The following is a 57,671-nucleotide window of genomic DNA, read 5'->3' as shown; positions in this document are numbered from 1 at the left end:
CTGCGGCCGCCCTGCCGCCGCCGGGTTTCGCAGGTGTGAACAGATCTGGCAGGCGGACTCGGTACGTCGGCCGAGGCCGGCCCAGCCCGGTCACGCCGCGCGAACGCACGATTGGCGCGCCGGACGGAAGGAGCGGAGTCTTGACGGGTGGTACGACCCACGATTCACGCGTCCGACGCGTGCAGGAGGTATCCGTGACCGCTGCCGTGCCCACGCTGACCACTTCCCCAAGGCGGGGTGCCCGCACCCTGCCCGGCGTCTACGCGCCCCAGCACGACACGCATCTGCTGCTGAGGGCCCTGGCCCGCGAGACCGTGGGCCCCGGAACCGACGTGATCGACCTCGGCACCGGCAGCGGCCTCCTCGCGGTGGCCGCCGCACGCCGGGGCGCGCACGTCACCGCTGTCGACGTCGGCCGCCGGGCGGTCCTCACCGCCCGTCTCAACGCCCGGCTCGCCCGGCAGCGCGTCACCGTCCACCGGGGCGACCTGGCGGACCCGGTCCCCGGCCGGAGATACGACCTGGTGCTCAGCAACCCGCCCTACGTCCCCTCGCCGCTGGGCCCGCCGCCGAGGCGGGGCAACGCGCGCGCCTGGGACGCCGGGCACGACGGGCGCGCGGTGGTGGACCGCATCTGCGACGCGGCCCCGCACCTGCTGCGCGGGAGAGGGGTCCTGCTCATGGTCCACTCCGACCTGACCGGTACGGAGGAGACCCTGCGGCGCCTGTCGAGCGGCGGGCTGAAGGCCGCGGTGAGCGACACGGCGAGCGTGCCGTTCGGGCCCGTCCTGCTCTCGCGGCTCTCCTGGCTGCGCGACCGGGGCCTCCTGGACGAGCACACCGACGAGGAGAAGCTGGTGGTCATCCGTGCCGAGCAGCCCTGAACGTCCTGACCGTCCCGCCCGGCCCGCCCGCGTCACCTTGGGCGCGGACGGGCCCCTGCTGGTGGAGGGGCCGGTCGAGGTGGTCGGCGACGACGGCACCGTGTACACCTCCCGGCGCTTCACCGCCGCGATCTGCACCTGCCGCAAGACCCGCACGTACCCGTGGTGCGACACCAGCCACCGCCGCCGGGTGAAGCCCGAGGACCGCGAGAAGACCGACGCCACCGACCGTACCGACGGAGCCGCCTGATGACCGCCTACCGTGAACCGAGGCGACGGAGCCCCCCGCTGCCCGCCCCGCGTGGACCGCTGTCGGGCGAGGTCATCACCGCCCTGCGCACCGGCGAGCCACCGCGGGACCGCCGGGCCGCCGACGCGGACCCCTTCGGCGACGACCTCCAACTCGCCCTCTACGTCCTGTACGAGCTGCACTACCAGGGCTTCGAAGAGGTGGACGAGGACCACGAATGGGACCCGGCCCTGCTCGGACTGCGCCGCTCCCTGGAGCGGCCCTTCCTCGCCGCGCTCCGCGCGGGAACGCGTACCGACGCGGACGTGGACACGGCCCTGGCCGGACTGCTGGTCGAGCCCGTCGGCGACGACGGCCACAGCGTCAGCCACTTCCTGCATGACGACGGCGAACTGTGGCAGCTGCGGGAGTACGCCGCCCTGCGCTCGCTCTACCACCTCAAGGAGGCCGATCCGCACGCCTGGGTGATCCCACGGCTGTACGGACGGGCCAAGGCGGCGATGGTGGCGGTCGAGTTCGACGAGTTCGGCGCCGGACGGGAGGCGGATGTCCACGCCCGTCTGTACGCCGGGCTGATGAGCGACCTGTCCCTGGAGACGGCGTACGGCCACTACCTCGACGCCGCACCCGCCGATGTGCTCGCCACCGTCAACCTGATGTCCCTCTTCGGGCTCCACCGCTCGCTCCGAGGCGCCCTGGTCGGCCACTTCGCCGCCGTCGAGGTCACCTCCTCACCCGGCTCGCGCCGGCTGGCCGCCGCGCTGAAGCGGGTCGGCGCCGGACCGGCCGCCCAGCGGTTCTACGACGAACACGTGGAGGCCGACGCGGTGCACGAACAGGTGGTACGCCGCGACGTCATCGGCGGACTGCTCGCCGACGAACCGCAGCTGGAACCCGACATCGCCTTCGGCATCGAGGCCACCGGACTGCTGGAGGACCGCCTCGCCGCCCGCCTCCTCGCCGCCTGGCGGAGCGGGTCCACAGCGCTGCGCGCCCCGCTGGACCGACCGCGCCCGCCGCACGGCAGACGTCACCGTACGTGACCGCAGGAGATGCGATCCGGACCGACTCCGGTGACGCTGGGGCTCCGACCGCGCACGCAACACCAGGTTGCCGACGGAGGAACCACGACGGAGGACACCCCATGAACCTGCCCGACACCCCGCTGGAAAGAGCCCGCCGCACCCGCGAACGCGCCGAGGAACTGGGCCGCGCCGCCGACCGGGCGACCGACCCCGAACACCGGCAGCGCCTGCGCGAGAAGGCCCGGCGCCTGCTCGGCGAGGAGCGGGAGGACGGGGAGAGGATCTGAGCCGGGCGGGACACGGCACAGGACGGCAGCCGGGACGGTGAGCGGCACCGCTCAGGACGGCAGCGGAGCCGCCGGGGCCACGAGGGCCCCCTGGACCCCGTGCCGCTCCAGCGCCTCTGCGACGAACCCGCTCGCCTTCATCTCCTCCACGAACGACGCCAGCGCGTCCTGCGCCGCCGTACCCCGGGCGGCCGGGATGGCCATCGCCTGCTGGATCACCATGAAGCGCCCCGGCAGCATCCGTACCCCCGGCGCACGCCGGGCCTCGCCCTCCAGCAACTGGCGGATCCCGGCGGCCACTTCGGCCTCTCCCTCCCGCAGTGCGGCGAGCGCGGCAGGCGCGCCCTGCAGCCGTACGATCTCCGCGCGCTCGATCGCGCGGGTCAGAAAGAGGTCGTAGGCGCTGCCCGCCCCGACCGAGATCCGGGTCCCCTCGCGGTCCACCTGCCCGTTCCCGGTCAGCGCGGACGCCTCGGGTACGAGGTAGCTGCCCTCGATCAGGACGTACGGCGCGGTGAACAGCAGCCCCTCGCTCCGAGCCGGGTCCACGGCGAAGAACCCGATGTCCGCCTTCTCCGCCTTCACCGCGTCCACGGAAGCCGCCGCCTTCTCGAAGACCACGAGCTCGACGTCCACCCCGAGCCGCCGCCCGAACGCGTACGCGAGGTCCACCGAGACACCGGCAGGCTCGCCGCCCGCCGGGCCCCGGCCGGCCAGGATGGGATTGCCGAGGTTGATGGAGGCGCGCAGTACGCCGTCGGGCGCGAACGCGGGAACGAGGGCCGGAGCTATCCGCTGCTGGGTCATGCGCGCGAGTCTACGAGTCCGGTGCGCGGCGACGACGAGGGCAGAGGGCTGGGTCGCGCCTGCCCGCCCCCGCTGCCACCTCCGTACCGCCTCACGCGCCCACCGTCCCGTCCACCCCCTCCCGCAGCAGGTCCGCGTGCCCGTTGTGGCGGCCGTACTCCAGCAGGACATGCACCATGACCATCCGCAGCGAGACCTCCTCGCCCCACCGGGGCTGGTAGCCGGCCACGTCGAGCGAGCCGGCCTCCCGCTCGATACGCCGCGAGGTCTCCACCTCGGCCTCCCACGCGCCGAACGCCTCCGCCCGGGTCGACGCGCTCGCGTCGTACGCGGCCTGGAAGTCGATCTTCTCGGACCAGACCATCGGAGCGTCCCGGTCCTCGAACGTCCGGCGGAACCAGGCCCGTTCCACCTCCGCCATATGACGGACCAGCCCGAGCAGCGACAGGGCCGACGGCTCCATCGACCTCTCGCGCAGCTGCTCGTCGGTCAGTCCCTCGCACTTCATGGCGAGGGTGGCCCGGTGGTAGTCGAGGAAGGCCCGCAGGGTCTCGCGCTCGCTCCCGAAGGACGGAGGTCCTACTCGGTGATCATCTGCCATGGCCGCATCCCTCACTCCGTTGTACCGGCGGTCAGTATCCCCAACCCCCGGCTCCGGCCGTCAGGCCAGCCGCACTTTCACCGTCTGCGTAGCTCCGCGCGTTCCGGAGAGGTCGCCGAACACCAGGCGCAGCGACGATCCGGTGGTCGCCGACGTCACGGTCGACGGCTTCGAGACGACCGCGGAGACGGCCCGGCTCCAGGTCAGCGTCAGGCTCGTCCGCGCGCGCATGGGGTCGCTGACGCAGAGAGTGGCCGTGCCGTCGGTGTGCTCGGTGACCATGACGGAACAAGGAGCGTCTGCGGTGAGCGGCCCGACGCTGCCGCCGAACCAGAAGTTGACGGCGGCCAGCCCGAGCGAAGGGACCGAAACCCCTTGCTGGTCGTCGGTGTTGGCGAGTACCCGCAGCCAGCCCGTGTCGGCGGCCCGGGCGGCGGTGCGCTGTTCGGAGGCGCCGGGGAGGAGCTGGTAGGCGTACGAGGCGTTCGCCGGGTTCTGGCCGTGGTCGAACCAGAGCGTGAGGTAGGTGCGGGTCAGCGTCTCCGTGGAACCGCCGGTGTTGATGTCCCGCCACCGGCCGGACCGGTTCTCGCGCAGCGCCTTGACGGTCGCACCGCCCGGGAAGACATAGCCGCCGTGCCCGCCGAGATGAGCCCAGGAGGCGCCTGTCAGCGTCGCCGACCATGGACGGGTGACGGGTTTCGCCGAGCCGTCGACGGTGAAGGGCGCGTTCCCCGTCGGCCCCAGGTTGCGGTTGTCCACCGTGGTCTCCACCGCCGTACCGTCCTGGCAGCGGACTCCGGCACCCAGGCAGACCACGGTGTCGTCCAGGAAGAACCATGACTTCTTCGCCAGCAGCGTGCTGGACAGCCCCTTGAGGTACTGCCCGACCGCCGCCCGCTTCCTGTCCGTGACCCCGCCGACCCAGTTCACATCCGGCAGTGCCACGCCCCAGTCGCCGCCCGCCCCGTCGGCCAGAGGCTTGCGCGAGGCCGTGGTGCCGGGGAGCCGGTACGGGTCGACGGTGGGCCAGAAGGCGTCGCTGTACTGGCCGTTGGCGAAGGTGTCGCCCCACCAGTAGAGCATCCCGGAACCGGTGTGCCAGCCGCGCAGGTTCTCGCCGTTGCCGGTCTCGTAGTACGTGATCCGCCGGTCCGCCATGGAGAGGGCGGCGGCCCAGCCGGAGCGGCGGTGGGTGGCGCGGGCCATGTCGGGGAAGAGGCGGTGGCCCTCCGGTTCGGGGAGCGGGGTGAGCGAGGTGTCGTCCAGGACGGACTTGAGGCGGGACAGCGCCGTGAGGTTGAGGGACGGATTGTCCAGCGGCGGGCTGTAGTAGTCGCGCTGCGACCACCCCTTCACCAGCGCCCGCCACCGCGCGTTCTCGGCGGCCGACGCGCCCCGGCCGAGCAGCACGATCGAGGCGAGGATCGGATGGCCGCGCCGGTGGTCGTCGACCTCACCGCGGCTGATCGCACGGCCCGCGACGGAGTCCATGACGAGCCCGTTGTAGAGGAACGGCGCCCACGCGTTCTCCACCGCGTCGAACACCACCTGCCGCTTCGGGTCGGTCACCTCCCACGTGGTCCCCTTGAGCAGCGCGAACAGCAGCCCGAGCCCGCCGAGCATCACCGACCCGTAACTGCCGGTGTAGGGCACGGTGGTGTGCTGGATGAACGAGCCGTCGGCGTAGAGCCCGTCGCCCTTGGTGACCAGCGGGAAGACGGGGGAGAGGGCGTCCCGGGCGAGCGCGATCTTGGCGGCGCTCCCGCCGACGACCCCGCGCAGGGCCAGCACCCGGCACAGGTCGACCCGGTTCGCCCCGGTGCTCGTGCCGGTGTACGAGGCGACGGCGGAGTCCGGTACGAAGTGGTCGACGGCGGCGCAGTAGCGCCCGAGCTGCGCCGGGGTCAGGGCGTCGTACATCAGCACGCACACGTCCAGCAGGGCCTGCGGCGCGCCGATCTGCCAGCTGTACCAGTTCCCGTACCGCACCTGCCCGGCCTTGTAGACCTGGCTGTTGAGGTGTTCCAGGCCGGTGACGATCGCGTCGCGCAGACCGGTGTTCCCGGTGAGGCCGGTGCCCTGCTGGCGGAAGGCCTGCGCCATCGTGTTGAGCCGGATGAAGCTCTCGGCCATCTTCGCGGAGAAGCCGTACGACTCGGGGTCGGTGTCCGGGTCGGGGTCGGCGTACACGGCGTCCGGCCAGAGCGCCCCGTCCGCCGGGGCCATGGTGTCCAGCCGGTCACGGGCCTGGGTGCCGAGCGCGGCCAGCCTGCTCTTGAAGGGTTCGGCGGTCGGGCTGAACCCTTCGCCGAGGATCAGCGCGCTCCAGGTGGCGCGGAGTGCGGCGTACGGATCGTCGGCGGAGGCGGAAGGAGAGGCGGCGACGGAGGCGGCGGCAGCGGTGCGGGGTGCGGCCGTCGCGATGGTGCTGCCGCCCGCGGCGGTGAGCACGGCTGAGGTGGCGAGGAACGTCCGGCGGGACCAGGCAGATGTCATGGTGAGCTCCGGGTCGGGTGTCTCGTTTCCGGCGGAACCGGTGCGCCGAGCGCTGACCAGATCCCTGGATCCGACTGTTCTGAGCGGTTCAGAGCGAGCAGGGCACTTTCTAACAGCCATCCGGCAACCCGCTCAATAACTTTGGCCGAATTGATCGTGTTGATCGCTTCAGTGGCGGTGTATGGCCCTGTCCGGGTGCATTGGCGCGTCCACCGCACGGCGGAGGCAAAGCTGCCGGTGGGATCGTTTCGAGCGGATGCGATCGATATGGTTGAGGGGCTGAGCCAGCGCAGCCATCACCGTCACAGCCGTCCCACGAAGCCAAGGGGATCCATGCGACTCCACGTCGACCAGCGCCACGAGCGGGTGCTCCAGCTCGTCCGCGAACGCGGCAGCCTCCGGGTCGCCGAACTCGCCGAGGAACTCGGCATGTCCGCGGTCACCCTGCGCCGGGACGTCGAGACGCTCGCGGCCCAGGGGCTGGTGGAGCGGTTGCACGGCGCGGTGGTCTGGCCCTCCGGCGAGGTGAGGCCGACGCCCTCCGCCGTACCCTCCGCCGAAGGGCTCGTGGTGGGCATGGTCGTGCCGACCACCGAGTACTACTACGCGGACGTCGTGCGCGGCGCCCGGGAAGCGGTGGAGGCCGCCGGCGCGCGCCTGACCATCGGGCTCTCCCGCTACCTCCCGGACGAGGACGCGGCCCAGGCCCGCCGCCTGCTCTCCACCGGGGCCGACGGCCTTCTCCTGACGCCGAGCTGGGAGCGCGGCCACCCGGAACCGGGCGAGGGGCTGTGGGCCGCCGAGCAGGACACTCCGGTCGTCCTGGTGGAGCGCTGGGCCCCGATCGGCCACCCGGCGGCGCGGCTGGACCGGGTGCGCTCCGACCACGCCCACGGTGCGGCCGAGGCGGTCGCGCACCTGGCCGGACTCGGCCACCGGTCCATCGCGCTCGCCGTGCAGGAGAGCCCCACCGCCCCCCGGCTCAGGGACGGTTACGCGGCCGCCGTCGCCGCGCTCGGGTTGAGCCCGGTCGCCGCCTCACCCCTGCAGAGCACGCCCTCACGCTCGGAGGCCGACCGTTTCGAGCGGACTCTGGAGTACCTCTGCGAAGGCGTGGCCGGCGGCGACGTCACCGCCGCGATCGTGCACAGCGACGCGGACGCCATCGTGCTCATCCCGCGCCTCCAGGCCCGTGGTGTGCGGGTGCCGGAGGACCTGGCGGTGATCGCGTACGACGACGAGGTGGCGAGCCTGGCCGACCTGCCGCTCACCGCCGTGGCGCCGGACAAGCACGGGGTCGGTGCGGCGGCGGCGAGGCTCCTGCTCTCCCGGCTCGGCGTGCCCGGCGAGGCCCCCGCCGCCCGCCGTCACCTCGACCTCCTGCCCACGCTGCGCGTCCGGGTCTCGTGCGGAGCGGCTGCTGCCCGCGCCTGAGGTGACGCGCCCTCCGCCGTCGTGAGCGCACTCCGCCACCGGCCGTGCCCCGGGCCAACAGGCCCATGGGGTACGGCTTTTCGCGTGCTCCGACTCGCCACGCGAAGGCGCCGCACCCTCACCAGTTGGTGATCGATTCGATTGAATCGGTCATTTGCTCTTGACGGTGATCGGTTCTGCGCAAAATGATGTGTGCCGTTCGCCTCATCTCCCGCAGTTCGAGGTCCCGTAGGAGCCGGCCCATGCCCTGTACGCACCGCACCACCCGCCTCGCCCTCGTGGCGTCCGCCGCCGCACTGGCCCTGCTCACCACCGCCTGCGGTGGCGGCTCGGACGCCGACGCGTCGGGTCCCGGCGACGGCAAGCCCGTCACGCTCACCTACTGGTCGGCCACCGCGGGCGCCAAGGAGACGGCGGACGCGTTCAACAAGACGCACCCGGGCATCAAGGTGAACTTCTCGCTCGTCCCGGCCGGCCCCGAAGGCGTCACCAAGCTCTCCAACGCGGTCAAGGGCGGCAACGCCCCCGACATCGCCACCATGGACTACTCCGCCCTCCCCGAGTACGCCAGCGAAGGCAACCTCGAAGACCTCACCCCCACCTCCGGCGAGCTGGTGAGGAAGGAGTTCCCCGAGGCCGTCCAGTCCCTGGTCAACCTCGGCGGCTCCACCTGGGCCGTCCCCTTCGACGTGACGCCCATCCAGCTCTACTACCGCAAGGACCTCTTCAAGAAGTACGGCGTCGAGACGCCCACCACCTGGGCGGACTACCGGAAGGCCGCGGAGAAGATCCACCGGGGCGACCCGGACCTCACCATCACCAACTTCGGCGGCGGCGACCCGGCTCTCCTCTCCGGTCTCGCCTGGCAGGCCGGCGCCCAGTGGTACGGCACGAAGGGCGACGCCTGGAAGGTGGACATCGACGAACCCGCCTCGCGGAAGGTCGCCGCCTACTGGGACGGCCTCCTCAAGGACGGCCTCGCCTCCAGGACCCCGCTCTGGGGCGAGGGCGAGACCAAGGAGCGCGCCACCGGCAAGGTCGCCACCATCATCGGCGCCGCCTGGAGCGCGGGCAACTTCCCCGTCAGCTACCCGGACAGCAAAGGCAAGTGGGGCATAGCCCCGCTCCCGACCTGGGACGGCACACCGAGCACCGGCATGTACGGCGGCACCTCCTACATCGTTCCCAAGGGCAGCAAGCACACCGAAGCGGCCGCCGAGTTCATCAAGTGGGTCACCACCGACCCCAAGGCCATGACCGCCCGTCTCAGCTCCCTCAAGACCCCGAGCAGCGCCCTGCCCGCCAACGAGGGCATGCGGGCCGCCGCGGCCAAGGAGTTCGACAACTCCTACTTCGGCGACCAGGACGTCTACCGGCTCGCCGGCGAGGCCGCCGACACCATCGTGCCTGGCTGGAGCTGGGGTCCGGTGCAGCAGCAGGTCACCTCGGCGCAGATGGCCGCGGGCGGGGACCACACCAAGATGCTGAGCGCCGGACAGGCGAAGGGCGAGAGCGCGGTCACGGACCGCGGCCTGAAGCTCGACAAGTAGTCCGGCGTCCGGGCGCGGTACGGAAGGCGATCCCCTTCCGTACCGCCCCGCCCCGGCACCCTCCCGCCCGCCCAACCCGCCGAAGGAGCACCAGGTGGCAGCCCCACTCACCCGGCCGGCCAAGACCCCACCACCCGAGGCCGCACCGCCGTCCGCCGGCCCCGCCGGACCGGCGGAGCGCCGAGCCGCAGGCGGTCCCGGCGCACGGCATGGCCGGCGCCGGGCCGTCGCCCTGTTCACGGTGCCGTTCTTCGCCCTCTTCACCGCCGTCACCGTCCTGCCGATGCTCTACGCGGCCTGGATGAGCCTCTTCCGCGAGGAGTCCTCCGGCCTCGGATTCGGCGGCACCGAACGCGTCTTCGCCGGATTCGGCAATTTCACCGAGGCCCTGGGCAACGAGGCCTTCCTCCGCTCCTTCGGCCACATCGCCTTCTACTGCGTCCTCTACATCCCGGCCATGGTCGGCGGCGCGCTCATCCTCGCCCTGCTCGTCGACTCGGCCATGGCCCGCGCCCGCCGCTTCTTCCAGATCGCCTACTTCCTGCCGCACGCGGTGCCGGGCCTGATCGCCTCGCTCATCTGGCTCTACCTGTACACACCGGGCCTCAGCCCGGTCACCGACGTGCTCGACGTACTCGGCGCCAACTGGAACTTCTTCGGCCAGGACGAGGCGATCTACTCCGTCGTCAACATCTCCGCCTGGCAGTGGACCGGCTACAACATGATCATCTTCTACGCCGGGCTCCAGGCGGTCCCGCGCGAGGTCCTGGAGGCCGCGACCGTCGACGGCTCCGGCGCCCTGCGCACCGCCCTCCAGGTCAAGGTCCCCATGATCCGGCCCACCGTCGTGCTGACCCTGCTCTTCACCTGCGTCGGCGCCATCCAGCTCTTCGACGCCCCCAAACTCGTCCAGCTCCGGGCCAACACCATGGGCGAGGACTGGTCACCGACCATGTTCATCTACACCGCGGCCTTCAAGGGCCACGACTACGGCCTGGCCGCCGCGAGCTCCCTCATCCTCGCCCTCGTCGCCGGCCTGCTGTCCTTCGTCGTCACCAAGCTCGGCAACCGGTGGAAGGCATCATGAGCACCCAGACAGCCACCCCCGACGCACCACCCGCCCTCGCGCCCGCACGCCGGCCGTCCCCGCCCCGGCGCCCCCGGCGTACCCAAGGGCTCACCTCGAAGGTCGCGGTCAACGCCGTCCTGGCCGTCGTCGCCGTCTACACCCTGATGCCGCTCACCTGGCTGCTCATCGCCGCCACCAAGAACTACCGCGACCTCTTCGCCACCAACCCGTTCAGCCTCGGCGACTTCCACCTCCTGTCCAACCTGGACGCCCTCTTCGCGTACAATGACGGGCTGTACGGCCGCTGGCTGCTCAACAGCCTCCTCTACACCCTGGTCGCGGCCGTCCTCTCCACGCTGGTCTCCGTCGCCTGCGGCTACGCCTTCGACAAGTACGCCTTCCGGGGCAAGGAGAAGCTGTTCGGCGTCGTCCTCGTCGGCGTCCTCATCCCGTCCACCGTCGTCCAGCTCCCGCTGTACCTGATGGCCTCGGAGCTCGGCCTCGTCGACACCTACTGGGCCGTGCTCATCCCGAGCCTGGTCAACCCGTTCGGCGTCTACCTGGCCCGCGTCTTCTCCGAGGGATACGTACCGGGCGAGGTCCTGGAAGCGGCCCGGGTGGACGGGGCGGGCGAGCTCACGACCTTCACCAAGGTCGCCCTGCCGATGCTCGCGCCCGGCTTCGTGACCATCTTCCTCTTCTCGTTCACCGCCAACTGGAACAACTTCTACGGCGCGCTGATGATGCTCAACGACGAGCGGCTCTACCCCGTCAACCTGGGCCTGTTCATGTGGAACCAGAACGTCTACCAGCAGCCCGAGCTGTACCCCCTGGTCATCATCGGCTCCCTGGTGGCCGTCGTCCCGCTGATCGTCGCCTTCCTCTGCCTGCAGCGCTTCTGGCGCTCGGGCCTCACCGCAGGAGCCGTCAAGTGAGCCGCCCCGCCACCTCCTCCAGCCGGCCGCGCACCCGACCCCGTACCGTCCTCGCGATGAGCGGCGAGACCCGCGACGCGATCCTCCGCCCGGAGGCGCTGGAGCGCCTCGCCCGGGTCGCCGACGTCCAACCCGCGCTGGTCGTCACCGACTTCGACGCCGACGACCCGGCACAGCGCGCGGCGCTCCGGGACACAGAGGCGCTCTTCACCGGATGGGGCTGCCCGCGCCTGACCGCCGAGGCCCTGAGCGCCATGCCCCGCCTGCGGACCGTCGTGCACGCGGCGGGCTCGGTCAAGCACCACATCACCCAGGACGTCTGGGACCGGGGCATCACCGTCTCCACGGCTGCCACCGCCAACGCACTCCCGGTCGCGGAGTACACGGTCGCGGCCGTCCTCTTCACCAACAAGCACGTCCTGGAGAGCGCCCGCGTCTACCGGGATTCCCGGACCCGGGTCAACCTCCTCACCGCGTTCCCGTCCATCGGCAACTACCGCCGCACGGTGGGCATCGTCGGCGCCTCCCGCATCGGCCGGCGCGTCGCAGAGCTGCTGCGCCCCTTCGATCTGCGGGTCCTCGTGCACGATCCGTATCTGGACGAGGAGAGCGCGCGGGCTCTCGGCGTGGAGCTGACGCATCTCGACGCGCTCGCCGCCCAGAGCGACGTGGTCACCCTCCACGCTCCCGAACTCCCGCAGACCCGGCACCTGTTCGACGCCGGACGCCTCGCGCTCATGCGGGACGGCGCGACGCTCGTCAACACCGCACGCGGTTCACTGGTCGACACCGACGCGCTGGTCAAGGAGCTGACCACCGGCCGTCTGAACGCCGTACTCGACCACACCGAGCCCGAAGTGCTGCCCGCCGAATCGCCGTTGTACGACCTGCCGAACGTGCTGCTCACCCCGCACATCGCGGGCTCGCAGGGCGGTGAGCTGCACCGGCTGGCGGACGCGGCGGTCGACGAGCTCGAACGGTACGCGCACGGGCTGCCGTTCGCCCACGCGGTGGACCCCAGCACCCTCCACCAGCAGGCCTGACCCCCGACAGATCCCCGGAAGGCACCCCATGCCCCGCGCCCGCCGCGTGCTCGTCGTCGGCATCGACGGTGTACGCCTCGACACCCTCGGCCGCGTCCCCACACCTCACCTCGATACGGTCGCGAACTCCGGATTCCTGGCCCCCGTGACGGTCGCGGAGTCCACCCCCACCATGTCCGGCCCGTGCTGGGCGACCATCGTCACCGGTGTCCGCGTCACCAAACACGCCGTGTGGTCCAACGACTTCACCGGCCACCGCCTCGGCGTCTTCCCGGACTTCGCCACCCGGCTGGCCCGCCAGGACGGCCGCCGCACCTTCGTCGCGGCGGCATGGGAACCGCTGCTCACCGTGGCCGACGGCGGCCCGCTGTTCTGCCGCCCCACCCGCCTCACCCACCACGCCCCGGCCGCCGACGCCCCGCAGGCCTGGGAGGACGCCGACGAGGCCACCGTGCGCGACGCCGTCGCCGTCCTGACCCACGAAGACCCCGAGGCCTCCTTCGTCTACCTCGGCGCCCCGGACGAGACCGCCCACCACCTCGGCTGCGGAAAGGCCTACGAGGAGTCCATCACCTCGGCCGACCGCCGCCTCGGCCGCCTCCTCACCGCGCTGCGCGAGCGCCCGACGTACGAGGGCGAGGCTTGGACCGTCCTCGTCGTCACCGACCACGGGCACCGGGACGAGGGCGGCCACGGCGGGACGAGCGAGGCCGAACGCACCGCCTGGCTGGCCTGCGCGGGCCCGGACATCACGGCGGGCGCCACTCCCGTACGCCCCGTCCGGCACGAGGACGTGGCCGCCCAGGTGTACGCCGCGCTCGACCGGACCCCCGACTCGCACTGGACCCTCGACGGCACCGCAGTGCCGACCCTGCCGCAGGCCGTCCTCCTCGACATGGACGGCACATTGGTGGACACCGAACCCCTCTGGCTCGAAGCCACCCGTGAGGTCGCCGCCGCCCACGGCCACACCCTGACCGACGAGGAGGGTGCCGGAGTCCTCGGCCGCACCTGCGCCGACACGGCGGCCTACCTCGCGACGCTGAACCTGCGGGCCGCCGGCAACGCGGCCCTGGAAGACGACCTGGAGGACACGTTCCTCACGGCGGTCGGGAAGGGGGTACGGCTGCGCCCGGGCGCCCGCGACCTGCTGGAGCGGCTGGCCGAGCGGGACGTCCCCGCCGCCCTGGTCTCGGCCTCCCCGCGCCGGGTCGTGGACGCGGTGCTCAGGACGCTGGGCGCCGAGGCCTTCCGTACGGTGGTGGCGGACGGCGAGACGGACCGCTCCAAGCCCCACCCGGACCCGTACGTCGAGGCGGCGGCGCGCCTCCGGCTCCCGCCCGCCGCCTGCCTGGTGGTCGAGGACAGCCCCACCGGCGTCGCGGCGGCCGAGGCGGCGGGCTGCCGGGTGGTGGCCGTGCCCTCCGCGATCCCGATCGACGCGGCACCGGGCCGCAGGGTGCTCGGCGGCCTGACGGCGTTGCTGCACGCCTGGGGACCGTAGGCCCCGGGTCCTGCCCCTTCGTCCGCCACGGTGGCGGACGGGAACGGCGGGGGGGGGGGCCCCCCCCCCCCCCCCCCGCCCGGAGGGGGATCAGCAGCTCAGGTTGGAACCTGGTGTGGTGCCCAGGATCTGGGTGAACTGCTGGAATTTCGCGATACGGCTCTGCACCTGGGCGGGGTTCCCGCCGTTGCACTCGATGCTGCCGTTGATGGCGCGGATCGTGTGGCCGAAGCCCTGGTTGTTGACGATCGCGTTGTGCGCGGTCATCCACCCCGGCCCGTTCTGGGTGTTCCAGTACCAGAGGGCGGTCTTCCAGGAGACGGAGGCGTTGTTCTGGACGAGCCAGGGGTTGTTCAGCAGGTCGATGCCGAGTGCGTCACCGGCGGCCTTGTAGTTGAAGTTCCAGCTGAGCTGGATGGGGCCCTTGCCGTAGTAGGCGGCCTGGCCGGCCGGGCAGCCGTAGGGGCGGCTCCAGTCGCAGTAGTGGGGGTAGTTGGCGGTGTTCTGCTCCACGATGTGGACGAGGCCGCCGGTCTCGTGGCTGACGTTGGCCAGGAAGGCCGCCGCCTCACGGCGCTTGACCTCGGTGCTGCCCGTGTTGGCGAACGCCGGGTAGGCGCTCAGCGCGGAGACCAGGCCGCTGTAGGTGTAGAAGGAGTTGCGGTTCGGGAACATCTGGTTGAACTGGGCCTGGCTGACCGGGAAGCCGGTGGTGGGCGGGTTGCCACCGCCGCCGCAGTTGTAGGGGTCCCAGTACCAGGTGCTGATCGTCGGGTCGTAGCCCGGGTTGTCGTGCTCGGCGATGTAGTAGCTGCCGTTGAAGCGGACGACGGTTCCTGCCGTGTACCAGGCGCCCGCCTGCCAGTTGGGCGCCGTGTCGCACGGGCCGGCGGCGGCCTTGGCGGGGGCGGCGGAGGTGGCCGGGGCGAAGGCCACGGCAAGACCTGTGGCGAGGAGCAGAGCCATGAGCGTTCTCGCGAGGCGATGTCTGAGCACTCGATCACTCCAATACGCGCAACGGGCCGCCCGGACCGGAGATGTGCAGAGTCCGGGCGTGTCCGTGATGGGGGTGTGAACACACTCAAGCGAATTGGCATGATCCAGTCAAGGTATAGACCAATAACTCTGTCAGGAGAACGCGCATCGGGCGAAGGCCCACCGACCGGGGCCCCGCCCGGAGGCGGTCCCGCTAGACGGCATCCACGGCGGGCGCGGGCAGGACGGAGATCAGCCGGCTCACCGTCCGCGCCATCGCGTCCCGCCCCAGGGCGAGGTAGGCGCGCGGATCGACGCCCCGTTCGTCCTGCGCGAGGCGTTCCCGTATCGCCTGGGTCATCGCGATGTTCAGCGCGGTCCCGATGTTGACCTTGGCGATCCCTCCGGCGACGGCCCGCGTCAGCTCGTCGTCGCAGGCGCCGGACGAACCGTGCAGCACCAGCGGCACCGGCACGGCCTCACGGAGCCGGGCCAGCAGGTCGTGGTCGATGCGGGCGTCGCGCGAGGTCATGGCGTGGGAGGTGCCGACCGCCACGGCCAGCGCGTCCACGCCGGTGGCGGCGACGAAGGCGAGCGCCTCCTCAGGATCCGTCCGGGCTCCGGGCGCATGGGCGTCCAGCGGCGCCGCGCCGTTCTTGCCGCCGACCTGGCCGAGTTCGGCCTCCAGCCAGAGACCGTTCCCGTGCGCCCACGCGACGGCGGCGCGGGTGGCCGCCACGTTCTCCGCGTACGGCAGCCGGGCGGCGTCGAACATCGCCGAGCCGAACCCGCACTCCGCCGCCTGGTGCAGCAGCTCGGGGGAGTGCACGTGGTCGAGATGGAGCGCGACCGGTACGGAGGCCGCCCGGGCGCTCTCGTGCGCGGCGCGGGCCAGCGGGCGGAGCCGGCCGCGGTGGTACCTGACCGCGTTCTCGCTGATCTGGAGGATCACGGGCGCCCGTACGGCCTCCGCTCCCTCCACGATCGCTTCCGCGTGCTCCAGGGTGATGACGTTGAACGCGGCGACCGCACCGCGCCGGGCTGCGGCGTCGGCGATCAGCTCGCCGGTGGCGGCGATGGGCATGGCAACTCCGGGGTGAGGGGCCGTCAGGCCGTGCTGAGGATGACCGAGCGCGTCAGGTGGCGCGGCCGGTCCGGATCGAGGCCGCGGGCCTGAGCGATCGCCAGCGCGAGCCGCTGCACCCGGACCAGCTCCGCCAGCGGGTCGAGCCCGCCCGCCACCCACCGGGCCCCGGTCGCGTGGACCTCGTCGGACAGCCCGGCCGGCGCGTCACCGAGCATCCAGGTCGCGGTGGAACGGGTGGAGATGCTGATCGGGCCGTGCCGGTACTCCATCGCCGGATACGCCTCGCTCCAGGCCAGCGCCGCCTCCCGCATCTTCAGCGCGCCCTCGTTGGCGAGCCCCACGCTCCAGCCCCGGCCGAGGAAGGTGAACTGTGAGCACTCCACCAGACCGGCCGGCAGCGGCTCGGAGAGCGCGACCTGCGCGTCCTCCACCACCGCGTCGGTGTGCAGGCCGAGATGGGCGCGGAGCAGGGTCAGCGCGGAGGTCGCGAACCGGGTCTGGACGACGGACCTCTCGTCGGCGAAGCCGAGCACCACCGTGTCGTCGGCCAGCGCCGGCATCGGGGAGTCGGGATCCCCGATGACCACGGTCCGCCGCGTGGTGCCCCGGGCCCGCGTGAGGAGGCCGAGCACCTCGGTCGTGGTGCCGGAGCGGCTCAGCGCCACGATCCGGTCGTAGCGGCGGCCGGCGGGGAACTCCGACGCGGCGAAGGCGTCGGTCTCGCCCTGGCCACTGCCTTCGCGCAGCGCCGCGTACGCCTGGGCCATGAAGTACGAGGTGCCGCAGCCGACGACGGCGATGCGTTCGCCGGCCGCCGGGAGCTGTCCCACGAGCCCTTCGGCCATCCCGGCTGCCCGCTGCCAGCACTCGGGCTGACTGGCCAGTTCCCGTGCCACATGCGTCATCTGAATCTCCCCATCCCACGCGTGATGCTTGAAGCTGCATATTAGGCCCGAGTTTCGAGCATTATCAAGCAGCGAGGTGGTGGGGTGGTAGGTGCCGGAGCAACGAGAACGCCCCTCGGCGCGGGCCGAGGGGCGTGACGGATGGGGGGCGAGGGGGGCGTGACGGCCGGGATCAGCGCAGCGCCGCGGGCAGCGCCTCCCGGTGGATGATGCCCAGCCGCTGGGTGGCCCGGGTCAGCGCCACGTACAGGTCGCTCGTCCCGTACCGGCCCGGCTCCACGACCAGCACATGGTCGAACTCCAGCCCCTTGGCCTGCCGTGGATCGAGCAGCACCACCGGCCGGGTGAGGTCGGGTTCGGCGCCTGCGGTGACCTCCTCCAGCGGGGCGGCGATCTCCTCGTGCAGCGCGCGCGGAGCGATCACCGCGAGGCGGCCCTCCTCGGGCGTCAGCTCGTCGACCGCCTTCGCCACCGTGCCCGCGAGATCCGCACCGGCCTCCCGCACCCACGGCTCCTCACCGGTGGACCGCACCGAACCGGGTGCCACGAAGGACGGGTTCCGCTCCCGTACGACACGGGCCGCCAGCTCCATGATCTCGGCGGGCGTACGGTAGTTGACCCCGAGCGTCACATGCTCGAAGCGGTCACCGACGTACGGCTGGAGGATCTTCTCCCATGAGCCGACACCCGCCTCCTCTGACGTCTGCGCCGGATCGCCGACCAGGGTCAGCGAACGCGTCGGGGAGCGCCGCATCAGCAGCCGCCAGGCCATCGGCGACAGCTCCTGCGCCTCGTCCACGATGATGTGCCCGAACGCCCAGGTCCGGTCGGCGGCGGCCCGCTCGGCCGCGCTGCGGTGGTCGGTCTCCTCGTGCCGCTCCGCCATGCGCTCGGCGTCGATGATGTCGTGGGCGGCGAGGACCTCGGACTCCTCGTCCTCGAACTCGTACGTCTGCGAACCGCGCGAGAGCTCCAACAGCCCCTGCGCGTAGGCGATCCGCTCCTGGCGCTCGGCCTCGGCGGCGGCCCGCGCCCCACTGTCGTCGGCCCCGAGCAGCTCGGCCGCCTCGTCGAGCAGCGGGACATCGGCCGGGGTCCACCCGCCGTCACCGGCCGCCCGCCGCAGCACATCGGCGTCCGCCTCCGGTACGTACACCGGCTCGGCCAGGTATCCGGCGAGGAACTCCTCCGGAGTGAGCGCGGGCCACAGCGACTCGATCGCCTCGTGCACCTCCGGGCTCATCGCGACGGCCTTGCCGAGCTGCGCGATGTCGTCCGGTCCGAGGAAGTTCGGCCCGCCGTACGGATCGGCGCCGATGCGCTCGGTGAGCTGCTCGGTGAGCGCGTCGATGATCCGGAACGCGAAGTGCGGGCGCGCCAGATTGTGCGGCAGCAGCGTGTCCCGGGCCGCCTGCCGGGCCTCGTACGCGATCTCCCAGTCCAGGACGAGGTCGCCGTCGTCGTGCGGGATGACCAACGGCGCACCGGGCTCCGGCAGTTGCTGCCGGTCGCGGACGGCGAGGGCGAGCGCCTCCGCCATCGGCGCACCGCCCTTGACGGCAGCCGCCCGCGGTGTGTCGATGCCGGTGGCGTGGACGCCCGGGAAGAGCTCGGCCTGCGTGGCGAGCAGGACACCGGTCTCGCCGAGCGCGGGCAGCACCTCCGCGATGTACCGCAGGAAGGCGGGGTTGGGGCCCACGATGAGCACCGCGCGCTTGGCCAGCACCTCGCGGTGCTCGTACAGCAGGAAGGCGGCCCGGTGCAGCGCGACCGCCGTCTTTCCGGTGCCGGGCCCGCCCTCGACGACGAGGACACCGCGGTGCGGGGCGCGGATGATGCGGTCCTGCTCCGCCTGGATGGTCCGAACGATGTCACCCATACGGCCGGTACGGGCGGAATTCAGCGCGGACAGCAGAACGGCGTCGCCGTTGCGGTCCTCGAAACCCGTCCGGTCCGCGTCCCCGAGGTCCAGGATCTCGTCGTGGAGCTCGGTGACCGTACGCCCCTCGGAGGTGATGTGCCGCCGCCGCCGCAGCCCCATCGGCACATGTCCGGTGGCGAGATAGAAAGGCCGCGCGACCGGTGCCCGCCAGTCGATCAGAAGAGGCGTGTGCTCGGCGTCGTCCTGGCGGATCCCGATGCGCCCGATATGGTGCGCCCCACCGTCGGAAAGATCGATGCGCCCGAAACAGAGCGAACCGTCCACCGCGTTCAGCGCGGCGAGCAGACCCGACCGCTCCGCGACGAGCGCATCCCGCTCCAGCCGCGCCTGCAGCCCGGTTCCCACCGGTGTCAGCGCCTCCTCGACGTGCCGGGCCGTGACCCCGCGCAGTTCGTCGACGCGCGCGTGCACACGGTCGACGAATTCCTGCTCTTCCCGCAATTCGACGGCTTCCCGGTTTGACAAAACGGCTCCCTGCCGGATATGGTTCTTCTTATAAGGCCTCCGCGTGAGGCCTTTCTGCATGAATACAGAAGAATCAAATATACGCGGAAGAATCCCTGGCACGCAATTGCGGACCGGGGATTTTTTGTCGGAGGGCGTGAGCGCCGGCATGCCGGAAGAGGGACGCTGGAGGCGGGTGCGGCCGTCCAGGTGTATTGCCTCCGGCATGTGCGTGTCCGCCCGGTCGACCCGCACCTCCCGCGTAATGGTTAGGGCTCCGCACCATCCGTTACGCAGTTGCTGAGAAGGAGCACCCATGCTTCGTCGTATCGCCGTCACTCTTGCGACCGTCGCCGTGGCCGGCCTCGTGGCGGCCACGCCCGCCGCGGCCGATGGCTGGGAGGGCGGAAAGGCCGGTGCCGGCTACGGGGCCGTCGAGGCGCACCGCGGCCACGCCGAGTACACCAACCTCGGCGGCCCGTACGGCATCACCCACGCCACGGAGAGCCGGGAGCACGTCGCGGCGGAGCACGGCTACTTCTACGCCCAGTACCTCCAGGGCCGTTGATCCTCCAGCGGTGAGAACAGGGCCCACCCCCTCGGGGGTGGGCCCTGTTTCTCGTTGCGGGGCCGGCGGCCCGTCGCTCGGCGCGCCCCTCCTCGGCCAGGTCCACGGCCGGCGCGGCGATGTGCGGTGCGGCCAGGAACTGTTCACGCTCGTCACGGGTCGGAGCCACAACCTCTCCTCCATGGAGGGGCTGTCCTGAGCCGGGCTGCCGCACCGCGCGTCCGGCGGCGGCTCACGCATCCTGGTTCGTACGGAGTTCCTCCACCGCGACCCTGGCCACCGCGCCGATCACGGCGTCCGCGCGTGGCAGCTTCTTGTCGGCGCGGGCGGCCTGGGTGAAGACCACGGCCGTGTAGACGCTGCCGTCCCCGAGCTCCACCACCCCCGCCTCGTGGCGCATCGAGCCGAACGTGCCGGTCTTGCCGTAGACGGTCACGTCGTCGTACGGGAACCCCGAGGCGAGCCGGTGGCTCCACGGCTGCGTGCGCATCGCCGCGCGCATGAAGGAACAGCTCTCCGGGGACGCGGCCTCGTCCGTCCAGATCGCCCGGAGCAGCCGGGCGATCTCGGCCGGTGTGGAGGACGCCTTGTACGCGGGGTCGTAGACGTCCGGCGGTACGACGGTGTCGTTGTCCGCGACCCGCGCCATGGCGGCGTCCAGCGACCCGGCCCCCGTGTCGGCGAGCAGCCGGTCGAACGTACCGACGACCCCGCCGTGGATCCGGGTGTGCGGCAGGCCGAGATCCGCGCACACCCGGTCGACGGTCTCGGCACCGACCGTACGCAGCACGGCATGGGCCGCCGTGTTGTCGGAGACGCTCATCATCTGCACCACCAGATCGCGCAGCGACATCGTGACCGGGTCGCGCAGGATGGACAGGCCCGTCGGGCCGGGCACCCGGTCGGCGGCCTCCAGTGTGAGCCGGTGGCACGGGTCGACCCGCCCGGCGTCGGTCAGCCGGCAGAAGGCGGTCATCAGCGGCACCTTGTAGACGGAGCCCATCGGCACCTGCTCGTCCGGGTCGATGACCACGCGGGCCGACGGGCGGTCCAACTGCGCCACGTGCAGCCAGCCCCGGACACCGGCGTCGTCGAACAGGGAGCGGATGGTCCGCTCCACCCCGCCGCCGCGCCGCGGGCCGTTCACCGGGCCGCCGTACGGGCGGCGAGGACGTCCTCCAGCAGCCGTGCCGTCCCGGCCGGATCCCCGGAGCCGGAACGCCGGGGGTTCCAGACGACCCGCAGCCGCAGAGGGAGCGGAGGGTCGGTCGCGGGCCGCCGTTCTACTTGCGAGGCCGTGAGCGCCTCGTCCGCCGTGACCAGGACGGCCTGGCCCGCCGCCACCAGCGCCAGCCCGGCCCGCTCGTCGGTGACCACCACCGTCTCCACCCGGCGGCCCCGGCTCGCCAGTGTGTCGACGAACAGGTCATGGGCGGCGGGCGCCTCGCGCCGGGGACGTACCGCGACCGGCAGCCGCCGGGGGGCCGTGGCCGACAGGTGGGCCGGGGCGAGGATCCAGGTCGGCAGCAGGATCACCTGTCCGGCGGCCAGACCGTGCAGCACGGCGGGATGCCTGACCACGGCGAGGTCGAGGCGGCCGGACGCGACATCGGAGAGCAGGGCCGCGGTGGGAGCCGTCACCGTGCTGATACGGGCCCGGTCACCGGCCCGGACCGGCGCGGCCGCCACATCGGCGGCGAGCGGCGCCGGCACCTCGGGCGCCAGCCCCAACCGCAGTCGGCGGCCGTCCGCGTGCTCACGGGCACCGGTCTCACGAAGCTCCGCCAGCGCGGCCAGAGCACGCCGGGCGTGCGGCAGCAGCAACGCGCCCTCCTCGGTGAGGAACACCCCGCGCTCCCGCTCGAACAGTCGGACACCGAGCAGCGCCTCCAGCCGGCGCAGCCCCTGGGAGAGCGGCGGCTGTGTGATTCCGACCCGTTGGGCGGCGGCACCGAAATGCTCCTCCTCCGCCAAGGCGACGAAGATTTCCAGATGCCGTTCCGTCAGCACTCCGCCTCCCTGGCATGCGGCGATATGGCAGATGAATCACTCCGATGCCGAGATCGTATTCGACATGCGGACCGGCGGCGGGTTTGACTCCGCGGAGGCCGACGACGCGGCCCCGCGGTCCGGCCGCGACCGGGCGAACAAGTCCGGGCTCCACGAACGAAAACCGCCGAGAGAGAGGTCCACCGCCGTGCCCTCCCGTACGCCAGCCCATGTCTCGCGCCGCTCCGCGCTCGCCGCACTGACCGGCGCCGCCCTGCTCCCCCTGACCGGCTGCTCCCCTGCCGGAGCGGAGACCGCCACCGACGGACGCAGCGGGCCGAGCCGCTCCGGCTCCGGACCCTCCCCGTCCGCCTCGGCCCCGCCTCGTACCGACCGTGCCTTCGCCGAGCTGGAGCGGAAGTTCGACGCGCGGCTTGGCGTGTACGCGATCGACACCGGCGACGGCCGGACCGTCACCCACCGCCCGGACGAGCGGTTCGCCTACGCCTCCACCTGTAAAGCCCTGATCGTCGGTGCCGTCCTGGCCAGGAAGACCCTGCCGCAGATGGAACGCCTCGTGCGCTACGGCCAGGAGGAGATCGTCCCCCACTCGCCCATCACCGAGAAGCATGTCTCCACCGGCATGACCCTGCGGGAACTGTGCGACGCCGCCATCCGTTACAGCGACAACACCGCCGCCAACCTCCTCTTCCGCGAATTGGGTGGCCCCAAGGGCCTCCAGCACGCGCTGCGCGGGCTCGGCGACCGCGTCACCCGCTGCGACCGCTACGAGGTCGCCCTCAACGACACCGCGCCCGGCGATCCCCGTGACACCAGCACGCCCCGCGCCCTGGCCACGGACCTGCGTGCGTACGTCCTCGGCTCCGCGCTCCCGGCCGACAAGCGGACCGTGCTCGCCGACTGGCTCAAGCGCAACACCACCGGCGACCACACCATCCGCGCGGGCACGCCGAGCGGCTGGGTGGTCGGCGACAAGACCGGCACCGCCGCCTACGGCACCCGCAACGACGTCGCCATCGTCTGGCCCCCGCGCGCCGCCCCGATCGCGATCGCCGTCCTCTCCCGCCGCGACACCGAGGACGCCGAGCCCGACGACGCGCTGCTCGCAGGAGCCGCGCAGGTGGCGCTCGGCGCGTTCGCCTGAGCGGTGGCCTCTACGGCGTGGGCGTATCCAGGGGGCGGCCGACCGGCAGGATGTACTGGAGCGGCTGGTCCAGGTCGTCGAGCCCGAAGACCTCGTGCGCCAGGTCGTCCCGGAACCCGCCGAGCGGTGTGGTGCCCAGGCCCAGCGCGGTGGCGGTGAGCAGGAGCGACTGCGCCAGGTGGCCCGCCTCCAGGAGACCCAGGCGCAGAGCACGGAGACCGTAACGCTCCCGGAGCCGGCCCAGATCGACGTAGAGACCGAGCACCACCGGCAGCGCGTCCGGGACGATGGCGTCGGGGTCGTCGGCGGCTCGCGAGAGGTACGAGGACAGCGACCTGATGTCGTCCATGGCCGGCGCCGGGCCGACATACCGCAGCGAGCGGTGTTCCGGCACGCACTGGTAGGTGCCCGGCGCGAGCCCCTCGACGTCGAGCGCGATCAGCCGGAGACCGGCGGTGTAGAGGGCGCCGGCGCTCGGATACGGCCGGTGGCGCAGGACCCGTTCACCGCCGCCGGCGAACCGGAGGACCGACTCGTGCCCGGACGCGTGCGCGCCCCACAGCAGCGTGCCGAGCGAGGCCGCCTCCAGCGGCCCGGTGAGCGAACCCCGCCGGGAGACCCGGCCGTTCATCACCGCGTGCAGCGACACCTCCGGGAACGGGCCTGCGGGGAGCGGGAGTTCGATGCCGCCTCGGAGGCCGTGTTCCCGGGCCGGTACGTCACGTGGCGCCGAGTCCTGCTCCCGCCCGAGGTGGAACTTGCTCCGCTCCAGGTACTGCCGGTCGGGCGCGGTGTGGCCGTCCGGGAAGTACGAGGCCGGATCGCCACGGTCCAGGAGCGTGCGCGCGGCCAGCCGGCAGACCGCCCGCTCCTCGTCGGGCGCCAGACCCATCCGGTTGAACAGCATGTGCAGCTGGGACGCCCAGACGTACGGGCGGCCCACCGGCGGGGAGACGGCGCCCAGAGCCCGGTCGGCGGCGCGGACGCCGTCGTACCAGTCGGCCGCCGCACCGGAGGCCGTACCGTCCTCCAGCGCCTGCCGCAGGTCCCGCGCCCGGCTCGCGAGCGCGTCGCGCTGGAGCGCGTAGACGCTGTTGACCCGCGCGTGGATGTGCTGAGGACCGAGCAGCGGCACACCCTCGGCCCACCGCCAGCTCGCGGCGTGCAGCCGCAGCCACCGTGCCGCCGCCAACCGGTCCATGCCGCAGGCGAGGGCGGTGGCGTGCGCGAGATCGATGGCCAGAGCGAGCCGCGCACTGCCCCGCGGTGCGTCCCGTACGGCCCGCACCGCCACCCGGCTGGAGCGCTGGAACACCTCCTCCGCCACCGGCAGGGCCGCGGGCCCTCCGTAGCGCGCGGTCTCGGGAACGTACGGCTCCTCGCGGACCTCGGCGTGCTCCGCCTGTCCGGGTACGTCCCGTCCGTGTGCGGCCTGCCCGTGTCCGGGGCCGGCAACGGGCACCCGCTCGGCCAGCCGCGCGAGAGCCTTCGACAAGGACGCCTCCCGCGCCTCGGACGCGCCGCGCACCCGCAGGCGCAGATGGTGGCCGCCCTCGTCGTACCGGATGAAGAACCAGCCGCCGGAGCCGAGCCCGTCGAGGAGCGGCGCCACGTCCTCGGTGAGGAACGCGTCGACGTCCTCGGGGGCCGAGCGCAGGAAGCAGTGGAGGCTGAGCCAGGTGTCAGGGGATCCGTTCGTCACGGGATGGCTTCCTGTTCCGGTGTTCCGGTCGGTGGACGCATGGACAAGCTCGGGGGACGGCTCACGGGAACGGGTGCGGATGCAGCGCCAGTTCGTCATGACGGGGCCTGTGCTCCACACGTCCCAGCCGGAACGGCACGTCCAGCAGCCGGTCCAGCCCGAGCGTGCGCCGGTTGACATGGCCGAACGTCATCGGCAGCGAGCCCGGCACCACGACCTTCACCGTGTGCAGCCCGAGCCGGTCGCGGACGACGGACTCGCTCAGCGGTACGGCGACCACCTCCAGGCCGAGACCGGCCAGCCGGGCCACGGTCCGCTCCAGCAGGGCGGTGACATCCGGTACGGGCCCTGCTGCCCCGGGCCAGAGGTCGCGCCAGTCCGTCACCGGGCCGTCCGGGTCGAGGAAGTCCAGCCGGGAGCGGGCCTCGGGAAGGGTGTTGACGGCCACATGGTCGGCCAGCGTCCGCACCAGCTCGGGCTGTTCCAGCATCGGGAGCAGCCGCCGCCGGTCGAACATCTCCGGTTCGGCCCGGTGCCGGTGGACGGCGTTGACCACATTGGTCACCACCTCGGCGAGCGCCGAGCGGATCGCGGTACGCGGATGGTGATGGCTCCCGGCGGCGACGAACGCGGCCGGAGCCGTCGCCGGTTCGCCCCGGTGCAGTGCGACCACGATGACGGCGGGCACCTGGAAGTCGTTCGTCGCGTCGAACAGCGCCACCCGGTATCCGGCGAGCGCCGCACGGTCCACGAGGTGCGCCGTCTCCAGGTCGTCGGCCGGTACGGCGATCCGGCGCAGCGGGGTGCGCGCGTACCAGGCCATCAGGAACGCGTCCCGCTCGGCGACCTCGAACAGCCCGTACAACGCCGCCTCCGCCGGGCTGTTGCCCAGCCCGCAGCCGTTGGAACACTCGTACACCACCCGGGGCCGGCCCGGGCTCGGGTCCCAGTACGCCACGTGCTCGGGCACCGCCGTCGTACGCTCCCGGGTCAGGGACCAGCCGTGCACCCAGTCCAGCTCCAGCTCCGGTGTGTACGGCACGGTCGCGGATGCGGGATGGCCGCGGTGGACGGGGTCGGGCAGCCCGAGCCGCACCGGGTCCACCGCCCGTTCCGGGCCGAGCTCGGCGAACGGGGCGCGCAGGACCGTCCGGTGACCGGTGGGGCTCATCGACGCCAGGCGCTCCGCCCCCTCGAACAGGGCGACGCGCTCGCTGCTCTCGAAGTCGATGCTTCGCCCGTAGCCGCCGTCGCGCGTATGACGGCCGTACGTCACATACGCGCTGGTCAGGCTGTGCACGGACTCCTCGGTACGCAGGATCTGGTGGACCGGCCCGAACCGCTCGTCGAACAGCACCTCCCGCAGACCCGCCAAGCCCGTACGTGCGTTGGGCTCGCGCAGCGACACCGGGTCGCCGGGCGGCCTCGGTACGCGGCGCGCGGCCGGGCCGAAGGCGGCCTCGGCGACCTCCGGGCCGTCGGGCGGCAGCGGCAGGCAGACCGCGCACCCGCCCACGGGCTCGAAGCGGTGGGTCGACCAGGTGGCCCGGCCGCTGTGGACGACGTGGATGGCAGGTTCGCCACCGGTCCTGAGCGACGCGGCCAGTACGGCGACGGCGTCGACGAACGCCGGGGAGGGCCGGCCCGCCAGCCGCAGCTCAGGGCTGTGCCACGGCACCCGGCCGCCGATCGTCGCGAGCCGCCGGTACTCGGTGCACGACAGGCACCCCCGCGCACCGGGCCGCAGCACGGGCCCGACCACCGTCAGCGCCCCGTCGCCCCGCACGGGCACGAGCGTCACCGGATGGCGCAGGGCATGCCGGGACAGCTCCTCAGCCGTCCCCGGCGTCCAGGAGTCCAGGACCACGACGGCGCTGCCCTCGGTGAGGCGCAGGGCAGCCGCGGCATCGAGGACGGGGCCGGGTATCTCCGCGGCGAGGGCTTGGCGGAGCGGGTCGGTGGCGGTGGTCACGGTGATCCTTCCGCGGAGAGGGAGTCCGGGCGCGCGGACAGGACGGAGAAGCCGCACTGCCGCAGCGCCGACCGGAGCGCGTGTACGTCCGCGTGCGCGTCGGCCGGAGGCTCCCAGGGCTGCGGGGACCAGCCGGTCAGTACGGTCAGGGCCTCCTGGAGCGCCGGTTCCCGGCCGGCCGCCTCCGCCAGCCAGGCCGTCGTCCACCCGGTGTCCTCCCAGGGGGCCGTCGCTTCGGGGCGGACGAGCGGGGCCGACGCGCCGGTGGGTGTGACCAGGTGCCGGGCGTGCGGGGCGTCGGTGGCCGACTGGACCCTGACCACGGCGGAGAGCGCGGCGAAGGCGACGGCATCGTCCGCCGACGCCTCGAGCGCCGTGGAGAGCAGGCCGGATGCGCGCTCCCGGAACCGTGCCCGGAACACAGCTCCGTCGCCCGTATCCAGGCGTGACACCGTCACCTCCGCGTCGACCCCTAGCCGCCGGACCAGGACGGACCACCAGTGGTGGGCTTGCGGGTGGTGTCCGGGATCGGGGCTCCAGGGCACGTGCGTGGCTGTCCCGGTGTGCTGCCGCGCCAGCGCCCGCCGCAACGCCAGCCCGCGCGCGTGTTCCGGGCCCGCCCCGACCACCAGGTCCCCTTCCCCCGTCCCCAGCCGGAGTTCGGCCGCTCGGCAGACCGCCTCCAGCCGGGCCAGGTCCGCCCGGGCCGCGCCGGACACCAGGACCTCGCCCGCCACCGAGCAGCGGACCAGCGTGGCGGGCAGCTGGGGGAGCGGCCCGGGATCCGGCTCGTCCAGCACTCCGGCCATGCGGTCGGTGAGTACCGGGATACGGGCCAGCGCCTCGGCCAAGGTACGCAACGCGGGACGCGGCCGGACCCGGTCGGAGTCCACGAGCACGGAGCCCGCCCAGGTCAGGTACTCACCCCGCAACGGCTCCCGCTCCGCGACCAGTGCCGCCGGCAGTCCGGGCAGCAGCCGGGCATCGCCCGCCTCGGCCGACGGGTCGCGGAGCCCGGCCACCGCACACACCAGCCGCTGCGCAGCCGAGGAGGCGAGAAGCGCGGCCAGGCCCGCGTGCTCTTCCGCGCCGTGAGCCTCCCGCCGCCGCAACCTGTCCGCCAGCCCGTCGGCGTCGGCACGTGCCTGGAGCGGGCTGCCCACCGGCGTGACGAATCCGACGCCCGAGCGCAGGCCGGCGACCACCGCCCTGTCCTCTTCGCCGCCGAGGGCCACGGCGGTGCCGACCAGCAGGATCTGTCCGTCCGGCAGCTCCGCCGCTTCCACGGTCTCCGTCCGGACACCGGCTCGGTCCAGCGCCCGTACGGCGGCGCGTGCGAGTGGACCGTCCGGACGCGCGCCGAGAACCCGCACCCGGCTGCCGGAGAGCGCGGCTGCCGCCGCCGCGGGCCGGTCGGCGACCGCCCCCAGCCACCCCTCCCCGCCGGGGCGCTCGACCAGGAGGCCGTGGTCGTGCAGTTGGCCGATCACCGTCACCAGGGCGGCCCGCAGCGGCGAACCCGCCGGGGCCGTCAACGTCGGCTCCGCGCTCCCGTCCGTCGCGAGCGCCTTCGCCAGGCGGGCCCAGAGCACCGGCAGCCCGGCGCCGCCCTCCAGCGTGACGCTGGTGATCCAGCCCCGCAGATGTACGCCGTTGTGGAGCACGGTCACCGAGACCCCCGGCCGTAACGTCCACCGCCCCAGCGAATCCAGCGCGTCCGGCTCCGCCTGCGCGCCTTCAGGCGAGGTGGTCGCGGTCTGCGCCGCCTGATCGACGGTCATCTGTCGTCCCTTCGGTTCGCCTGCCGGGCAAGCGCACGGTCGCCGGAAGCGCCGGAAGCGCCGGAAGCGCCGGAAGCGCCGGCACGGTAGGTCTCCACCACCAGCTCCACCGCCGCGTATCTCGCGCCCCGGGCCGGCGCCGGCAGCGCCTCCTCCAGGACCGCCCCGTCCGGGTGGCGGGCCAGCCACTTGCCGAGGCAGCGCAGATGCAGCGCGTCGCCGAGGTCCACGTACTGCGGCTTGGGTCGGTCCAGTGCGCTCAGCAGGTCCTCGTCCACTCGCCCGCCCCGGACCGGTGGCGCGGCGTGCAGGTAGAGCTGATCGGGTACGCCGAGCAGGGCCCGCCAGCGCGCCACCGTTCCGACCGGCACCTCACCCTCCGCCGCGAGCTCCGCGAGCAGCACCGCCACCGTCGGGCCCGCCAGCTGCCAGCGGCGCCGGCGCAGCACGAGATGGCGGTGGCGCAGACGCGGGGTGCGCACCAGGTCGCCGCCCGGTACGGCGGTGAGGTGACGGGGTACCAGGGCGCCGAAATCGGCCATGCCGTGCGGGTGGTCCATCAGCAGGGGCGCGAGCCTCGGCTGGAGCAGGAGCGGCGCGAAGACTCCCGCGTAGAGCACATCGGCCCACTCGCCGGTGGCCCTGATCCGGACGCGCACCTCATCGCCGTCCAGGTCGTGGACCAGTTCCACGTCGTCCATGGCGAGGGAGGTGGACGAGCGGGCCGGTCCGATCTCCTCCGGTACGAACCGGGGATGCAGGTTGGCGTTGAAGCCGCTGACCGGCCGCACCTGGGCCACGCGGGCGCCGGGGCCGAGCGTGCCGGACACGGCGGCGGCCGTCTCGCGTACGGCCTCGGGGTCCAGGGAGTCCAGGAACCGGCTGCTGAACCGTCCCCACCCTCCGTACACATGGTTCACGCAGAGCAGCCCGCCGGGCGCCCGCTGGACGAACCCGGTGTACGAGACCGGGCGCCGCGCCGCCCACGACGGCAGCCGGGAGCCGAGTGCGGCCACCAGGCCGGCGGGCAGGACGGCGTCGTCGTCGGGCCCGCCGCCGTGGGACGCGTGCACGGCCGCCACCAACTCGGCCCGGAGCGCCGCGAGCCGGCGGACACCACCTGCGGCGGTGGAGCCGTCGCCGGCCACGCCGGGGCCGTCTCCGCCGGTGGCGCGCGCGGCCTGCTGCCATGCCGCGTTCGCGTCGGCGCCGAAGTCCCACACGTGCGGGCAGGTGCCGCCGGGCCCGTACCGCGCGACGAAGGCGTCCCGCACGTGCCGCCGTACCACCGGACCGACGTCGAACACCTCGGCCAGGGAGGCCAGTTCAGCCAGCACCCGGTGGTCGGCATCGCCGAGGAAGCCGTCCAGCCGGACCTGCTGCCGCATGACGATGTCCTCGCTGAGGACGGTGAGGCGGGAGGACGAGGAGTCCACCGGGCGGCCCACCTCGGCCAGGAGCGTCATCCAGCGGTTCCTCAGGGTGGCGAGGAGGGCGGCGCGGCGGCCGGGGTCGGCGGCGCCGAACTCGCCGGTGGCCGAGGAGAGTTCCTCGATGCGGACAGCCAGCTCGCGATCCAGGGGTGAGCCGGTCTCCCGCAACCAGTGGGCCAGCCGGGGGAGGGGGTCGGGGTCCTGGAGGTCGAACGGCTCCACCGGGACGAGCAGCCCCGCGTCACAGACCTGCCGGAGGAAGGCAGCTGCCGCGGCGAGCTGCCCCGGGTCGGGGGCCGAGTCCGGGGCCGGGTCCGCATCCGGGGCCCTGGGCCGTTCCGCCGCGAGCATCCCGGCCAGCGCGTCGAGCGTCGCCGGAGGGTCGCACAGCGCAGCGAGCCGCCGCAGCGGTTCCGCCGCGCCGAGGGTGACCTCGTCGTCCTCCACCGCGAGGAAGCGGGCGGCGGTGAAGGCCGTACGGGAGCGGGCGAAGGCGACACGGCCGTCGGAGACACGCGGGCTGCTGCACAGGCGGTGCGGCAGGGTCGAGCGACGGCGCGGATCCGCCGCCAGCGCCGCGAACAGGGTGTCCACCAGCGTCCGGTTGGCGCGGACCACGGCCCGCGCTGAACCGGCCGGCAGATCGGCGCCGTTCCAGGAACCGGCTTCCCCGTCGTCCGGTGCCGTCCGCAGCACCCCCCACCCCACCCCGGCGAAGGCCGACAGCGGTGTCGTACGGGCGACCGCCCGCGTCGCGTGTCGCAGCACGCCCGCCTCCTCCTTCCGCGTCCTGCGGTCCGTCGGCCCTTGCCCGGCCCGCTCCACCGCCCGCAGCAGGTCGGCACTGGTGAACGACGCGGCGCGCAGGAACGAGGGCTCACGGCACAGCCCGGCGAGCACCGAGCGGCCGGCGGCCAGCGCAGGAGCGGTCCCGGCGCGGAGAGCCGTCAGCAGCTCCTCCTTGCGCCCGCGCGCGTCGAGCCAGGCGCGCAGTTCGGGTATCCGGTCGGGCAGGCCGCCCAGGCTGCGGAGGAGGGCGGGCCGAGGCTCGCGCCCGTTGTGCACGGCCCGGCGGAGCGGCAGCACCACCTCGCGGTGGAAGTCCTCCGCATGGCCCGCCCGGCTCGCGTACAGCGCGTCACCGAGCGCGGGGGCCAAGGCCGTGAGCCGGTCCTCCAGCTCCACCAGGCCGGCCAGCGCGGCCCGGAACGCGGCGGCCGGTCCTGGCTCGGCCGGCAGGCTCAGCAAGGTCGTACGGACCAGTGCGCCGGGGGCGATCCGGGGGAGCGGAACCCCGCGCTCGTCACGAACGGGGGCTGGGGGCATCTGGAGTTCCGGTACGGGCGGGTTCACATCGATCCAGTCGGCTGGGCGTTGGACGGAGCCCCCGGCACATCTCGGGAGGCGCCGGGTTCGTACGCGAGCGGGCCTCCGCGGCACCGTGACGCGGAGACGCGCCGGGGCGGTGCCGCGGAAGCCCTCACGGCTCCTGTGTCACGCGGCGTCGAACTGCACCGGCGGCTGGACACTGCAACCGCTGCAGCCCTGACAGGACGTCGAGGAGGAGGACGACAGCGAGTAGGTGGACTCGCCTATTCCGGCCGTGTCGCGCATCGCGGTGACGGTGATCTCTCCGAGATCCAGTCCGTCGAGATCGAAGGAGGTGGCCATTTCGGGAAGGGACATGTGCTCTCCGGGAGTCGAGACGACAAGAACGGTGCTCCTGTGTGCACCGGTTCGGCAGCGTAGGTCGGAGCCCAGCACCCGGAGCACCACGGTTTTCAGCCAACAGGACGGCGGAGAAATGTCTTGAAAGTGCGATTGCCAGCCGATTGCCACCTGGTGACCACCGAGGGGTGACGGCACATATTCGCTTCCGGGAAGCGGCCCGCGCGGAGATGCGCGACTCTGTCGGCTTTTCTCCCGGCGCGACGGTATCGAAAGGTGAATCCGCTGTTCCGGAGCCCCTCCGTCCGGATTCTTCTGCCGTCCGGAGGGGCTCGGAGAGACAATCCTTACGTTTACTCGGCGCGGGTCCTTTCCGCCATCTGCCGGACCACATCCGGGCCTATGGCGTGGGTGAGCAGATGGAGCGGCGCCGCACCCGTTCCGCCGGCTTCCGCCGCAGCCCAGTAGGCCAGGCCGGTGGCCGCGTCGACCGGCCCGCGAACGAGCGGTACGTCGGTTCCGGAGGCGTGGAGCAGGGACTCCAGCCGGCAGGACGCGATGGTGCCGGGCAGCGCGGGCTGCGCGAGGTATCCGGCCACCGCGGCGGCCGGCAGCCCGTCGGCCACCTGCCGCTCCACGGTCCCGACGCTCAACAGCCCGCCGCCCACCACCAGGACGTCCTTCGCCCGCTCCATCCGGCCGAGGGCCCGCCCGGTGTCGAAGCAGTGCGGGAACGAGTCGTCCACCACCGTCGTACCGGGTTCGAGACGGTCCACGTCGAGGAGCGTGCCGCCGCCGCTGACCGCCGCGACGATCAGGCGCGCCCCGTAGACCGCGTCGGGCAGCCCGCCGACCGATTCGAGTACGTCGACCTCATCGGCCAGACCGCGTTCGCGGAGGTGCTCGGCCAGCTCCTTGAGGCGCGGTCCGCTGCCCGGTACGTCGCAGAGCAGGAGTCGCGCGGGCGGGCCCGCCGCCTGGCCGAGCAGCAGCTCCAGGGACGAGGAGCCGATGGAGCCCAGCCCCACGAACGCGACGGTGAGGTTGCCCAGTTCCTGTCGAGTGGCGTCGAGCGCGGCGTGGACGGTCCTGACGACGGAGACGACGGTCGCCGCATGCCCGGTGGTCACGGCCGTGGCCGCTCCGGTGGCGCCGATGGCGCGCAGGACGTCGAACCCGTAGCCGGTGAGCGAGGGGATCATGCCGGCGAGGGAGACGGTCCGGGCACCGAGGGACGAGGCGAGCTCCACGCCGCGCGCGGTGTGGTGGAGGAGAGCGGAGCCCGGTGCCAGTTCGTCCGCGAACAGCGGGACGCACACGAAGCCCGAACGCCCCAGCGGGGTGCTCAGGGTCTCCAGGAGGCGCGGGCGCCCGTCCGGGAAGAGGAGGGTGCGCAGCTCCTCACGGGGCAGCGCCGCCTCCGGCAGCCGAGCCAGCCGGGCGAGGTGGGCCGGGGACGGCAGATAGCCGATGAGCGCGGCGTCCATGCCCTGCGCCCGCTCGTCTCTCGCAGAGCGGCTCTCGGCCCGCCGCTGCTCCGGAACCGGCGCGGCCGCCGCATGCGTCAACGCATCCCGTACCGCCTCCGCGAACGCGGTCAGGGCCTGCGGTGCGAACGCCGCAGCCGATGCGCGGACCGTGAGCCGCAGCCGCCCGGAGTCCAGGCCGGCCGCCAGGAACACATCCGTACCGACCGGAGGCGGGGTGTACTCGCCGGTGCCGTCCGGACGGCCGACCGTGAGGGTCCGCCCGCTCTCCGGCCCCAGCGCGGAGAAGTCCAGGTAGGTGAAGAAGAACTGCGAGGACAGCGGCAGTCCGCCTGGCAGGGACGGTACGGGACCTTCGTGGACCTGAGCCGTCGTCGCCTCGGCGACGACCCGCCGCAGATCGTCCGCGAAGTCCGCGTCGGAGGTCCGCCCGGAGCCCGGACCGGCCGGCCGCAGCGGCACGGCCGTGGCATAGGGACCGAACACCCGGTGCGCGTCCGCCAGCGCGAGGTCCCTGCCGCTCACGGCGAGCCCGAGCACCAGATCCTCCCGACCGGTCGCCGCCACGAGCGCCCGGTAGTAGGCGGTCAGCACGGGAGCGTAGAGGGTGGCACCGGTACGGGAGGCGAGGGCGCGCAGCTGCTCCACCTGGTCCGCCTCGATGGTGAACTCTCGCGCGTGGAAAGGCACATGACGGCTCGCCTCACGTCCGCTCCCGCCGCTTCCGCCGCTTCCGCCGGTCCCGGTGGTTTCGGCGGTGAGGACCGGCTGCCGGTAAGGAGCGCTGAGCAGCTCCCACCGGCTCCCGTCCGCCGTCGCCGCCTCCGTCCGCGCGGCGAGATGGGCGGCGTGGTCGCGGAACGTGCTGCGCAGCGGGGCCAGGGCCGGCTCCTCACCGCGGGACAGCGCGTCGTACACGGCCGTCACCTCCCGGATCAGGAGCGCCGCGCTGTAGCCGTCACCGATGATGTGGTGCGCGTGCACCAGGAGTACGTGGTCGTCGGGAGCGAGGGTGAGCACCCGCAGGCGCAGCAGGGGCCAGGCCCAGGGTTCGAAGCGGCGCGCCCGTTCGGCGGCGGCCCTGTCGTCGACGGCACGCGGGTCGGAGAGGGTCTCGAAGTCGACCGGCAGACGCAGGGACGGCGGCAGCTCCTGCTGGACAGCCGGGCGTGCGCCGGCGGGAAAGACAGTGCGCAGCATGGGATGCCGTACGACGAGGGCGTCCACCGCTTGCTGGAAGCGGGCGGGGTCGAGCGGGCCGCGCAGGCGGAGTCGGGTGAGCCAGGACGACGCCTCACCGGGTGCGACGGCTTCCGCCAGCAGGAAGCCCCGTTGGGTGGGTGTGAGCGGGAAGGGCGCGGGCCCGGCGCCGTCCGTCACGGCCGTGACGGGACCTGTGGCGTCCACGGAGTCCGACTCCGAGGTGGCCGCATCCACGGCGGCGGCGAGTGCGGACAGGGTGCGGTGACGGTAGATCACGGTCGGCCGGGGGAGCGGACCGCCGCCCTCCTTCTCCAGCCGGGCGAACACCTCCAGCACGAGCAGGGAGTCGCCGCCGAGCGCGAAGAAGTCGTCCTCACGGCACACGTCGTCGGCCTGGAGCAGGACCGACCAGATCCGGGCCAGCCGGACCTCGGTCGCCGTCGCGGGCGGCGTACGCAGAACATCGCCGGACGCGGACGCCCCGCTTCCGCAGTCCACCCGGCCGCCCGAGGACAGCCCCGAGAAGAGTTCGAGCACCCGCCGCCGGTCGATCTTGCCCGTCCCGGTGAGCGGCATCGCATCGACCGGAGTGATACGGGACGGCACCATGTACGACGGCAGGGTCCGCGAGAGATGGTTCCGCAGGCCCACGGCGTCCGCGCCGGACGCTCCCGGCCTCGGGGTCACGAACGCGATGAGGCGGCCCTCCTGGAGGAGCACCACGGCCTGCGCGATGTCTGGATGGGCCCGGAGCACGGCCTCGATCTCACCGAGCTCGACCCGGTTGCCGCGCACCTTCACCTGGTCGTCCAGCCGCCCGAGGAACTCCAGGGTGCCGTCCTCGGCAACCCGCGCACGGTCTCCGCTGCGGTACCAGCGCCGCCCGCGCCGATAGGTGAACGCGGCTTCGGTCAGGGCGGGTTCACCGAGGTATCCCGGTGTCAGACCGGTCCCGGCGATGAGCAGCTCTCCGGCTTCGCCGGGCTGCCGGAGTTCGCCGTCGGGCCCGACGACCTCCACCTCCGTCCCGGCCACCGGGCGGCCGATGGGCAGCCGGCGTACGTGGTCGGCGGGCCGGGCGCCGATGATGTGGCAGGTCGTGTTGATCGTGGCCTCGGTCGGCCCGTACAGGTTGGCGATGCGCTGCCCGTCGCCGAAGAGATCGAACCAGCGGCGCACATGGGTGGGCGACAGGGCCTCGCCGCCGACGTGCACCCACCGGAGGGCGGAGAGCCCGGGCCGTGGCGCGCCGCGCCGTACCCGCTCCTCGGAAGCGGTGAGGAGCTGTTCCCAGAGGGTGGGCACCGAGCTCCACACGGTGATCCGGGCGCGTTCGACATGCGTCAGCAGGAGGTCGGGGTCGCGCAGGAGGTCGCGGTCCACCGTCACCACGGTCGCGCCGACGAGCAGAGGCGCGAGGAGCTGGCGGACGGAGGCGTCGAAGCAGAGCGAGGCCGTCTGGGCGAGGCGGTCGTGCTCGTCGTACCCGAAGGTGCCGATGGCCCAGGAGAGGTAGTTCTCCATCGAACGGTAGGTGATGGGCACGGCCTTGGGGCGGCTGGTGGACCCGGAGGTGAAGATCACGTAGGCGATGGAGTCCGCGTCGACGGGATGGTCGACGGGACGGCCGGGAACCTCGCCGTACCCCCGAGCGTCGACCGCCGCCCCATCGGCTGAGACCAGGCTGACGTCACCGAGGGCTTCGCCCACCGTACGGGTCGCGGCATGGCAGAGCACCGTACGGGCTCCCGAGCGGCCGAGCTGGCCCGCGAGGCGCGCGGCCGGGTGTCCGGGGTCCAGCGGCACCCAGCCGGCTCCGGCGCGCAGGACGGCGACGACCGAGACGACGGCGTCGGCGCCGGGCTCGGTGAGCAGCCCGACCAGGCTTCCCGGAGTGACACCGTGGGCCACGAGCCGGGACGCGAGGGCCTGGGAGGCACGGTCGAGTTCGGCGTACGTCAGACTGCCGGTGCCCGTATCGACGGCGACCGCGTCCGGAGCGGCCCGGAACCGGGCGAGCAGCCGCTCCACGATCGTGGCGGATCCTGTCGCGGCGCCGGTGGCCTCGGCCAGGGCTGTCAGCTCGGCGTGGAAGTCGCGGTCCAGCCGCGCCACCGTCGCCGCGTCGAAGAGCCGGACGGGGAAGTTCCACGAGAAGCGCAGGACCGGGCCGTCCTGCCAGCACAGCAGGCTGAGGCGGGTGGCCGGGGTGCCGGTCCCGGCCGCCGTCGGCCGGACGGTCACCGGGCACCGCGCGTCGAGTGCCGCCGGGAAGCGGGCGAAGCTGAACCCGGCCGGGCTCACCGTCCGCGGCCCCGCCCAGGCCGGGTCGTCCGGCACGAGCCGGGCCAGGTCGAGGCTGGTGGGCGCCGCATGCCGCTCGCTCTCCAGCCAGATCCGCCCGAGCCGCTCGGCCAGGACTTCGACCGGCTCGTCCGGGTCGTTCGCGCACAGCAGCGGGAGGGTGTCGGCAAGCGGCCCCACGAGCCGGTCCAGACCCGGCAGCCGGGCGTCCCGCCGGGCGCGGGCGACGTTCACCGCGACCTCGCGCTGCCCGCTCCACCGGCCCAGGCACCGCACATGGACGGCGAGCAGCAGATGGAACAGGCTCACACCGAGCGCGGCGGCCCGCTGTTCCAGCGCGGCGGTCGCCTGCGCGTCGAGTGCGCTGAGACGGGTCGCCAGAGGCGCGGCCGGAAGGCCGGCGGGATCACCGTCGTACGGCAGCCGAAGCGCCTCGCCCCGGCCGGCCAGCCGTTTTGACCAGTGGCGCAGGCCGGCGGCGAGAGCCTCGGCACCGGCCGCGGACGACCGCTCCTCGGCGGCAGCGGCGGAGTACCCCGCGAAGTCGGTCGGCAGGGAAGGCAGTTGGGTTGCGGGGTCCTCTCCTCGGGCGAGGGCGGTGTAGAGCGACCAGAGTTCCCCGGCCAGGATGTTGAGGCTGTAGCCGTCACCGGCCGCATGGTGGATCACCAGCACCAGATGGGCCAGGTCCGAGGTCTCGCGGGCGAGGACCGCACGGACGGGAGGCTCGGCGGAGAGGTCGAACGGCCGGTTGCGCAGGGCGCTTTCGAGTTCCTCGACGGGACCGGGCCGCTCGCGCACCTCGTACCAGTGGGCCAAGGCGGTGGCGGGCGCGACGTACTGCCGGGGCGCTCCACCGGACTTGCCGGGGCCGTTCTCGATGCGGATCCGCAGCATGGCGTGCCGCTCGGCGAGCGCGGTGAGCGCGCGGCCGAGAAGGTCGCTGTCCAGGGGCCCTTCGACGGTCTGGCGGACATACCCGTGGGCCGGGACGTCCGGGTGGAGCCGGCCGCTGGTGTGCAGGGCCAGCTGGACCGGGGTGAGCGGGAACGGCATCCCGTCCGCGACGGAGGAGGCGGACATGGGCGGGGCCGGTGCGTGGTCGGCGGGAGCGTTGAGGTGGGCGGCCAGCTCGCGGACGGTCCGGTACTCGAAGAACAGCGTGGCGGGCAGGGAAGCGCCCAGCTCCCGCTCCAACTGCCGTACGAGATCGACGGCGGCGAGCGAGTCCAGACCGAGGGTGAGGAACGGCGCGTCGTCGGGGATCTCGGAGGGCGGCAGCCGCAACGCCGCGCCGAGGAGGCGGCGCAGCAGGGCGGCGGTACCGGCGGTGGTATCCGCATCTGCGCCCGCGACAACCGGCGACCGGGACGATCGTGCATCCGGTACGGACTCGGCCGCCGCCCCCGCCACGGGCAGCGAGGCCCCGGCGACGACAGCCGCACCCTCCACGGGCGGAGACGACACCGCCAGATCGGCCAGCAGCAACTGCGCCGCATCGACCCCGCACGCCGTACGGAGCGCCGCCAGCGCGGGACCGGTGGCCACCGGCCGGCCGCCCACCCGCTGTACGGCGGGGGAGTCCGGCACCGATCCTGCGTTGAGGCCCGCGGCCATGCCCGTCCCGGCGAACGCGGCGAGGTTCACGGACTGCCAGGGCCGGCCGGCCCGCCGCTCCGATGCGGCGAACGCGTCGAGGAAGGCGTTGGCACCGGCGTACTCGCCCAGGCCGCCCGCCAGTCCCGGCAGCAGCGCGGAGACGGACGAGAACGCGACACGGACCGCCGGATCGAGTCCGTACCGGCGCAGGGCCGCGGCGAGCAGCACGGTGCCCCGCGTCTTCGCGGCCAGGACGGCGGCGGTCTCCTCGGCACGTCGGTTCCGCAGAGTGCCGGGGCGGACGACTCCGGCCGCATGGAAGAGGCCGTCCAGACCGGGCAGTTGGGCGATGAGTGCGTCGACGTCCCGCTCGGCCGAGACATCGGCCACGCGGTAGTGGACGGTGGCGCCGAGCGCCCGGAGTTCCGCGACGAGTTCCGCGGGAGGCCGCGGGGAGCGTCCGGCGAGGACGAGGGTGGGGCGGCCTCTCCCGGCCAGGTCCCGGGCGAGCGCGCCGCCGATCCCGCCGCCACCTCCGGTGATGAGGAAGGTGCCGTCGGGCGGCAATGGGGACCCGGCCGCCTCCTTCACCGCCAGAGGCGCGATCGTACGGCTGAGCCTGCGGCCCGCCCGCCAGGCGACGGTGATGGCCTCGCCCGGAGCGCCGCCGTCCGCACGCAGTTCGGCGAGCACGGCGGCCAGCCGCCGGGCCGGGGTGTCCGACGAGCAGAGGTCGACACCGGTGGCCGAGCAACCGGGTGCCTCCGCAGGCAGGGCCAGCAGCGCCCCGCACAGAACCGCGTGGGCGGGGCGAGGCCGCTCGGGCACGGCTCCGGTGGTGTGGACGTCCTCCGTCAGCACCACCATCCGGCGCGCCCGCGTCGCGTCGAGCCCGGCGAGCGCCACGTCGAAGGCGGCCAGCGCGATCTCCTGCGCCCGGGCGAGCGCATCGGCGCCCTCGTCCACCTCCGGAGCGGAACCGGCCACCAGCACGACCGCGTCCGGCGGCTCCTGCTCCTCGCTGCCGGTGTGCAGCCGGAAGCCCTCGGCGGCCAGCTGTTCGCCGAGCCGCTCGACGGACGCGGCGTCAGGCCCGGTCAGCAGCACGGAACCCACCGCCGCCTCTGCGGAGGCCTCGGGCAGCGCGGAGTCCTCCCAGAGCACGCGGTGCAGCAACGGGTTCACCGGCGGATCGGCCCAGTACCGGTCGCGTCGGAAGGGATAGGTGGGCAGCGGGACCCGACGGTGACCGACGTCGAGCGCGGTACGGTCCAGCGGAACCCCACGCGACCACAGCCGCCCGACGGTCTCCAACAGCGCCCGGAGCCCGTCACCGCCAGGCGTGCGGATGTCCGAACCGCCAGACAGAGCGGGAACGACCAGCACACCACGATCCCGGCGGGCTTCCACCGCCTCGCGCGGCTCGTCGGCAGCCATACCCTCCGTGTCGGCCACCCGACACACCCCCGCAGCTGCCGCCGCACGCGTCGCACCCGCCAGAGTCGCCCCGTGCCCGACCTCCACGAACGTGTCGTACCCCTCCCCGGCCATCCGCTCCACCGCGGCCCCGAACAGCACCGGCCGCAGGGCGTGGTTGCGCAGGTACTCCGGGCCGAGGACCGGCTGCCACGCGCCGGTGACCGTGCTCATCAGCGGGACGGACGGGTCGTGGAGCGTGAGCGCACGGGCCGCGTCGGCGAGCTGCTCCGCGACCGGGCGCATCAGCGGCGAGTGGAAGGCTCGGGAGACCCGCAGACGGCGTACGGGAATGCCCAGAGCGTCGAGGTCGCGCGCGGCCCGCTCCACCGCGGAGACGGAACCCGAGAGAACCTGAAGCCCCGGACCGTTGTACGCGGCCACGGCGAGGTCACCTTCAGCCTCCGCCACCACCGCGGCGACGGCCTCCTCACCTCCGCGGACGGCGATCATGGCGCCCGGCTCGGTGAACGCGCCCATGAGACGGCCGCGTTCGGCAGCGAACCGTACGGCGTCCCGCAAAGTCAGCACTCCGCCGACACAGGCGGCCGCGATCTCCCCGACGCTGTGTCCGGCGACGGCGTCGGGCTCCACGCCCCACTCCCGCAACTGCCGGGCGAGCGCGATCCCGGAGGCGACGAGCAGCGGCTGCGCCACCTCCGTCAGAGCCTGGGCATCGCGGTCCACATCAGGCTCCACCGCCCACTCCACCAGCGACCGCCCGCCCACCGGCCCGAGGAGCGCGGACGCCTCGTCGAGGGTCTCCCGGAACACCGGCGCCGTACGGTACAGCGCCCGGTCCCGCCCGGGGAACTGCGCACCTTGCCCGGGAAACAGGAAGACGAGTCGCGGCCGCGAACGGGCGACGCCCGACGTACGCTCCACGGACGCTGTGAGCCGGGCACGCAGATCACCGTCCGCGACGACGGCGAGCCGGTAGGGACCGTCGTCCCGGGACGTGCTCGCGCTGAGGCAGACATCGCCCTCATCCAGCTCCGGCCGGCTGCCCAGATGGGAGGCGAGCCGCTCCGCCACCTCCCGCAGGCCGTCCGCGCTGCGGGCCGACAGGGTCAGCAGACGCGGCCCGCCGTCCACGCTCTCGTACGGGGCTCGGGCCGGCGCCTCCTCCAGTACGGCATGGGCGTTGGTGCCGCCGAAACCGAAGGCGTTGATGCCCGCCACGAGCGGCCCGGCAGACGTCCACTGCCGGGCCTCCGTCAGCACGCGGAAACCGGCGGACGCGAGGCCCGGTGAAGGGGACGCGTGGTGCAGGGACGGAGGAAGCGTGCGGTGGTTCAGCGCCAGCACGACCTTCACCAGCGCGGGCAGGGCGGCCGCGTTGAGCAGATGGCCGAGGTTCGTCTTCACCGAACCGAGCAGCCGCGGCTCGCCGTCGGCCCGTACCGGAAACGCGTGGGCGAGCGAACGCAGCTCGATCGGATCACCCACGGCCGTGCCCGTCCCATGAGCCTCCACGTAGGTCACCGAGGCGGGATCGACCCCGGCCGTCTCGTAGGCCCGGGTGATGACCTCGCGCTGCCGCAGCGGATTGGGCGCCATGAGGCTCATCGAGCGGCCGTCGTTGTTGACGGCCGTGCCCCGGACCACCGCGAGTACGGAGTCGTCGGCGGTACGGGCGTCGTCCAGACGAGTCAGGACGACGGCGGCGCCCCCCTCACCGGGGACGAAGCCGTCGGCGTCGGTACTGAAGGCGCGGCTGCGGCCGGTGGGGGAGAGGGCCTGGGCCTCCTCCAGCAGACGGTGACCGGTCGACGTCAGGTGCAGGTTGACCCCGCCGACCACCGCGAGATCGCACTCGCCGTCCAGGAGGCTGCGCCGCGCGAGGTGCAGGGCCACCAGCCCCGACGAACAGGCCGTGTCCACGGCGAGCGCGGGACCGTCGAGGTCGAGGCACTGGGAGACGCGGGCGGCGATCAGGTTCGGCAGGTTGCCGGTGAGCGTGCCGGGCAGCGGAGACCCGCCGGCGGATGCCCGGTCCAGCACCTCCCGGTAGCCGCTCTCCCCGACGGCCGCGAAGACCCCGATCCTGCGGCCGCGCCGACGGGGCCCCGCGTATCCGGCACGTTCGAGCGCCTCATGCGCGAGTTCGAGGAAGAGCCGCGCCTGCGGGTCGAGCGCGCGGGCCTCGTCCTCGCCGATGCCGAAGAAGCCGGCGTCGAAAGCGGCGGGATCGTCGAGCAGAGCACCCCAGCGCTTCGGCGGAGCGGCCGACCGGGAGCTCGCGTCGTCCCATCGCCCGTCCGGTACGGAGGTGACGGCGTCGTGCCCGCCGACGAGCAGCTCCCAGAACGCGTCGGGCGTATCGGCGCCGGGGAACCGGCACGCCATCCCGATGACCGCTGCGGCGGCTGCCCGGTCCTGCCGGTCATGAGGCGCGGACGCGGGACGCACCGGCCCGGGTTCCGGAACGGGCAAGGCCGCCAGCAGATGCCCGGCCAGCGCCGCGACCGTCCCGTGGTCCCGGATCACCGCAGGCGGCAGGGTCAGTCCGAACGTGTCCTCCAGGGCCACGAGCACCTCCATGGCCTTGAGCGACGTCCCACCGAGGCTCCCGAACGCCTCATGGAGGCCGATCGACTCGACGGCCCGCCCCAGCACCCGCGCCCACACCTCCCGTACGAGCTGTTCGGCTTCGCCGCGCGAGCGCGGAGCCCCGGCCCGTGCGGGACCGGAGGCCGCAGCACCGGCCGAGGCCGCATCAACGGTCGGAGCCACACGACCAGCCGAGGCCGCACCACCGACCGCAGCCGCGTCACTCCCCCCATGGGCGCCCGCCTCGAACCGCTCCCGCAGCCGCTGCCGCTGCAGTTTCCCGCTCGTCGTCCGGGGAAAGCCGCCCGGAGGCAGGGCCAGCACCCGTACGTCGTCGTGGAGCAGTGCCTCGCGAACCCGGGCCGCGACCCGTTCGAGCACCTCCGCCGCCTCGCGCGGCGGCCGGGCCCAAGGGACGAAGACGACCACGCGCTCGCCACCCGTCACGGGATCGGTCGAGCCGATCACCGCAGGAGCGCCGGGCGGCAGCCCGGGCGTCGCCGCCGCGACCGCCTCCATGTCCGGGGCGTGGAAGGTGCGGCCGTTGAGGAAGAGCACATCCTTGTGGCGCCCGGTGACGCACAGCCGCCCGTCCCGCAGGAACCCGAGATCGCCGGTACGCAGCCACCCGCCGGAGAACACATCTGCGCTCACACCGGGAAGGCCGTGGTAGCCACGGGCCAGCTGAGGGCCTCGCACCGTGATGTGCCCGACCCGCCGGTCGCCGAGCTCCGCACCGCCGTCGTCCACGATCCGTACGGCACAGCCCGCCACCGGAACCCCGACGTCCATCAGCTCGACCGCCCCCGCGCCCGCCACGCCGTCGACTGCCTCGCCCCGGCTCAGCGCCTCCCGGTCCAGGACCAGCGGCTCGGCCACCTCTCCCGGCGGCGGGAACGTCACGGCCAGCGTCGCCTCCGCCAGCCCGTAGACCGGCTGGGGCGCCGCCGGATCCAGCCCGGCCGGACGCATCCTGCGGGCGAACTCCCTCCACACCGCGGCCGCGATCGGCTCCGCACCCACCAGCATCAGCCGTACGTTCGACAGATCCAGCCGCTCGACGACCGCGCCGGGAACCCGCCGTACGGCCAGTGCCAGCGCGAAGTTGGCCGCGGACAGCACGGTGGCCCGGTGCCGGTCCGCCACCTCGAACCACACTTGGGGCCGCTTGGCGAACGACAGCGGCCCGATCTTCACCTGCTTGGCGCGGGCGGCCAGCGGGGCGAGATGGGTCCCGATGAGCCCCATGTCGTGGAAGTACGGCATCCAGCTGACCACCACGTCGTCCGCCGCGAGCGCCGAGGCCTCCCGTATCTGCGCCAGATTGGCCAGCACCGCACGATGGGTCACCTCCACCCCCTTGGGCGCACCGGTGCTCCCGGAGGAGAACTGCACGAAGGCGACCTCGTCCGGCCCGGCCCGGAAAGGCTCCCGCAGCACCGGCCCTTCCCGCAGCACATCGAGCGTGAGAGCGCGTACGCCGTCGGGCAGTTCACCGGCCACCGGCCTGGTCGCCGCGTCCACGACGACGGGTGGCCGGCCCAGGTGCTCCCAGACCGGCAGCACGCGCCGGGCGTCGGGAGCCAGCGGCACGGGGACGAGCCCGGCGGCGAGCGCGCCCCAGAACATGGGCTGGAAGTCCTCGCTGCGATCGGCGAGCAACGGCACACAGGTCCTCGGCACGACACCGGCCTCCCGGAAACCGCCGGCCACACGCAGCGCATCGTCGAGCAGCTCAGGCAGGGCGACGGTCAACTCGCTGCCGTCACCGCGGACATGAACGACCACCTGGCCAGGAGCCTCACGGACCGCGCCCAGCAGTACATCCAGCAGTGTCATGTCGTCGTCCCCCGGTACGTTCTCCACACGCGCGGCAAGGCGCGCGCTGAACTCTTACGGAGGGACCTCGCCCCGATCACCGCTCACCGGCCCCCCGTTACCGATCTTAGGAAACGCCCTGGCCGCAGGGGATCAACCGCCGGGAGGAGACGCCGTGGGCCCTGAGTCTGACCCGGGGCGCCGCGAAGGGATACGACAGCACCGGGTGACACGGGCGCACTCTCATACCGGAGGGTCACACCCATGCCACCCGGCTGTCTACTCAGCGGTAGCCGGCCCGGCCTGCTGCACCACCTCGAAGGACCACACGGTGGACCCGCTCGCCGCCGGCTTGGGACGCTCGCCGCCTTCGGCGCCGCCACCGCCCTGGTGCGCGGCCTTCATCGGGCCCTCCATCCAGGCCTGGAAGGAGGCCTCGTCACGCCAGCGCGTGTAGACGAGGTAGTTGTCCGTGCCCTCGACGGGCCGGAGAAGCTCGAACCACTCGAATCCGTCGGAGTTCTCGACGGCATGGGCCCGGGACGCGAAGCGCTTCTCCAGCACCTCGCGCTGTTCCTGGGGGACGGTCAGCACATTGATCTTGACTACGCTCATGTCCTCATCCTGCCGTACGGCCCCCGCCCGGAAGAGCGGCGGCCCCGCCGCGCAGGCGAACGAGCCGGGCCGCCCGAGCCGGCTCCTGGCATCAGGCCCCCGCTACGGCCCGCCGGTGCGAGCGGACGATCCGGCGCCGGATCGGGTCGACGTCCAGGATCCTGGGCCGACCGGGAGCCCTGCCCCGAAGACAGTGCGGACGCAACCGATATGCTGCGACCTCCCCGCGGGGGAAGTCCGGTCGAAGTCCGGCGCTGACCCGCAACGGTAGGCGGAACCCTCGGTTCTGTAAGCCCGATCACCCGTGGCGGAACAGGCTCCTGACCATTCGCCGTGGACTGCGAAGGGCGCTGCGCGGGACGGCCGCCGTCCGGGCTGCTCCTCCTTGCGCGCTCGTACGGCCCGAGGCGAAAGCGACCGCCCTGTGGCCACGTCTCCCGACCGCATACCCGCCAAGCCGTCGCGCCCCTCGCGCGGCGGCACCGGACCGGCACCACCCCGCCGCGTACCCGTGCCGGTCCTCCTGGCCGCCCTGTCCCTCGCCCTTCCGCTCTCGCTCGTCTGCGGGGCCGGACTCGGCGCGTCCGGGCTCTCCTGGAGCGAGGTGCTCCGCTATCTGTGGGCCGGGCTGACCGGCGGAGCCATCGGGCCCGACGAGGTGTCGGCGTACACCATCGTCTGGGAACTGCGCCTGTCGCGGGCCGTGCTGGCCGCCATCGTCGGAGCGGGTCTGTCGGCCATCGGTGTCGCCGTCCAGGCCATGGTCCGCAACGCGCTCGCGGACCCGTTCGTGCTCGGTATCTCCTCCGGAGCGGCGGTCGGCGCCAACGCCGTCCTGATCTTCGGTGCGCTGGGGGCGCTGGGCATCTGGGCCCTGTCCACCGCGGCGTTCGTCTCGGCGCTGCTCGCCATGACGCTCGTCTACGCGGTCGCCCGCACCGAACGCGGACTGACCCCGCTACGGCTGGTCCTGACGGGGACCGCGATGTACTACGGCTTCTCGGCCGTCACCACGTTCATGGTCTTCGCGGCCGAGCGCGGCGAGGCGGCCCGCTCCGCGATGATGTGGCTGCTCGGCAGCCTCAGCGGGGCCAACTGGGCCTCCGTACCGATCGCCGCGGCCGTGGTACTCGCCGGCCTCGCCCATCTCGCCTGGTCGGCACGGCGCTTGAACGCCCTCGCCATGGGGGACGAGACCGCGGCGGCGCTGGGCGTGGACCCCGGCAGACTGCGCAAGGAGCTCTTCCTGGTCTCCGCGGCCGTCACGGGAGCGGTCGTCGCGGTGAGCGGAGCGATCGGCTTCGTCGGCCTGATGGTCCCGCACGCCGTACGGATGCTGGTGGGCGCGGACCACCGCCGGCTGCTGGCCGTCGCACCGCTCGCCGGAGCCGTCCTGCTGATCTGGGTGGACATCCTCTCGCGCGTCGTGCTGGCACCCGTGGAACTTCCGGTGGGCGTCCTCACCGCCGTCATCGGCGTCCCCTGCTTCATCCTGCTGATGCGCCGCCGGTCCTACTCCTTCGGAGGCATCTGATGCGGATCGACATCGACGCGCTGACCGTCGAGATCGCCGGCGCACGGCTGGTGGACGAGGTGACCCTGGGCGCGGCCGAGGGCCGGTTCGTCGGCCTGGTCGGTCCCAACGGCAGCGGCAAGTCCACCCTGCTGCGCTGCGTCTACCGGGCCCTGCGCCCCACCGCCGGCGCGGTCCGCGTCGGCGGTGAGGACCTGCACGCCCTGAGCGCACGGGAGGGCGCCCGCCGGCTGGCCGCACTCCCGCAGGAGGCCGGCGCGGAGTTCGACTTCACGGTGGCCGAGGTCGTGGCCATGGGGCGGATGCCCCACCAGGGGCCGATGGCCCGGACGACCGACGAGGACCGCCGCCGCTGCGTCGACGCACTGGCGGGGGTCGGCGCGGCCCACCTGGCCGAACGAGGCTTCCTCACGCTCTCCGGCGGCGAGAAGCAGCGCGTCCTGATCGCCCGCGCGCTCGCCCAGGAGCCCCGGGTCCTGGTCCTGGACGAGCCGACCAACCACCTGGACATCGCCCACCAGCTGGAGATCCTCGCGCTCGTCCGGGCCAGCGGCCTGACCGTCCTCACCGCCCTGCACGACCTCAACCTCGCCGCTCTCCACTGCGACCTCGTCCACGTCATCGACGGCGGCCGGATCGTCGCCTCCGGAGCCCCGTACGACGTCCTGACCACCGAGCTGCTGGCCGAGGTCTTCGGCGTACGCGCCCACCGTGTCGCCCACCCCGAGACCGGCGCTCTCCAGCTGCTCTTCGACCTTCCCACCACTCCTTGAGGAGCCTCACCCGCCATGCAGAACCGCATACGCCCCGCAGTCGTCGTGCTCGCCGCCGCCCTGGCCCTCACCGGCTGCGGAGCGGACGTCACCTCCCAGGGCGACGGAAAGGACGGTAACTCCGAGGCCGACCGGCACTACCCGGTGACCGTCGAGAACTGCGGCGAGAAGAAGAGCTTCGACAAGGCGCCGCGGCGCGTCGTGACGAACGACGTCGGCATCACCGAGATCATGTTCGCCCTCGGCCTTGAGGACCACATGGCCGGCTACGTGATGCCCGACGACAAGGGCGACATGACGTCCGTCCCGTGGAAGGACGGCTACCAGAAGACGAAGTGGCTCTCCAAGGAGCGCATCAACAAGGAACTCGTCCTTGACGCCCGTGCCGACCTGGTCTTCGCCGGCTGGAACTACGGCTTCAACGAGGGCGAAGGTTTCACGCCCGCCGAACTGAAGCGTGTCGGCGTCGACTCGTACCTCCTCAGCGAATCGTGCCGCAACGGCCAGGGCAAGGCGCGTGGAGTCATGCCGCCTCTCGAAGCGCTCTACACCGACCTGCGGAACCTGGGCATGATCTTCGACGTGAAGGACCGCGCGGACACCCTGGTCGCGTCCTTCCAGAAGCAGGTCGAGGAGGCTCGGGCGAAGGCGCCGAAGGGCAGCGACCGCCCGCGTGTCTTCCTGTACGACGACGGCAAGGACAAGCCGCTGACCTCGGGCGCGTACGCCGGACCGCACGACATCATCACCAAGGCCGGCGGCGACCACATCATGAAGGACCTCAAGGACAGCTGGACGACGGTGGGATGGGAGACCGTGGTCGACCGTGACCCCGAGGTCATCGTCATCAACAACTACGGGGACACCACCGCCGCGCAGAAGCGCGCGTTCCTGAAGTCGTACAAGCCGCTCGCCAACGTGTCCGCGATCAAGAACGACCGGATCGTCGTCCTGGACTACGTGGACCTGGTGGAGAGCCCGCGCAACCCGGCGGCCATCAGCTCGCTGGCGGAGGATCTGCGGAAGTCCGTCTCGTAGCCCGCCCGTGATGCGGGAGGGCCCGGCCCCGGGAGCAGCCCCGCGGACGGGCCCTCGCACACCGCCTCGACGTCCGGTCAGCCGTTGAACGTGTCGGGGTCGGGGCCGGTGCGCTCGTCACGGTTGAGGGCGGAGATCTCACCGATGTCGCCTTCGGTGAGCTCGAAGTCGAAGAGCGCGAAGTTCTCCTGGATCCGCTTCAGCGTCACCGACTTGGGGAAGACGACGTCCCCGCGCTGCAGGTGCCAGCGCAGCACCACCTGCGAGGCCGACCGGCCCAGCCGCTCGGCGATGCGGGTGATCGCCGGGTCCGAGAGCACCCTGCCCTGGGCGATGGGCGACCAGGCCTCCGTGGCGATGTCGTGCTCGGCGCCGAAAGCCCGTACGGAGTCCTGGGTGAGGTAGGGGTGCACCTCGATCTGATTGACGGCGGGCACCACCGTGCTGCTCTCCAGGAGCCGGCGCAGATGGTTGGGCTGGAAGTTGGAGACCCCGATCGCCTTGGCCCGGCCCGACCGGTAGACCTCCTCCAGGGCCTTCCAGGTGTCCACGAAGTCGCCCGAGGTGGAACCGGGCAGGGGCCAGTGGATGAGGAAGAGGTCCAGGTACTCGAGACCGAGCTCGTCCATGGTGCGGTCGAACGCCCGCAGGGCGTCGTCACGCTGGTGCGCGTCGTTGTTCAGCTTGCTGGTGACGAAGACGTCGGCACGGTCGATCCCGGAGTCCCGGACCGCCTGGCCGACCTCCTTCTCGTTGCCGTACATCTGCGCCGTGTCGATGTGCCGGTAGCCGGTCTCCAGAGCGGCCAGCGTGGTCTCGCGGGTCTCCTCAGGCGGGATCTGGAAGGTCCCGAAGCCGAGCTGGGGGATCGTCACACCGTTGTTGAGGGTGATGCCGGGTACCGCGGGCACGGTGAACTCCTTGCTGTCGACGCCTCGGAAGGCGGTGGGGGATGGGTCCGGGAGGGGCGGTCGTGCCGGTCCTCCGCGCGGGCCGGAAACGTGATGCGTACGTAGGGCGCTCCGGGCGGACCGCCATGCGCTGCTGCCATGTGGCCCTGCAGCGAGGGACGGGGTACGGCCCCGGGTGCTGCTGCTCAGCCCGCGATGCCCTGCAGTTCGGCGTCGGGCGGCAGCACACGTACGAGCTTGCGGTTGACGAACTCCTGCATGCCGAGCTTCGACAGCTCCCGCCCGTAGCCGGAGCGCTTGATCCCGCCGAACGGCAGGTCGGGCTGGGTCGAGGTCGGGTGGTTGACCCAGACCATGCCGGTCTCCACCCGCTCGGCCACCCGGCGGCCGCGCTCCACGTCAGAGCAGAAGACGGACCCGCCGAGGCCGTACTGGCTGTCGTTGGCGAGCGCGATGGCCTCGTCCTCGTCCTGGACCCGGTAGATCACGGCGGCGGGGCCGAAGAGCTCCTCCGCGTACGCCCGCATGCCGGGCTTGACGCCGGTGAGGATCGTGGGCTCGACGAAGGCGCCGGGGCGGTCGATCCGTCCGCCGCCGATCACCAGCTCAGCCCCCTGCTCCACGGTCTCGCGGAGCTGCTCGGCCAGGTCGGAGGCGGCCTGCTCGGAGGAGAGCGGCCCCAGCGTCGTCGCCTCGTCGGACGGATCGCCGGGCGTGAGCGCCGCGAACGCACGGCGCATCCCCGCGACGAAGTCGTCGTAGACCTCCGCGAGGACGATGAAGCGTTTCGACGCCACGCAGCTCTGCCCGGTGTTGGCCATCCGTCCGGCCACCGCGGCACCGACCGTACGCTCCAGCCCCTCACCGTCGAGGACGATGAAGACATCGCTGCCGCCCAGCTCCAGCAGGCTCGGTTTCATGTTGCGGCCGGCGCGTTCTGCGACCTGCGCCCCGGCCCGCTCGCTGCCGGTCAGCGAAGCGCCCTTCACCACCGGGCTGTCGATGATGCGCGAGATCTCGTCATGGCTCACGAACAGGTTCGTGTAGACGCCCTCCGGCGCGCCCGCGTCGCGGAACAGCACCTCCAGGGCGAGCGCTGACTGCGGGCAGATCCCGGCGTGCTTGACCAGGACGGTGTTGCCGAGCACCAGGTTGGGGCCCGCGAAACGCACCACCTGGTAGAGCGGGAAGTTCCACGGCATGACGCCCAGCAGGACCCCGAGCGGCTCGTCGACGAGATACGCCTCGCCCTCCTCGACGTCGAGCCGCTCGTCGGCGGCGAAGCCGGGCCCGTGCTCCGCGTAGTACGTGAGGATCGACGCGGCGAGGTCCACCTCGCCGCGCGCTTCGGCGATCAGCTTGCCCATCTCCAGGGTGATCAGGCGGGCCAGGGTCTCCTTGCGCTCCTTCATGAGCTCGGCGACCCGCCCGACCAGCGCGGCACGTTCCTCGACGCTCCGCTTCCGCCACGCGTCGAAGGCGTCGCCCGCGGTCTCCAGGACGGCGTCCACCTCCGCCCCCTCGATGGCCGGGAACTCCGCGAGGGTCTCCCCGGTGTACGGATTGACGGTGGCGAACGAACTCTTGCGCTGCTCTGACATGGAATCTCCAGAACGACGGGTGGTGCACGAGGCGGAACGCTGCGCTCCGCCTCAGTGCGGGGTACCCGACTTGGTGGACCGGAAACTAGCCAAAAGCATCCACATGGGTGGAAAGTGCTCACCGAGTGTCGCGATCTGTTACGGAGGGTTGCGCTGAGGCCTTGGTGCCCGCCTGGCTCACCCGATAGCGGTCGACCCGTCGTCGACAGGAATACCCAGCCGGTCGGCCACGGTGGTGAGGGCCGTTCCCAGCGGGAGCGCGACGCGGGTGACGGCGTGACGGTCGCCCCGGGTCGGATCCCGGTTGACGATCAGCACGGGCTGTCCGGCCTGGGCGGCCTGGCGGACGAACCGGAGCCCGGACATCACCGTCAGCGAGGATCCCAGGACCAGCAGCGTGTCCGCCTCGCGGACCAGTGAGCGGCAGCGCTCCACCCGCTGCGGGGGCACGGTTTCCCCGAAGAAGACCACATCGGGTTTGAGGATGCCGCCGCAGAGGGTGCACGGCACCACGCGGAAGTCCCCGACCTGCTCGTCGGTGAGGTCGGCGTCGCCGTCCGGGTTGATCGTGGCGGCGACCGGCGCGAAGCCCTCGTTGGCCTCCTCCAGCCTCCGGGCGAGCTCGCGGCGCGGGCTGAAGGTGCCGCAGGAGAGGCAGACCACGCGGTCCAGGCTCCCGTGAAGCTCCACGACCTCATCGCTGCCGGCGGCCTGGTGCAGACCGTCGACGTTCTGCGTGATCACGCCGGAGAGCATGCCGTGCCGTTCGAACGCGGCCACGGCCCGGTGCCCGGCATTGGGGCGGGCGCTGCCGAAGGTGCGCCAGCCGAGATGGCTGCGCGCCCAGTACCTGCGACGGGCCTGGGCCTCGGCGGTGAAGTCCTGGTACGTCATCGGAGTGTGCCGGCTCAGGCTCCCGCCCTCGCCCCGGTAGTCGGGGATGCCCGACTCGGTGGAGATGCCGGCCCCGCTCAGTACCAGCACGCCGCCCCTGTCCAGGGCGTCGGCGACCGGCTCCAGATCGGTGGTGCCCGGCGACGCCTCCTCGGTGGGGGTCCAGCTCAGGGTGGGACGCATCCGCATGTCTTCAGAGTACGGAACGGCCACGGTTCTCTGCCGTCGCCACCGCACCGTCCCGCATCGTCCCGTGCTCATGGGCGACAGGCTCGATCCGGCCATGGCTGCGTGAGTGTGGTTCGGCCGGTACGCGAAGGTGCTGCCGATCCGTAATCGGCACCGGTGATTTCCGGCCTATGTCGGATGTCAGGGGCATGGCGAACACCTCGCGGTGGGCATAGGTCCTGCGGCCCTGGAGGTTCGCCAACCGGCCTTCTCTACCCGCTGGTTGGCGCAACCGCCCGCCCCGCACTCTCGGCTCCGCTCCGGGGCCGAGCCCCCATGAGTGAAGGGACAGCAATGCTGAATTCGAGAGGCCTGAAGGCGGCCGGCATCGCCGCGTTGATCACCTTGACCACCGTCACGGCGGCGAACGCCACGCAGGCGCCGACCCCGCGCGTCGCGGAGAGCGCGGCAGCCGCGGTGACCCTCCGTTACGACGCGAGCCGGGCCGGCGGCTGGGAGGCGGCGATCACGGCCGGGGTCGCCTCGTGGAACGCGAACGTGGGCAACGTCAAACTGGTCAAGGCCGCGCCCGGGACGCGCGCCGAGATCCAGATCGTCGCCACCAACGGCTGGCCCCAGGCCACACTCGGGCCGGTACGGCCGGGCGGCCAGGTACGGGTGGAGCTCGGCAGCCAGGCTGTCACCGAAGGCCATGACAAGACCCGTATCACCGCTCACGAGCTGGGCCACAGCCTGGGTCTGCCGGACACCAAGCCCGGCCCGTGCTCCCAGCTGATGTCGGGGTCGAGCGCCGGTATCAGCTGCCGGAACGCGGTCCCGAACGCCACCGAGCGGTCCCGCGTCGAATCCTTCTACGCCAATGGCGCGGCCTCGCGCACGCCGGCCGACGGACGGGTCCGGGTGGACGCGCCTTAACGGAACGCGCGGCGAGCGAGCGGCGCCCGGCCCGACCGGCGCCGCTCCTCGCACACTCCAGGAACCGGAGTGCCGGGCACCTGTCCCCGGGGCGTGCTCCCGTACGCACGGAAACGGCACAGGTCTCAGCCCTCCCGCCGGGTGCTCCGCAGCCGCCGCTCCCGCCGGCCGAGGACGGTCTTCAGCGGGAAGAGGGCGAGCCAGCACCACATCGCCACTTGCGGGTCGATGAGGGCGACGGGTACGGAGGCGCCGAAGACGACGACCGGCGCGATCAGGTCCGCCGCGGTGTCCTGCCACTCACCCACGGCGCGCACACCGTGCCGGCCCCTCAGCGTCGCGAACATGGCGAGCTGCAGCAGGTCGATGGCGCAGATGGTCGCCGCGTACATCACCACCGCCCAGGTCTCGCGCGCTCCGTACTCGGCCAGCAGTGACGTGGGAAACGGGACGATGGCGATCACGCCGAGCACGGCGAGCGTCAAATGCTGGGGAAGGCCGCCCGTCTTCGCGGACATCAGCAGGATCTGCCGCTGGTCGCGCCAGAAGATGGCGAGGATGAGGAAGCTCAGAGCGTAGGCGGCGAGCTGGGGTGTGCTCTCGCGCAGCGCGTCGTGGAACTGCTCGGAGTCCAGACCGGGCGCGATCCTGACGTCGAGGGCGAGAAGCGTCATGGCGATCGCGAAGATGCCGTCGGACAACGTGATCAGACGGTCGGGGCGTGCTGAAGCGCTGGCATTGCTCACCTGGCTCACCCTGGTCCCTCGCCCATCACCGGACGCGAATTGCTCCGACTGCGGGCACGCCGCCCTCCCGTTCCGGCAGCGGCCGTCGGCGTCAACCGTCCGGCGGCTGTTTCACTCCGGGCAGGAGGGAAAAGGTGGGCTTCCGGCCAGGACGTGGGTGCAGGAAGAGCGGCGTGAGGCGAGTGGGACGGGAGCGTTCCGACACCGGTGATCGGCCCATGGCAACGGTCGGCGCCCACGGCGTGAAACGCGGCGCACGGGGTTGGCTGGCGGCCGCCAGTGGTCGCTTTACGTAATGAGTCGCATGCCTTGAGCTACTGGCTGTCCGGTCTTGCTACGGAGGGTCCGGGCATCGACCTGAGGGGGAAGACCCATGACCACACCTTCCGCTCCACTTCGCGTCGCGCTTGCCAACGGCAGTTTCGAGGAACCTGTGGTGTCCGGGGTGGAGATCCTGCCGGACGCCTCCCAGGCGCAGGCGGCCAAGTATGTGCCGGGCTGGCTGACCACAGCGACCGATCACAGGATCGAGCTGTGGCGGTCGGGCTTCAACGGGGTGCCGGCGGCCCACGGCGCCCAGTTCGCCGAACTCAACGCGAATCAGGTGTCCACGCTCTACCAGGACCTGCCGAGCACGCCCGGTACGACGCTGTACTGGCGGCTGTACCATCGTGGCCGCCAAGGGGACGACACCATGGCGCTGGACATCGGCGCGCCCGGCTCCACGGTGGAGCAGCGGCGGTTCACCGACGGTACGAATGCCTGGGGCTACTACACCGGCACCTACACGGTTCCGGCGGGCCAGGTGCTGACACGGTTCGCGTTCCGCTCCATCTCGGCCGCCGGCGGCAATCAGGGCATCGGCAACTTCCTGGACGGCATCTTCTTCGGCACCGCTCCGTACGTGGAGCTCACCAAGATCGCCGTTCCGGCGGGGCCTCTGGAGGTGGGTGACACGGTCACCTACCGGGTCACCGCCAGGAACGAGGGCGGGGGAGCGGCGGAAAACCTCGTCCTGACCGATGTCATCCCGCAGGGGACGACGTACCTGCCCGGCTCCCTGCGCATCGTGGACGGCCCGAACACCGGGACCAAGAGCGACGGGCAGGGCGACGACCAGGCGTACTACGACACCGACGCCGACCAGGTCGTCTTCCATCTGGGCAACGGCGCTTCGGGCGCCTCGGGCGGCAGCCTGCCCAGCACCGAGACCCTCCCGGCCGGGACCACGGTGGAGTACCGCGTCGTCATCGACCGGGAGAGCGGCGGCCGACAGATAACCAATACGGCGACGGCCTCCTACGAGAACCGGCTCGGCGACACCCCGCAGCCTCTGACGTCCACATCCGACGAGCAGATCACCCAGGTCAAGCCCGCCGCCGACCTGTCCGTGACGAAGGCGGCCGACGCGACCACGGTCACCGTCGGCCAGACGGTCACCTACCGCATCACGGTCCACAACGCCGGCCCGAACCCGGCCACCGGCGTCTCTGTCACCGACCGGCTCCCCGACGGCCTGGCTTTCCTCTCCGCCGACGGAACCTCGGGTGACTACGACCCGACGACAGGGCGCTGGCTGGTGGGCGACCTGGCCGACGATGCCACGGCGACGCTCGTGCTCCGAGCCAAGGCCACGAAGCCCGGCGCACTCACGAACACCGCGACGGCCGAAGGGAACGAGAAGGACCCCGACGCCACCGACAACACCGACGCGGTCACCATCTGCGTGGACCCCGCACCTTCCTGCTGCGACCCATGCTCCACGGGAACGTAGGGAGGCGTCTCACACGTGGATGGCGGCACACCGGGGCTCCGGTGCGCCGCCATCCACGCGTGGCAAGGTCCGAGGACGAGCCGGCCGCGCCTCGGCTCCTCCGAGCCTTGGCCCTCACTCCTTGACGAACGCCAGTAGGTCGGGGTTGAGCACGTCGGGGTTGGTCGTCAGCATCCCGTGGGGGAGACCGTCGTAGCTCTTGAGGCGGCCGTATCTGAGGAGCTCGGCCGACAGCGGCGCCGAGTCGTCGTACGGCACGATCTGGTCGTCGGTGCCGTGCGCGACCAGGACGGGGACGTCGATCGCCTTGAGGTCCTCGGTGAAGTCCGTCTCGGAGAACGCCTTGATGCACTCGTAGTGTGCGTTGGCGGCTCCTCGCATCCCCTGGCGCCACCAGTTGTCGATCACTCCCTGGGACACCTCGGCGCCGGGCCGGTTGTACCCGTAGAACGGCCCCGAGGGGACGTCGAAGTAGAACTGCGCGCGGGTGGCGACGAGGGACGCGCGGAACGCCCGGATCGCCTCCTGCCCCGTCGCGGCAAGCCTCCTACCACCGCGACGGTCGCATGATCGGCTACGCACTCCTGAGCCCCCAGGCCAAAGCCTCCCGCTCCTCGGGGACCTTCCGCCGACGTGTCTTCCGGCTTCTGCCGCACGACCGCGACACCCAGCCCCCAGACCTCTCCGCCACCGGCGCCCCGGCCGAAGCCGTCGACCCCCGCACCCTGGCGCCCGCCACCAAGGGCTACAAGACCGAACGTTCCGAAGGCGGACCACCCTCCACCGCCATGCAGGAACTCGGAATAACCCTTCCACTGTGACCGCCTACGAGGACCGTGCCCACTCGCGAGTGGAGAGGCACGTTTGGAGACGGCGTCGGGGGTCAGACGGTGGATGACAGCAACGTCGAGCAGATCAAGGGTGTGAGTGTCATGGCTGCTGATGAGAAGGCCCAGGCGAAGACCGAACAGGCCAAGGGCAAGATCAAGGAAGTCGCCGGCCGTACCGTCGGCAACGAACGACTTACGGCCGAAGGCCGCACCGATCAAGCCAAGGGCGACGCCCGGCAGGCCAAGGAGAAGGTCAAGGACGCCCTCACCGACTGACACAGGCCGGCCGACTGCATCAGGCCCCGCGGAGCTCCGCTCCAGCGGGGCCGTGCTGTGTCCGTATCTGATGCTGACGAACCGCCCAAACCCAGGACACCGAAAGGAATTCGGTATGTCAGAGCCACACGGCGGATGGACGATGGGGCAGCGGGCTGCCGTGAAGCGGTACGTTCAGTTCGCTGCTGTATTCGCAGCCCTGGGCATCGCCTTCTCCATTTTTTTGATTACTTCTGGAAAGAGCGGAGGATGGGCACTTCTAGGAATTCTCGGGTGCATTTCTGTAGTGGGCTACTTCTTCATTCAGAGAGGGAAGAACGGGCGAGCCTGACAATAGGGCTCAACTGGTCACGGCACCACCCGCGGCCTGAGGATCTGCGCGTTTGCCAGGCCACCCGGTGGGCCTCACGCGGCCAGACCGGTGATCAAGACCGCGTATAGGCACGTCGTCACCGGTACAGCCGCGGTGAGGACGAGGCCTCGCACGGCCACCGCATTCCCACCGTCGGACAGGTGCTTCACCAGGATCGCCCGTTCTCCCGCAAATGGCCTGGGTGCCGTGAGTGACATCTGGGCCAGGCCGGAAAGCTAAGGGCAGCTGACTGCGGCAAGGAGTCCCTCAGTCGCACGTCCGCTGGCAGAGCTGGAAGAGGGCCGGGGACATGACTCGTCCGGCGTTCCGGGACTGCGCCCGCATCTGACGGACGGGTCCCGGGGGTACGGTGCGTACGACGCAGAACGACGGCACCATCCGCACCGTTGCCCGGGGCCACGTCACCGCGGTGATCCTCCTCGGCCACGACACAGCGACGATGACCATCCTCACCATCGCCTACGCGGGCACAGCTAACGCGTAAGCCGACCCGACCAGGCCGGACGCCGACGGCGCTGCGGATGTGGGTACCCCCGCCCGCGAGGGCTCCGTGAGCGGTGCAGCCTCCCACGCCCCGTATACCGGTCTCGGCCTCGCGCTTGTGATCTCACCTCGCGCACGCGGGGACCCCGTTGTGCCGGTGAGGTATCAGAAAGTGCGGCACCGGTGTTCCTTGTCCTGAAGTCCGGGTACCAGGCGGTCACGGCCGAACCGGCGGATGAACAGGGAGACAGCGAGATGGCGAAGAAGAAGGCTTCTGGCAGCACGGGCCCGAAGGCTGCCTCGGCAGCAAGCCGTTCCACACGGAAGGGCACGACCAAGAGCAGCAGGAAAGCCGCCGCCAGCGCACTGTCGCAGAGCCCCGGCAAGGCGGGCGCGGGCGCAAAGAAGACGACAGGTGGCCAGTCGGCATCCGCTGCGGGTAGGACGGTGGGGTCCAAGAAGGGGTCGAAGTCTGAGAAGAGGGCTGCAGCAAGCGCTCTTTCCCAGGCGTCGACCACATCCTCGGGCCGACCGCGCAAGAAGATACTCACTGCGGCCGCCAAGGTGCTGGCCGACAAGAAGTCGACCAAGGCCGAGCGCTCCGAGGCGGCGAGCACGCTCGCGCAGGCAGCGGCGTACGCGCTGAGGTAGGCGCGGGCCTTCCAGCAGCGTCGTGGGGGGGGGGGGGGGGGGGGGGGGGGCCCGCGGGGGGGCGGCGACCCCGCTGACCTCGAACGTGGTGCGGCGCGCCGCCAAAGCC

General features: G+C 72.4%; 40 protein-coding genes, 3 pseudogenes and 1 riboswitch. Of the genes and pseudogenes, 21 read left to right on the top strand and 22 right to left on the bottom strand.

Annotation, left to right across the window (positions count from 1 at the left end; genetic code table 11):
* Positions 1-194: 194 nt before the first annotated feature.
* The 4 genes from ACIRR8_RS12630 (at position 195) to ACIRR8_RS12615 (ending at position 2,446) form a co-directional block, all read left to right on the top strand.
* Complete coding sequence (locus ACIRR8_RS12630; RefSeq protein ID WP_404062724.1) at positions 195-884, top strand: HemK2/MTQ2 family protein methyltransferase; 690 nt, start codon at positions 195-197, stop codon at positions 882-884.
* The gene (locus ACIRR8_RS12625; protein WP_404062722.1) at positions 868-1,134 is read left to right on the top strand and encodes a CDGSH iron-sulfur domain-containing protein; all 267 of its coding nucleotides are present in this window, start codon (positions 868-870) and stop codon (positions 1,132-1,134) included. The genes ACIRR8_RS12630 and ACIRR8_RS12625 overlap by 17 nt, the downstream gene beginning before the upstream one ends.
* Positions 1,134-2,177 carry an iron-containing redox enzyme family protein gene (locus ACIRR8_RS12620; RefSeq protein WP_404062720.1) on the top strand — a complete coding sequence of 348 codons (1,044 nt, stop codon included), beginning with the start codon at positions 1,134-1,136 and terminating at the stop codon, positions 2,175-2,177. The genes ACIRR8_RS12625 and ACIRR8_RS12620 overlap by 1 nt, the downstream gene beginning before the upstream one ends.
* 101 nt (positions 2,178-2,278) lie before the next feature.
* Positions 2,279-2,446 (top strand): DUF6381 family protein, encoded by a 168-nt coding sequence (locus ACIRR8_RS12615; RefSeq protein ID WP_404062718.1) that lies wholly within the window; start codon positions 2,279-2,281, stop codon positions 2,444-2,446.
* A gap of 51 nt (positions 2,447-2,497) precedes the next feature.
* On the opposite strand, the gene ACIRR8_RS12610 is transcribed toward ACIRR8_RS12615, so the two are convergent.
* From ACIRR8_RS12610 to ACIRR8_RS12600, 3 genes are all read right to left on the bottom strand, one after another.
* Positions 2,498-3,253, bottom strand: coding sequence for a transporter substrate-binding domain-containing protein (locus ACIRR8_RS12610; RefSeq protein ID WP_404062716.1), 756 nt, complete (start codon positions 3,251-3,253; stop codon positions 2,498-2,500).
* A 91-nt stretch (positions 3,254-3,344) separates the two neighbouring features.
* On the bottom strand, positions 3,345-3,854 hold the full coding sequence (locus ACIRR8_RS12605) for a DinB family protein (protein ID WP_404062713.1): 510 nt from the start codon (positions 3,852-3,854) through the stop codon (positions 3,345-3,347).
* A gap of 60 nt (positions 3,855-3,914) precedes the next feature.
* Entirely contained in the window at positions 3,915-6,353 is a 2,439-nt protein-coding gene (locus tag ACIRR8_RS12600; RefSeq protein WP_404062710.1) for a polysaccharide lyase 8 family protein, read from the bottom strand.
* A gap of 333 nt (positions 6,354-6,686) precedes the next feature.
* Here ACIRR8_RS12600 and ACIRR8_RS12595 point away from each other — a divergent pair, with 333 nt between their 5' ends.
* From ACIRR8_RS12595 to ACIRR8_RS12570, 6 genes are all read left to right on the top strand, one after another.
* A complete protein-coding gene (locus ACIRR8_RS12595) occupies positions 6,687-7,787 on the top strand; it encodes a substrate-binding domain-containing protein (RefSeq protein ID WP_404062708.1) in 1,101 nt (366 codons plus the stop codon).
* 242 nt (positions 7,788-8,029) lie between these two features.
* A complete protein-coding gene (locus ACIRR8_RS12590) occupies positions 8,030-9,337 on the top strand; it encodes an ABC transporter substrate-binding protein (RefSeq protein ID WP_404062705.1) in 1,308 nt (435 codons plus the stop codon).
* Positions 9,338-9,431: 94 nt separating this feature from the next.
* On the top strand, positions 9,432-10,424 hold the full coding sequence (locus ACIRR8_RS12585) for a carbohydrate ABC transporter permease (protein ID WP_404062703.1): 993 nt from the start codon (positions 9,432-9,434) through the stop codon (positions 10,422-10,424).
* Positions 10,421-11,341: a carbohydrate ABC transporter permease gene (locus ACIRR8_RS12580; protein WP_404062700.1), complete on the top strand. Its 921-nt coding sequence runs from the start codon at positions 10,421-10,423 to the stop codon at positions 11,339-11,341. Before ACIRR8_RS12585 ends, ACIRR8_RS12580 begins: the two co-directional genes overlap by 4 nt.
* A gap of 56 nt (positions 11,342-11,397) precedes the next feature.
* Positions 11,398-12,384: a hydroxyacid dehydrogenase gene (locus tag ACIRR8_RS12575; RefSeq protein ID WP_404064279.1), complete on the top strand. Its 987-nt coding sequence runs from the start codon at positions 11,398-11,400 to the stop codon at positions 12,382-12,384.
* A 28-nt stretch (positions 12,385-12,412) separates the two neighbouring features.
* Complete coding sequence (locus ACIRR8_RS12570; RefSeq protein WP_404062697.1) at positions 12,413-13,888, top strand: HAD-IA family hydrolase; 1,476 nt, start codon at positions 12,413-12,415, stop codon at positions 13,886-13,888.
* A gap of 90 nt (positions 13,889-13,978) precedes the next feature.
* Here ACIRR8_RS12570 and ACIRR8_RS12565 read toward each other — a convergent pair whose 3' ends face one another.
* The 4 genes from ACIRR8_RS12565 to ACIRR8_RS12550 all read right to left on the bottom strand — a co-directional run bounded on the left by ACIRR8_RS12565 (position 13,979) and on the right by ACIRR8_RS12550 (position 19,238).
* Entirely contained in the window at positions 13,979-14,854 is an 876-nt protein-coding gene (locus ACIRR8_RS12565) for a glycoside hydrolase family 19 protein (RefSeq protein ID WP_404062694.1), read from the bottom strand.
* A gap of 223 nt (positions 14,855-15,077) precedes the next feature.
* Complete coding sequence (locus ACIRR8_RS12560) at positions 15,078-15,947, bottom strand: ketose-bisphosphate aldolase (protein WP_404062691.1); 870 nt, start codon at positions 15,945-15,947, stop codon at positions 15,078-15,080.
* Positions 15,948-15,970: 23 nt separating this feature from the next.
* Positions 15,971-16,855, bottom strand: a complete 885-nt coding sequence (locus tag ACIRR8_RS12555) for an SIS domain-containing protein (protein ID WP_404062689.1) — start codon at positions 16,853-16,855, stop codon at positions 15,971-15,973.
* A gap of 172 nt (positions 16,856-17,027) precedes the next feature.
* Entirely contained in the window at positions 17,028-19,238 is a 2,211-nt protein-coding gene (locus ACIRR8_RS12550) for a HelD family protein (protein ID WP_404064275.1), read from the bottom strand.
* Positions 19,239-19,557: 319 nt separating this feature from the next.
* Between ACIRR8_RS12550 and ACIRR8_RS12545 the strand changes: the two genes are divergently transcribed.
* Positions 19,558-19,809, top strand: a complete 252-nt coding sequence (locus tag ACIRR8_RS12545; RefSeq protein ID WP_404062687.1) for a hypothetical protein — start codon at positions 19,558-19,560, stop codon at positions 19,807-19,809.
* Between the two features lie 79 nt (positions 19,810-19,888).
* Here ACIRR8_RS12545 and ACIRR8_RS12540 read toward each other — a convergent pair.
* The 3 genes and pseudogenes from ACIRR8_RS12540 to ACIRR8_RS12530 all read right to left on the bottom strand — a co-directional run.
* Positions 19,889-19,978, bottom strand: a pseudogene (locus ACIRR8_RS12540) (pyridoxamine 5'-phosphate oxidase family protein); the annotation flags it as partial.
* A gap of 63 nt (positions 19,979-20,041) precedes the next feature.
* Positions 20,042-20,956, bottom strand: coding sequence for a serine hydrolase (locus ACIRR8_RS12535; protein WP_404062684.1), 915 nt, complete (start codon positions 20,954-20,956; stop codon positions 20,042-20,044).
* Positions 20,953-21,819, bottom strand: coding sequence for a LysR family transcriptional regulator (locus ACIRR8_RS12530; protein ID WP_404062681.1), 867 nt, complete (start codon positions 21,817-21,819; stop codon positions 20,953-20,955). The genes ACIRR8_RS12535 and ACIRR8_RS12530 overlap by 4 nt, the downstream gene beginning before the upstream one ends.
* A 187-nt stretch (positions 21,820-22,006) precedes the next feature.
* Here ACIRR8_RS12530 and bla point away from each other — a divergent pair, with 187 nt between their 5' ends.
* The gene (gene bla / locus ACIRR8_RS12525; protein ID WP_404064272.1) at positions 22,007-22,963 is read left to right on the top strand and encodes a class A beta-lactamase; all 957 of its coding nucleotides are present in this window, start codon (positions 22,007-22,009) and stop codon (positions 22,961-22,963) included.
* 10 nt (positions 22,964-22,973) lie between these two features.
* Here bla and ACIRR8_RS12520 read toward each other — a convergent pair whose 3' ends face one another.
* From ACIRR8_RS12520 to ACIRR8_RS12490, 7 genes are all read right to left on the bottom strand, one after another.
* Positions 22,974-24,665, bottom strand: a complete 1,692-nt coding sequence (locus ACIRR8_RS12520) for a thiopeptide-type bacteriocin biosynthesis protein (RefSeq protein ID WP_404062678.1) — start codon at positions 24,663-24,665, stop codon at positions 22,974-22,976.
* Positions 24,666-24,726: 61 nt separating this feature from the next.
* Positions 24,727-26,637, bottom strand: a complete 1,911-nt coding sequence (locus ACIRR8_RS12515) for a TOMM precursor leader peptide-binding protein (protein WP_404062674.1) — start codon at positions 26,635-26,637, stop codon at positions 24,727-24,729.
* Positions 26,634-28,418, bottom strand: coding sequence for a hypothetical protein (locus ACIRR8_RS12510; protein WP_404062672.1), 1,785 nt, complete (start codon positions 28,416-28,418; stop codon positions 26,634-26,636). The genes ACIRR8_RS12515 and ACIRR8_RS12510 overlap by 4 nt, the downstream gene beginning before the upstream one ends.
* Positions 28,415-31,177, bottom strand: coding sequence for a lantibiotic dehydratase (locus ACIRR8_RS12505; protein WP_404062670.1), 2,763 nt, complete (start codon positions 31,175-31,177; stop codon positions 28,415-28,417). Before ACIRR8_RS12505 ends, ACIRR8_RS12510 begins: the two co-directional genes overlap by 4 nt.
* 168 nt (positions 31,178-31,345) lie before the next feature.
* Positions 31,346-31,537 carry a thiazolylpeptide-type bacteriocin gene (locus ACIRR8_RS12500; protein ID WP_404062667.1) on the bottom strand — a complete coding sequence of 64 codons (192 nt, stop codon included), beginning with the start codon at positions 31,535-31,537 and terminating at the stop codon, positions 31,346-31,348.
* A gap of 335 nt (positions 31,538-31,872) precedes the next feature.
* A complete protein-coding gene (locus tag ACIRR8_RS12495) occupies positions 31,873-43,980 on the bottom strand; it encodes an amino acid adenylation domain-containing protein (protein WP_404062664.1) in 12,108 nt (4,035 codons plus the stop codon).
* A gap of 258 nt (positions 43,981-44,238) precedes the next feature.
* Positions 44,239-44,574 (bottom strand): antibiotic biosynthesis monooxygenase family protein, encoded by a 336-nt coding sequence (locus tag ACIRR8_RS12490; protein WP_404062661.1) that lies wholly within the window; start codon positions 44,572-44,574, stop codon positions 44,239-44,241.
* A gap of 191 nt (positions 44,575-44,765) precedes the next feature.
* Positions 44,766-44,899: riboswitch (cobalamin riboswitch) on the top strand.
* Positions 44,900-44,998: 99 nt separating this feature from the next.
* Between ACIRR8_RS12490 and ACIRR8_RS12485 the strand changes: the two genes are divergently transcribed.
* Genes ACIRR8_RS12485 through ACIRR8_RS12475 form a run of 3 tightly spaced genes read left to right on the top strand, consistent with a single transcriptional unit; the run spans position 44,999 to position 47,919 of the window.
* On the top strand, positions 44,999-46,108 hold the full coding sequence (locus tag ACIRR8_RS12485) for a FecCD family ABC transporter permease (protein WP_404062659.1): 1,110 nt from the start codon (positions 44,999-45,001) through the stop codon (positions 46,106-46,108).
* Positions 46,108-46,881: an ABC transporter ATP-binding protein gene (locus tag ACIRR8_RS12480; RefSeq protein WP_404062656.1), complete on the top strand. Its 774-nt coding sequence runs from the start codon at positions 46,108-46,110 to the stop codon at positions 46,879-46,881. The genes ACIRR8_RS12485 and ACIRR8_RS12480 overlap by 1 nt, the downstream gene beginning before the upstream one ends.
* Before the next feature lie 15 nt (positions 46,882-46,896).
* Positions 46,897-47,919 (top strand): ABC transporter substrate-binding protein, encoded by a 1,023-nt coding sequence (locus tag ACIRR8_RS12475; RefSeq protein WP_404062653.1) that lies wholly within the window; start codon positions 46,897-46,899, stop codon positions 47,917-47,919.
* A 77-nt stretch (positions 47,920-47,996) separates the two neighbouring features.
* Here the strand turns inward: ACIRR8_RS12475 and ACIRR8_RS12470 are convergent, their stop codons facing one another.
* The 3 genes from ACIRR8_RS12470 to ACIRR8_RS12460 form a co-directional block, all read right to left on the bottom strand.
* Positions 47,997-48,830, bottom strand: coding sequence for an aldo/keto reductase (locus ACIRR8_RS12470; protein ID WP_404062650.1), 834 nt, complete (start codon positions 48,828-48,830; stop codon positions 47,997-47,999).
* A gap of 185 nt (positions 48,831-49,015) precedes the next feature.
* Complete coding sequence (locus ACIRR8_RS12465) at positions 49,016-50,431, bottom strand: NAD-dependent succinate-semialdehyde dehydrogenase (protein WP_404062648.1); 1,416 nt, start codon at positions 50,429-50,431, stop codon at positions 49,016-49,018.
* A gap of 177 nt (positions 50,432-50,608) precedes the next feature.
* Complete coding sequence (locus ACIRR8_RS12460) at positions 50,609-51,514, bottom strand: NAD-dependent protein deacetylase (RefSeq protein ID WP_404062645.1); 906 nt, start codon at positions 51,512-51,514, stop codon at positions 50,609-50,611.
* A 333-nt stretch (positions 51,515-51,847) separates the two neighbouring features.
* On the opposite strand from ACIRR8_RS12460, the gene ACIRR8_RS12455 reads away from it, so the two are divergent.
* Complete coding sequence (locus ACIRR8_RS12455; protein ID WP_404062643.1) at positions 51,848-52,429, top strand: snapalysin family zinc-dependent metalloprotease; 582 nt, start codon at positions 51,848-51,850, stop codon at positions 52,427-52,429.
* Positions 52,430-52,554: 125 nt separating this feature from the next.
* On the opposite strand, the gene ACIRR8_RS12450 is transcribed toward ACIRR8_RS12455, so the two are convergent.
* Entirely contained in the window at positions 52,555-53,184 is a 630-nt protein-coding gene (locus ACIRR8_RS12450) for a TMEM175 family protein (protein WP_404062641.1), read from the bottom strand.
* Between the two features lie 364 nt (positions 53,185-53,548).
* Between ACIRR8_RS12450 and ACIRR8_RS12445 the strand changes: the two genes are divergently transcribed.
* Entirely contained in the window at positions 53,549-54,949 is a 1,401-nt protein-coding gene (locus ACIRR8_RS12445) for a hypothetical protein (protein WP_404062638.1), read from the top strand.
* A 114-nt stretch (positions 54,950-55,063) separates the two neighbouring features.
* On the opposite strand, the pseudogene ACIRR8_RS12440 reads toward ACIRR8_RS12445, so the two are convergent.
* Positions 55,064-55,474 (bottom strand): annotated as a pseudogene (locus tag ACIRR8_RS12440) (alpha/beta fold hydrolase); the annotation flags it as partial.
* Here ACIRR8_RS12440 and ACIRR8_RS12435 point away from each other — a divergent pair.
* From ACIRR8_RS12435 to ACIRR8_RS12420, 4 genes and pseudogenes are all read left to right on the top strand, one after another.
* Positions 55,466-55,770, top strand: a pseudogene (locus ACIRR8_RS12435) (DUF6009 family protein); the annotation flags it as partial. The pseudogenes ACIRR8_RS12440 and ACIRR8_RS12435 sit on opposite strands and share 9 nt — an antisense overlap.
* Positions 55,771-55,881: 111 nt before the next feature.
* On the top strand, positions 55,882-56,055 hold the full coding sequence (locus ACIRR8_RS12430) for a CsbD family protein (protein WP_078618934.1): 174 nt from the start codon (positions 55,882-55,884) through the stop codon (positions 56,053-56,055).
* A 722-nt stretch (positions 56,056-56,777) separates the two neighbouring features.
* The gene (locus ACIRR8_RS12425) at positions 56,778-56,912 is read left to right on the top strand and encodes a hypothetical protein (RefSeq protein WP_404062636.1); all 135 of its coding nucleotides are present in this window, start codon (positions 56,778-56,780) and stop codon (positions 56,910-56,912) included.
* A 254-nt stretch (positions 56,913-57,166) separates the two neighbouring features.
* The gene (locus ACIRR8_RS12420) at positions 57,167-57,562 is read left to right on the top strand and encodes a hypothetical protein (protein WP_404062633.1); all 396 of its coding nucleotides are present in this window, start codon (positions 57,167-57,169) and stop codon (positions 57,560-57,562) included.
* Positions 57,563-57,671: the final 109 nt, after the last annotated feature.

The organism is Streptomyces sp. NPDC101178 (genome assembly GCF_044767965.1).
Taxonomy (GTDB): Bacteria; Actinomycetota; Actinomycetes; order Streptomycetales; family Streptomycetaceae; genus Streptomyces.
This window is presented reverse-complemented; position numbering and strand designations above follow the sequence as displayed.

What these genes read in the sequence shown, in the direction of transcription:
- ACIRR8_RS12505 (WP_404062670.1), bottom strand. Translation starts at nt 31,177, where the DNA reads ATGCCCCCAGCCCCCGTTCGTGACGAGCGCGGGGTTCCGCTCCCCCGG.
- ACIRR8_RS12605 (WP_404062713.1), bottom strand. Translation starts at nt 3,854, where the DNA reads ATGGCAGATGATCACCGAGTAGGACCTCCGTCCTTCGGGAGCGAGCGC.
- ACIRR8_RS12580 (WP_404062700.1), top strand. Translation starts at nt 10,421, where the DNA reads ATGAGCACCCAGACAGCCACCCCCGACGCACCACCCGCCCTCGCGCCC.
- ACIRR8_RS12465 (WP_404062648.1), bottom strand. Translation starts at nt 50,431, where the DNA reads ATGTCAGAGCAGCGCAAGAGTTCGTTCGCCACCGTCAATCCGTACACC.
- ACIRR8_RS12490 (WP_404062661.1), bottom strand. Translation starts at nt 44,574, where the DNA reads ATGAGCGTAGTCAAGATCAATGTGCTGACCGTCCCCCAGGAACAGCGC.
- ACIRR8_RS12545 (WP_404062687.1), top strand. Translation starts at nt 19,558, where the DNA reads ATGCTTCGTCGTATCGCCGTCACTCTTGCGACCGTCGCCGTGGCCGGC.
- ACIRR8_RS12560 (WP_404062691.1), bottom strand. Translation starts at nt 15,947, where the DNA reads ATGCCCATCGCCGCCACCGGCGAGCTGATCGCCGACGCCGCAGCCCGG.
- ACIRR8_RS12480 (WP_404062656.1), top strand. Translation starts at nt 46,108, where the DNA reads ATGCGGATCGACATCGACGCGCTGACCGTCGAGATCGCCGGCGCACGG.
- ACIRR8_RS12495 (WP_404062664.1), bottom strand. Translation starts at nt 43,980, where the DNA reads ATGACACTGCTGGATGTACTGCTGGGCGCGGTCCGTGAGGCTCCTGGC.
- ACIRR8_RS12570 (WP_404062697.1), top strand. Translation starts at nt 12,413, where the DNA reads ATGCCCCGCGCCCGCCGCGTGCTCGTCGTCGGCATCGACGGTGTACGC.
- ACIRR8_RS12615 (WP_404062718.1), top strand. Translation starts at nt 2,279, where the DNA reads ATGAACCTGCCCGACACCCCGCTGGAAAGAGCCCGCCGCACCCGCGAA.
- ACIRR8_RS12595 (WP_404062708.1), top strand. Translation starts at nt 6,687, where the DNA reads ATGCGACTCCACGTCGACCAGCGCCACGAGCGGGTGCTCCAGCTCGTC.
- ACIRR8_RS12420 (WP_404062633.1), top strand. Translation starts at nt 57,167, where the DNA reads ATGGCGAAGAAGAAGGCTTCTGGCAGCACGGGCCCGAAGGCTGCCTCG.
- ACIRR8_RS12445 (WP_404062638.1), top strand. Translation starts at nt 53,549, where the DNA reads ATGACCACACCTTCCGCTCCACTTCGCGTCGCGCTTGCCAACGGCAGT.
- ACIRR8_RS12565 (WP_404062694.1), bottom strand. Translation starts at nt 14,854, where the DNA reads ATGGCTCTGCTCCTCGCCACAGGTCTTGCCGTGGCCTTCGCCCCGGCC.
- ACIRR8_RS12510 (WP_404062672.1), bottom strand. Translation starts at nt 28,418, where the DNA reads ATGACCGTCGATCAGGCGGCGCAGACCGCGACCACCTCGCCTGAAGGC.
- ACIRR8_RS12460 (WP_404062645.1), bottom strand. Translation starts at nt 51,514, where the DNA reads ATGCGGATGCGTCCCACCCTGAGCTGGACCCCCACCGAGGAGGCGTCG.
- ACIRR8_RS12575 (WP_404064279.1), top strand. Translation starts at nt 11,398, where the DNA reads ATGAGCGGCGAGACCCGCGACGCGATCCTCCGCCCGGAGGCGCTGGAG.
- ACIRR8_RS12455 (WP_404062643.1), top strand. Translation starts at nt 51,848, where the DNA reads ATGCTGAATTCGAGAGGCCTGAAGGCGGCCGGCATCGCCGCGTTGATC.
- ACIRR8_RS12600 (WP_404062710.1), bottom strand. Translation starts at nt 6,353, where the DNA reads ATGACATCTGCCTGGTCCCGCCGGACGTTCCTCGCCACCTCAGCCGTG.
- ACIRR8_RS12555 (WP_404062689.1), bottom strand. Translation starts at nt 16,855, where the DNA reads ATGACGCATGTGGCACGGGAACTGGCCAGTCAGCCCGAGTGCTGGCAG.
- ACIRR8_RS12590 (WP_404062705.1), top strand. Translation starts at nt 8,030, where the DNA reads ATGCCCTGTACGCACCGCACCACCCGCCTCGCCCTCGTGGCGTCCGCC.
- ACIRR8_RS12620 (WP_404062720.1), top strand. Translation starts at nt 1,134, where the DNA reads ATGACCGCCTACCGTGAACCGAGGCGACGGAGCCCCCCGCTGCCCGCC.
- ACIRR8_RS12430 (WP_078618934.1), top strand. Translation starts at nt 55,882, where the DNA reads ATGGCTGCTGATGAGAAGGCCCAGGCGAAGACCGAACAGGCCAAGGGC.
- ACIRR8_RS12500 (WP_404062667.1), bottom strand. Translation starts at nt 31,537, where the DNA reads ATGTCCCTTCCCGAAATGGCCACCTCCTTCGATCTCGACGGACTGGAT.
- ACIRR8_RS12475 (WP_404062653.1), top strand. Translation starts at nt 46,897, where the DNA reads ATGCAGAACCGCATACGCCCCGCAGTCGTCGTGCTCGCCGCCGCCCTG.
- ACIRR8_RS12610 (WP_404062716.1), bottom strand. Translation starts at nt 3,253, where the DNA reads ATGACCCAGCAGCGGATAGCTCCGGCCCTCGTTCCCGCGTTCGCGCCC.